Source organism: Trichocoleus sp. DQ-A1 (assembly GCF_039961955.1).
In the GTDB taxonomy this organism is placed as follows: Bacteria; Cyanobacteriota; Cyanobacteriia; order Cyanobacteriales; family FACHB-T130; genus FACHB-T130.
On record NZ_JAMPKE010000040.1, the window covers coordinates 1 to 44,863 of the forward strand.

General features: G+C 43.7%; 44 protein-coding genes and 2 pseudogenes. 22 read left to right on the plus strand and 24 right to left on the minus strand.

Features of this window, described 5'->3' with window-relative positions; genetic code table 11:
* The 4 genes from NDI33_RS24145 to NDI33_RS24160 form a co-directional block, all read left to right on the plus strand.
* Positions 1 to 241, plus strand: a 241-nt coding sequence (locus NDI33_RS24145; protein WP_190671713.1) for a transposase, incomplete at its 5' end; no start/stop codon positions are given.
* Positions 242 to 878: 637 nt separating this feature from the next.
* Complete coding sequence (locus NDI33_RS24150) at positions 879 to 5,342, plus strand: filamentous hemagglutinin N-terminal domain-containing protein (RefSeq protein ID WP_347275827.1); 4,464 nt, start codon at positions 879 to 881, stop codon at positions 5,340 to 5,342.
* Positions 5,343 to 6,659: 1,317 nt separating this feature from the next.
* Positions 6,660 to 7,457, plus strand: a complete 798-nt coding sequence (locus NDI33_RS24155; RefSeq protein WP_190671717.1) for a hypothetical protein — start codon at positions 6,660 to 6,662, stop codon at positions 7,455 to 7,457.
* Between the two features lie 1,031 nt (positions 7,458 to 8,488).
* Complete coding sequence (locus tag NDI33_RS24160) at positions 8,489 to 9,004, plus strand: hypothetical protein (protein ID WP_190671719.1); 516 nt, start codon at positions 8,489 to 8,491, stop codon at positions 9,002 to 9,004.
* Between the two features lie 303 nt (positions 9,005 to 9,307).
* Here the strand turns inward: NDI33_RS24160 and NDI33_RS24165 are convergent, their stop codons facing one another.
* The 3 genes from NDI33_RS24165 to NDI33_RS24175 all read right to left on the minus strand — a co-directional run bounded on the left by NDI33_RS24165 (position 9,308) and on the right by NDI33_RS24175 (position 10,595).
* Positions 9,308 to 9,781 carry a hypothetical protein gene (locus NDI33_RS24165; protein ID WP_190671721.1) on the minus strand — a complete coding sequence of 158 codons (474 nt, stop codon included), beginning with the start codon at positions 9,779 to 9,781 and terminating at the stop codon, positions 9,308 to 9,310.
* A gap of 303 nt (positions 9,782 to 10,084) precedes the next feature.
* A complete protein-coding gene (locus NDI33_RS24170) occupies positions 10,085 to 10,336 on the minus strand; it encodes a tyrosine-type recombinase/integrase (RefSeq protein ID WP_190671723.1) in 252 nt (83 codons plus the stop codon).
* Positions 10,329 to 10,595: a tyrosine-type recombinase/integrase gene (locus NDI33_RS24175; RefSeq protein ID WP_190671725.1), complete on the minus strand. Its 267-nt coding sequence runs from the start codon at positions 10,593 to 10,595 to the stop codon at positions 10,329 to 10,331. Before NDI33_RS24175 ends, NDI33_RS24170 begins: the two co-directional genes overlap by 8 nt.
* A gap of 296 nt (positions 10,596 to 10,891) precedes the next feature.
* Here NDI33_RS24175 and NDI33_RS24180 point away from each other — a divergent pair, with 296 nt between their 5' ends.
* From NDI33_RS24180 to NDI33_RS24190, 3 genes are all read left to right on the plus strand, one after another.
* Positions 10,892 to 11,527, plus strand: coding sequence for an AAA family ATPase (locus NDI33_RS24180; RefSeq protein ID WP_190671728.1), 636 nt, complete (start codon positions 10,892 to 10,894; stop codon positions 11,525 to 11,527).
* Positions 11,524 to 11,832 (plus strand): ribbon-helix-helix domain-containing protein, encoded by a 309-nt coding sequence (locus tag NDI33_RS24185; protein WP_190671730.1) that lies wholly within the window; start codon positions 11,524 to 11,526, stop codon positions 11,830 to 11,832. Before NDI33_RS24180 ends, NDI33_RS24185 begins: the two co-directional genes overlap by 4 nt.
* 156 nt (positions 11,833 to 11,988) lie before the next feature.
* Positions 11,989 to 12,366 carry a nuclear transport factor 2 family protein gene (locus NDI33_RS24190; protein WP_190671732.1) on the plus strand — a complete coding sequence of 126 codons (378 nt, stop codon included), beginning with the start codon at positions 11,989 to 11,991 and terminating at the stop codon, positions 12,364 to 12,366.
* Between the two features lie 54 nt (positions 12,367 to 12,420).
* Here the strand turns inward: NDI33_RS24190 and NDI33_RS24195 are convergent.
* The 4 genes and pseudogenes from NDI33_RS24195 to NDI33_RS24210 all read right to left on the minus strand — a co-directional run.
* Positions 12,421 to 12,576, minus strand: a pseudogene (locus NDI33_RS24195) (recombinase family protein); the annotation flags it as partial.
* 262 nt (positions 12,577 to 12,838) lie between these two features.
* Positions 12,839 to 13,564 carry a PEP-CTERM sorting domain-containing protein gene (locus NDI33_RS24200; RefSeq protein WP_199302253.1) on the minus strand — a complete coding sequence of 242 codons (726 nt, stop codon included), beginning with the start codon at positions 13,562 to 13,564 and terminating at the stop codon, positions 12,839 to 12,841.
* Positions 13,565 to 13,885: 321 nt separating this feature from the next.
* A complete protein-coding gene (locus NDI33_RS24205; protein WP_190671739.1) occupies positions 13,886 to 14,158 on the minus strand; it encodes a CopG family transcriptional regulator in 273 nt (90 codons plus the stop codon).
* On the minus strand, positions 14,158 to 14,799 hold the full coding sequence (locus NDI33_RS24210) for an AAA family ATPase (RefSeq protein ID WP_190671741.1): 642 nt from the start codon (positions 14,797 to 14,799) through the stop codon (positions 14,158 to 14,160). Before NDI33_RS24210 ends, NDI33_RS24205 begins: the two co-directional genes overlap by 1 nt.
* Before the next feature lie 790 nt (positions 14,800 to 15,589).
* Here NDI33_RS24210 and NDI33_RS24215 point away from each other — a divergent pair.
* Positions 15,590 to 16,729: a catalase family protein gene (locus NDI33_RS24215; RefSeq protein ID WP_199299533.1), complete on the plus strand. Its 1,140-nt coding sequence runs from the start codon at positions 15,590 to 15,592 to the stop codon at positions 16,727 to 16,729.
* 552 nt (positions 16,730 to 17,281) lie between these two features.
* Entirely contained in the window at positions 17,282 to 17,680 is a 399-nt protein-coding gene (locus NDI33_RS24220; protein WP_190671743.1) for an ankyrin repeat domain-containing protein, read from the plus strand.
* 101 nt (positions 17,681 to 17,781) lie between these two features.
* On the opposite strand, the gene NDI33_RS24225 is transcribed toward NDI33_RS24220, so the two are convergent.
* A complete protein-coding gene (locus NDI33_RS24225; protein ID WP_199302254.1) occupies positions 17,782 to 18,387 on the minus strand; it encodes a hypothetical protein in 606 nt (201 codons plus the stop codon).
* Positions 18,388 to 18,895: 508 nt separating this feature from the next.
* Between NDI33_RS24225 and NDI33_RS24230 the strand changes: the two genes are divergently transcribed.
* From NDI33_RS24230 to NDI33_RS24245, 4 genes are all read left to right on the plus strand, one after another.
* Complete coding sequence (locus tag NDI33_RS24230; protein WP_190671750.1) at positions 18,896 to 19,510, plus strand: hypothetical protein; 615 nt, start codon at positions 18,896 to 18,898, stop codon at positions 19,508 to 19,510.
* 405 nt (positions 19,511 to 19,915) lie between these two features.
* Positions 19,916 to 20,347 carry a hypothetical protein gene (locus NDI33_RS24235; protein WP_190671753.1) on the plus strand — a complete coding sequence of 144 codons (432 nt, stop codon included), beginning with the start codon at positions 19,916 to 19,918 and terminating at the stop codon, positions 20,345 to 20,347.
* Between the two features lie 38 nt (positions 20,348 to 20,385).
* Positions 20,386 to 21,432 (plus strand): WG repeat-containing protein, encoded by a 1,047-nt coding sequence (locus NDI33_RS24240; protein WP_206753645.1) that lies wholly within the window; start codon positions 20,386 to 20,388, stop codon positions 21,430 to 21,432.
* Between the two features lie 246 nt (positions 21,433 to 21,678).
* Complete coding sequence (locus NDI33_RS24245) at positions 21,679 to 22,101, plus strand: hypothetical protein (protein WP_190671758.1); 423 nt, start codon at positions 21,679 to 21,681, stop codon at positions 22,099 to 22,101.
* 139 nt (positions 22,102 to 22,240) lie between these two features.
* On the opposite strand, the gene NDI33_RS24250 is transcribed toward NDI33_RS24245, so the two are convergent.
* The 7 genes from NDI33_RS24250 to NDI33_RS24280 form a co-directional block, all read right to left on the minus strand.
* The gene (locus NDI33_RS24250; RefSeq protein ID WP_190671761.1) at positions 22,241 to 22,672 is read right to left on the minus strand and encodes a hypothetical protein; all 432 of its coding nucleotides are present in this window, start codon (positions 22,670 to 22,672) and stop codon (positions 22,241 to 22,243) included.
* A gap of 78 nt (positions 22,673 to 22,750) precedes the next feature.
* Positions 22,751 to 22,960 carry a hypothetical protein gene (locus tag NDI33_RS24255; protein WP_190671764.1) on the minus strand — a complete coding sequence of 70 codons (210 nt, stop codon included), beginning with the start codon at positions 22,958 to 22,960 and terminating at the stop codon, positions 22,751 to 22,753.
* Positions 22,961 to 23,336: 376 nt separating this feature from the next.
* The gene (locus tag NDI33_RS24260) at positions 23,337 to 25,100 is read right to left on the minus strand and encodes a hypothetical protein (RefSeq protein ID WP_348245677.1); all 1,764 of its coding nucleotides are present in this window, start codon (positions 25,098 to 25,100) and stop codon (positions 23,337 to 23,339) included.
* Between the two features lie 314 nt (positions 25,101 to 25,414).
* On the minus strand, positions 25,415 to 25,792 hold the full coding sequence (locus NDI33_RS24265) for a hypothetical protein (RefSeq protein ID WP_190671783.1): 378 nt from the start codon (positions 25,790 to 25,792) through the stop codon (positions 25,415 to 25,417).
* 713 nt (positions 25,793 to 26,505) lie between these two features.
* Positions 26,506 to 27,465 (minus strand): aromatic ring-hydroxylating dioxygenase subunit alpha, encoded by a 960-nt coding sequence (locus tag NDI33_RS24270; protein ID WP_242032968.1) that lies wholly within the window; start codon positions 27,463 to 27,465, stop codon positions 26,506 to 26,508.
* 79 nt (positions 27,466 to 27,544) lie between these two features.
* Complete coding sequence (locus tag NDI33_RS24275; RefSeq protein WP_190671790.1) at positions 27,545 to 28,243, minus strand: YafY family protein; 699 nt, start codon at positions 28,241 to 28,243, stop codon at positions 27,545 to 27,547.
* Entirely contained in the window at positions 28,230 to 28,394 is a 165-nt protein-coding gene (locus tag NDI33_RS24280) for a hypothetical protein (protein WP_190671793.1), read from the minus strand. Before NDI33_RS24280 ends, NDI33_RS24275 begins: the two co-directional genes overlap by 14 nt.
* Positions 28,395 to 28,840: 446 nt before the next feature.
* Between NDI33_RS24280 and NDI33_RS24285 the strand changes: the two genes are divergently transcribed.
* The 4 genes from NDI33_RS24285 to NDI33_RS24300 all read left to right on the plus strand — a co-directional run bounded on the left by NDI33_RS24285 (position 28,841) and on the right by NDI33_RS24300 (position 31,826).
* On the plus strand, positions 28,841 to 30,076 hold the full coding sequence (locus NDI33_RS24285) for a J domain-containing protein (protein WP_190671796.1): 1,236 nt from the start codon (positions 28,841 to 28,843) through the stop codon (positions 30,074 to 30,076).
* Positions 30,077 to 30,201: 125 nt separating this feature from the next.
* On the plus strand, positions 30,202 to 31,089 hold the full coding sequence (locus NDI33_RS24290) for a tyrosine-type recombinase/integrase (protein WP_190671799.1): 888 nt from the start codon (positions 30,202 to 30,204) through the stop codon (positions 31,087 to 31,089).
* Between the two features lie 12 nt (positions 31,090 to 31,101).
* Positions 31,102 to 31,350: a hypothetical protein gene (locus NDI33_RS24295; RefSeq protein ID WP_190671802.1), complete on the plus strand. Its 249-nt coding sequence runs from the start codon at positions 31,102 to 31,104 to the stop codon at positions 31,348 to 31,350.
* Positions 31,351 to 31,352: 2 nt separating this feature from the next.
* Entirely contained in the window at positions 31,353 to 31,826 is a 474-nt protein-coding gene (locus tag NDI33_RS24300) for a PIN domain-containing protein (RefSeq protein WP_190671805.1), read from the plus strand.
* 465 nt (positions 31,827 to 32,291) lie between these two features.
* Here the strand turns inward: NDI33_RS24300 and NDI33_RS24305 are convergent, their stop codons facing one another.
* Positions 32,292 to 32,612 (minus strand): hypothetical protein, encoded by a 321-nt coding sequence (locus NDI33_RS24305; RefSeq protein ID WP_190671808.1) that lies wholly within the window; start codon positions 32,610 to 32,612, stop codon positions 32,292 to 32,294.
* A 131-nt stretch (positions 32,613 to 32,743) separates the two neighbouring features.
* Between NDI33_RS24305 and NDI33_RS24310 the strand changes: the two are divergent.
* Together NDI33_RS24310 and NDI33_RS24315 are read left to right on the plus strand one after the other, a co-directional pair.
* A pseudogene (locus NDI33_RS24310) lies at positions 32,744 to 32,929 on the plus strand (tyrosine-type recombinase/integrase); the annotation flags it as partial.
* A gap of 73 nt (positions 32,930 to 33,002) precedes the next feature.
* The gene (locus tag NDI33_RS24315; RefSeq protein WP_190416402.1) at positions 33,003 to 33,230 is read left to right on the plus strand and encodes an EF-hand domain-containing protein; all 228 of its coding nucleotides are present in this window, start codon (positions 33,003 to 33,005) and stop codon (positions 33,228 to 33,230) included.
* A 414-nt stretch (positions 33,231 to 33,644) separates the two neighbouring features.
* On the opposite strand, the gene NDI33_RS24320 is transcribed toward NDI33_RS24315, so the two are convergent.
* The 5 genes from NDI33_RS24320 to NDI33_RS24340 all read right to left on the minus strand — a co-directional run bounded on the left by NDI33_RS24320 (position 33,645) and on the right by NDI33_RS24340 (position 37,317).
* Positions 33,645 to 34,025: a DUF6632 domain-containing protein gene (locus tag NDI33_RS24320; protein ID WP_190416403.1), complete on the minus strand. Its 381-nt coding sequence runs from the start codon at positions 34,023 to 34,025 to the stop codon at positions 33,645 to 33,647.
* 102 nt (positions 34,026 to 34,127) lie between these two features.
* Positions 34,128 to 34,253, minus strand: a complete 126-nt coding sequence (locus tag NDI33_RS24325; protein WP_277878738.1) for a hypothetical protein — start codon at positions 34,251 to 34,253, stop codon at positions 34,128 to 34,130.
* A gap of 12 nt (positions 34,254 to 34,265) precedes the next feature.
* On the minus strand, positions 34,266 to 34,937 hold the full coding sequence (locus NDI33_RS24330) for a GNAT family protein (RefSeq protein WP_348245678.1): 672 nt from the start codon (positions 34,935 to 34,937) through the stop codon (positions 34,266 to 34,268).
* 77 nt (positions 34,938 to 35,014) lie between these two features.
* A complete protein-coding gene (locus tag NDI33_RS24335; protein ID WP_347275828.1) occupies positions 35,015 to 36,073 on the minus strand; it encodes a GIY-YIG nuclease family protein in 1,059 nt (352 codons plus the stop codon).
* A 1,007-nt stretch (positions 36,074 to 37,080) separates the two neighbouring features.
* Entirely contained in the window at positions 37,081 to 37,317 is a 237-nt protein-coding gene (locus NDI33_RS24340) for a ribbon-helix-helix protein, CopG family (RefSeq protein ID WP_190671814.1), read from the minus strand.
* A gap of 401 nt (positions 37,318 to 37,718) precedes the next feature.
* On the opposite strand from NDI33_RS24340, the gene NDI33_RS24345 reads away from it, so the two are divergent.
* Together NDI33_RS24345 and NDI33_RS24350 are read left to right on the plus strand one after the other, a co-directional pair.
* Positions 37,719 to 38,495, plus strand: a complete 777-nt coding sequence (locus NDI33_RS24345) for a hypothetical protein (RefSeq protein ID WP_190671816.1) — start codon at positions 37,719 to 37,721, stop codon at positions 38,493 to 38,495.
* Positions 38,495 to 39,529, plus strand: a complete 1,035-nt coding sequence (locus NDI33_RS24350) for a hypothetical protein (RefSeq protein ID WP_190671819.1) — start codon at positions 38,495 to 38,497, stop codon at positions 39,527 to 39,529. Before NDI33_RS24345 ends, NDI33_RS24350 begins: the two co-directional genes overlap by 1 nt.
* A 114-nt stretch (positions 39,530 to 39,643) precedes the next feature.
* On the opposite strand, the gene NDI33_RS24355 is transcribed toward NDI33_RS24350, so the two are convergent.
* Positions 39,644 to 39,868, minus strand: coding sequence for a hypothetical protein (locus tag NDI33_RS24355; RefSeq protein WP_190671822.1), 225 nt, complete (start codon positions 39,866 to 39,868; stop codon positions 39,644 to 39,646).
* 152 nt (positions 39,869 to 40,020) lie between these two features.
* Here NDI33_RS24355 and NDI33_RS24360 point away from each other — a divergent pair, with 152 nt between their 5' ends.
* A complete protein-coding gene (locus NDI33_RS24360; protein ID WP_190671824.1) occupies positions 40,021 to 40,530 on the plus strand; it encodes a J domain-containing protein in 510 nt (169 codons plus the stop codon).
* Positions 40,531 to 40,623: 93 nt separating this feature from the next.
* Here the strand turns inward: NDI33_RS24360 and NDI33_RS24365 are convergent, their stop codons facing one another.
* Together NDI33_RS24365 and NDI33_RS24370 are read right to left on the minus strand one after the other, a co-directional pair.
* Positions 40,624 to 43,887, minus strand: coding sequence for a phage/plasmid primase, P4 family (locus NDI33_RS24365; RefSeq protein ID WP_190671827.1), 3,264 nt, complete (start codon positions 43,885 to 43,887; stop codon positions 40,624 to 40,626).
* Between the two features lie 655 nt (positions 43,888 to 44,542).
* Complete coding sequence (locus tag NDI33_RS24370) at positions 44,543 to 44,698, minus strand: hypothetical protein (protein WP_190667850.1); 156 nt, start codon at positions 44,696 to 44,698, stop codon at positions 44,543 to 44,545.
* Positions 44,699 to 44,863: the final 165 nt, after the last annotated feature.

Below are 44,863 nucleotides of genomic sequence, written 5' to 3' on the forward strand. Positions count from 1 at the left end.
ACTGGTACGTGAGCAGTGGGCACGGTGGCAAGAGCAAGGATTATTCATTTTCTTCTTGCCTGCCTATTGCTCCCAGATGAACCCCATCGAAGGACAGTGGCATCAACTCAAAGCCCATGAAATTTCAGGACGAATGTTCGACAATGAATATGATTTAGCCCTTGCTGTAATGGACGGCATGGAATCACGGAGTGAACAAGGGGGATATACGTTAGAGCGTTTTAGGTTTAAATCATCCTAGCTACTGAGATGATTTTGAACAGTGGGTTCAAAGTTTAGATCCAGATGGTTTTGGCTGGGAGTACAACTGGGAAGAGAAGCAATTTTATCCCATTTAATTTCTCTTAAGTCTTGCAGGAGCGTTCCTGGCACTGCCTAATTTTCTGGTCATCCACTTAACCGACTCATGAGATAGATAATTCACAAAAATAGTCGGGCAGCGACCGTTGCTCACGCCACCACAACGCTATCAATGCTATTCCCAATTGTGGGACAGGTCGGGAAAGATACATATTCCGGATTGTCAGAAAATCTTCTCTCAACTCCAATCAAGGATATAGATAAAAATTCTTAAACCACTGCCCTGAATGCGATCGCCAGTCGGAAAGTCTTCGATTCCGACTCGCAGGAATGTTCTCTGTTAACTCCAATCGACCGTTCTGAATTGATAGAGCAGGACTTTTGAATCGCTGCCCTGAATGCGATCGCACTGCAAGAAATATATGTATTCCGGTTTTTTTCTTCAAATCACTTCATGCCTAAAGGCATAGAAAGCCGTAGAAACACTGAAGATTACCGATTCTAGATAGGTAATAATTCTTGCTAAACCTGGCTAGGGAGTCAGTTAATCTTTGTTTATTTTTTAAGGAATTAACCGGGTGCCCCTATCTTCATTGAAACCAACTCTGCTAAAAGCTAAGTGTGCCTTTGGGCTTCTAGCCTTCTTAAGCCTTTTACCCGTTCCAGTACAAGCTCAATCCATCACAGCAGCACCAGACGGCACGGGTACGATTGCGACTCCCAAGGGCAACCAAATCGATATCACGGGTGGCACTCTCTCCGGAGATAAGGCGAATCTATTTCATAGCTTTACGCAGTTTGGTTTGAATGCCAACGAAGTTGCCAACTTTTTGTCAAATCCCGGTATTCACAACATTTTGGGACGGGTGACAGGTGGCAATGCTTCAGTTATCAATGGGTTAATTCAAGTAACTGGGGGGAATTCTCACCTTTATTTAATCAATCCCGCTGGAATTATTTTTGGTACAGGCGCTCAACTAAATGTACCAGGTTCCTTTACTGCTAGCACTGCTACAGGAATTGGCTTTAATGGCTACTGGTTTAATGCGCTCGGTACAAATAACTATAACAGTTTAGTTGGCAACCCTAATTCCTTTCGCTTCGATCATAATCAAGCGGGAGCAATTATTAATGCTGGTAACTTAACAGTTAAAGAAGGTCAAAATTTAGCCTTAATTGGTGGCACTGTTATCAATACAGGTACTTTGACAGCACCAAGCGGCGATATAACTTTAATGGCAGTGCCAGGTACAAGTTTAGTACGCATCAGTCAACCTGGAAACTTGCTGAGTTTAGAAATTCAAACTACTCAAAATTCTAACTCTCAGTTAACAAATTTTACACCCCTTTCATTGCCAGAATTACTTACTGGTGCAGGAGTAAGTCAAGCTACTAAATTAAATGTTCAACCAAATGGCACAGTCCAACTAACCAATTTAGGGATTCCTATTCCTAGCGATACAGGCACAACAATTGTATCTGGCAAAGTTGACGTTTCCCAAGCCACTAATTCTGCTCAAAGCGGCACAATCAATATATTAGGTGAAAAAGTAGGTTTAATTAGTGCCAATATTAATGCCTCTGGTACAAATCAGGCTGGCACAATTTTAATCGGTGGGGATTATCAAGGTAAAGGAACAGTCCCTAATGCTATCAGTACATTTATTAGTAGTGATTCGCTCATTAAAGCTGATGCCTTGCAAAATGGTGATGGGGGAAGAGTAATAGTCTGGGCAGATCAAGCTACACGCTTCTATGGAAATATTAGTGCTAAAGGTAGCGCGACATCTGGCAATGGTGGTTTTGTCGAAACATCAGGTAAGCAGTATTTAGAATCTTTAGGTAATGTTGATGCTAGCGCACCTAACGGTATTGCAGGTTCTTGGCTGCTCGATCCCAACAATATTATTATTCAATCAGGAGGCATAAATAGCAACGTTACTGGTGGCCCTAACTTTACTACTACTGATGACAATGCGATTATCGCCACAGAAACTATTCAAGCTGCCCTCGATACTGGTACTAGCGTCACTATCACCACTGGTACAGCCGGAACTAATTCCCAAGCAGGAGACATTACAGTAGCGAGCAATATTTTCAAAACTGCTGGTGGAGATACCAGTTTAACGCTACAAGCAGAAAATAATATTGTTATTAATAGTGGAGTAAAAATCACTTCCACATCTAATAAACTAAATGTTACTCTCAATAGCGATCGCGATGGTAGTGGCGCAGGTCGAATTATTCTTAATTCTGGAGCTATTATCAACTCAAATGGTGGAAATATTATCTTAGGCGGTGGTAGTGACCCTTCCCAAAATCCTGCTTTTAGCGCTACTAACGAAGGCATTGTTTTAACCAACGCTCAAATTAATTCAAGTGGCGGTAATATTTCCTTAAGGGGAAGTTCTAGTGGTTGGAATGGCGTATATCTTGTTGGTGCTTCCTCATCAATTTTATCTGGAAACGGCAGTATAACTATTGATGGCACTACTAGTAGCCCTGCTGGTAGAGAAGGAATTAGAAACGATGGTTCTATTACCTCAACTACAGGAAGCATTAATTTAACTGGTAATTCTTCTGGAACTTCAGGTATTTGGAATCTAGGAACTATTAGTTCCACATCAGGTAACATTGCCTTGAATGGAACAACTGCTAGATTCCAAGGAATTCAGAATGAGGGTTCTATTAGCTCAACCATAGGAAACATTAATTTAACTGGTAGTAGTTCTGGAACTGGTAAAGGAATTTATATTATTAATGGTGTAGTTCAAACTATTGGAAGCGGCAATATTAATCTAACTGGTACAGCCGCACCTGGTGGAGAAGGAATTAGTATCGAAAATAGCTCAATTAACCCAACGGGCATAGGTAGCGGTGATGTTACTTTAACAGCAGATGAAATTAATTTTGTTGGTAATACACAAATAAAAGGAAAGGGGATTCTAGAGTTACAACCTCTAACTAGTAATTTAGGAATTACTGTTGGTGGAACTGTTAATGATAGTAATTTGAATCTAAACAGTAGCAAATTAGCATATATTCAAAATGGATTTTCGGAAATTAATATTGGTCGTACTGATAGTAGTGGAACAATGAGTTTAGGTAGTGACGTTACATTTAATGACCCTGTAACATTGCGAGCGCCATCTGGTTCAGGTTCAATTGATACTCAAGGCTTTAATATTACAGGGATAGATAACGCTAGTATTACATTACTAGCAAACCAGAACATTACAACTAATAACATTACCACTGACGCACAAAACATTAACCTAACTAGTACTACTGGTGATATCAAAACAGGCAGTTTCAGTACTTCTCCTTCGAGTATCGCTGTTGCACCTAATGTTTCTTATTATATAATCGGACGCCTTTTTGAAATCACATCTCCAACTTTCACATCAGTCTCGAATGGCACTTTTTCTGGTAATGTTGCTGAAGTAGCGCCTGGAGCAACAATTTCACTTTTTGGAAATTACACTTTAAATCCCGTCGATACTAGTTACTGTCCTGGTTGCGTTATCCAGGCTTACACGGCATGGATTCCGCCTGCTCCTGTAGGTTCAAAAGGGTTTTATTCTGGTGGTTCATTCCCAACAAGTGGAACTTTTAACTGGACAACTACTGCGCCTACAGCTCCTGGGAATTATAACGTTGGCTTGGCGTTTACTCTTGATTTTAGCTATCAACCCAACCGAGTTGGAGGAATAGGAACAACTCCAACGGGCGGACAAGCATCTTCCTTTAAAGTAACGGTGGGAAATCCGGTAGGCAATATTACTTTAAATGCTGGTGGCAATATCGATACAACTAGTGGAACTTTAGATACTAGCTCTAGTACAAATGCAGGTGCGATCGCCTTATCTGCAATAGGTAATATTAATACTGCTAGCTTAAAATCTACCTCTACTAATGGCACAGGCGGTAGTATTAGTCTCAACAGTCAGGCAGGTATAGTTAATAGCAGTAATCTTACTTCTAACGGTGCCACGGCAGGTGGTGCAGTTACCGTCACGGCAGTTAATAATATTAAAACAGGTCAAATTAACACAAGTGCTACCATTGGTGATGGTGGAAATGTCACCCTTAACCCATCAAATGATATCGTTGTTGACCTAATTAACGCTCAAGGCGGTACTAATGGTAAAGGTGGCATAGTCGATATTACTACTCAGCGCTTTTTCCGCGCTCCCAACACATTTACAGATGGTAACGGACAAATAGCTAGCATTTCAACTGCGGGTGGAACAGGAACAGGCGCAATTACAATTCGGCATGGTGGTGGGCCACTAAATATTCCCTTTATAGTTGGTAATGCCACAACTAACGGTACTGCGGGGGCGATTAGTAGCAGTTCAACCAATACAATTGCTACCTTACAATCTTTTCCTGGTACCTACACTCAAGGAAATATTCAGATTATTACTCAATACCAACCACCAATTCCTACGCCAGTTCCAGCACCAATTCCGGCACCGATTCCGGCACCAATTCCAGCACCGACTCCTGCACCGATTCCGGCACCAATTCCAGCACCGACTCCTGCACCGATTCCGGCACCAATTCCTGCACCCCCGATAGTAGAGCCGCCTGTACCCCCGATAGTAGAGCCGCCTGCACCAAAGCTATCTGCGCCACCTCAGTTAGAAACTTTACCCGGACGCCACAAACATCCAACTCAGGTTCTTTCTTCAGGCATACTCACCTGTGGCTTCTTTGATGACCAGCCACTCACTGCGGTAGAAAAACTGCTGCCCACTATTGCCGATTACATGAATGTTGACGGCGGTACTTTGTCAATCAGCCTGAACGATTTGTCAGCCAATTACCGCGAAGAATTCAGGAACCTCACTGGAAATCAAAAGACGATTGAACAACATATTGTGAAGTTAGTTCGTCAATACATTGGTCCTGATTCCGTCCGTCTGGTCAAGGTTTGCTTTGCAACCGTCGATGGGAAAGCTACTGCAATTATTAAGGTAGCCAAATCTCCTACCCGTGTGTCCGTGAGAAGCGAGAAGTTTTCTCCAACTCGTTAGGAATCAGAAGTTACAAGTCAGAAGTCAGAATCGTAAAGAATTGCGCTCAAACTGACTTCTGCCTTAACTCCCTTCCTGTTCAAAGAATACCTATGCGCTCGGTAGCAGGGGCAACACAAGAGTATTTTAAACTATAGGATTGTTAATCAATATGCATTTTCCTCTCTATCTGGGCATATTGGTAGCGGTTCTTTGTGCGGAAAACTCGCAAAACGTTAACTTTTAAAGCAAGCACTCCTAACTAACTCTTCCCACATCTGTTGCAGCTCCATTGCTGCGAACGCATCCCCTCACCCATCTCCGCTACACAGAACTAATAAAGACTAGAGGACTCTAACGACCGTATCAAAGCTGCAATGAATTTGTTGCCGAACAGAATTGATAGTAATCCACAGGATACAACCAATAATATTGCAATTCCTATGTTAAGCAAGTTCAATTCTATAGACGATAACAAGTAAGGGATGAGTACCATAAAAGTACCAAGTGCAGCCCCTCCAACAAATCTGTAGACAACATTAGCGGCAGAATGCTTTTCAAGCTCAATATCTTCGGAAGCCATCTGAAGATTCTTTAACTCCTTGGTTACACAATATCCATACCCTAGCAAGGAAGACTATAGATAGAGTTTCTTCCTATAGTAGTAGGTTCGGGAATAAATAAATTATCTTCTCGCAAACGACCGTTTATAAGACAAATTTCTTGAGTTAGCACAACACGCCTCAAACCGAGGCGTACCATGTCCCACACTCCGTCTTTAAATCTACGTCTCTTTAGAGGATTAATAAATCAATCACAAGACAAATTTCTAAAAAATTGGATGTACAAAGTGTGTCCTAATATGGAGCATTATTTTCACTCTTGATTTTTATCCACAACCCATCCTTTGAGATAAATTCAAATAGAAGCTGAATACTGAATGCAGTATCTAGGTTCGATGCATCCTACTACCCTATCTTTCAATGGGGTAGTTTTTTATTGCACTCCATTAAGTCCCAATTGGAACCGAGTCAGAGACCAAAACTTAGGCATTTTCTAGCCCTTTTAGGGGCTGAAAACCTCTCTGAGCAAGGAAAAGAGGTCAACGAAAAAAAAGGCTTGAAACCTTTGTGAATACTGAATTTATGCTCATCTGAGCTAAAAATCTTTCTCTATCTAGGTTTGAAGCCATTTTTTATCAGTTCTTGTCTAAGTCCCGTTGAATATTTTTAATTTCGCATAAAATCTGGTTTTTTTAGCTGAGTTATAGACATGAGGGGAAGGAAGCTTAGCCCTCAGCCAAATGCGGAACTTAGCTAAATTTACAAGGAGAATGACATGGGTATTTATTACGGAACACCCGAAAGCGAAACCATTGATCCTCTAGATCCTTCAGATGACTACATTTTCGCTAAGGCGGGAGATGACTTGGTTTACGGTTGGGAGGGCAATGATACTCTCTACGGTGAAGCTGGTAGTGATACCTTGGACGGTGGTACAGGTGACGACGCAATGTATGGGGGCGTTGGTGATGATACTTACTACGTTGACGCTCACGAGGAATTTCATCTTGACACTGTGTATGAGAACGTCAATGAAGGGATCGATACAATTTTCTCGTCAGCCAACTTTTCTAGTCTGAATGCCAATGTTGAGAATATAACGCTTATTGGCAGTGCTTATGGTGCTAATGGCAATGATCTCGACAATATTATGATTGGAAATAGTTCTGATAACTTTTTATGGGGTAAGAAAGGCAGTGATTCTTTGTTGGGTGGTGATGGCAATGATCTTCTCAATGGATATGGTTTCGGTTCTAACGATGAATATGACATTTTAACTGGTGGTAGTGGTGAAGACACCTTTCAAATTGGGAGTTATGCTGATGCTTACTACTATGGTGGAGGTCTCTACGGTGTGGATGGCTATGCTCTAATTACAGATTTTAACTGGTTAGAAGGCGATAAAATTGAGGCTCATGGTAGCATAAGCAACTACTCTTTAAACACTTTTAACTGGTTTGGAAGCGAGGCTCTAGACACAGGAATTTACTACCAAGGTGATTTAATTGCTGTTGCACAAGATAAGTCTGGGCTGGACATCCTCTTAACCCCTGACTTCAACTTTGTTGTCTAAGAAGTTCATCAACCTCCACATACTTCCTTCTTCTAACCCTCGAAAACTTCTAGCTACCGAAAAGTCTAGGAGTTTTCTTATGGAGTATGTCATGTTTGCCCTTCTATTTTGCTGAATAACAGGTTACAAATTAAGTGCCGATAATCGCTTCTGCATCACTAGACTTCTGACAAAAGTTGGTATTAGGGGAAATATAGGTATTCAGGATTGGAAGACAATCCTCCCTCAACTCCAATCAAAGGTTCTGGTTTAAGCGAAGCGAGCCGGACTTCTGAACCGCTGCCTAAAATGCGATCGCCAGTTAGAAAAAAGGCTATGACGCTGTAGGAACAGATTTTCTAGAGTCAGCCCAAGTTGATGACTTTAAAGAGTCGAACAATGGCGGAAATATATTTGTAAAGTTGTTAAATATAAATTTGACGATTTGAAAGAAAATCCTTTCTCTACGCTAATTGAGGGTTAAGGTTTCCCTGACCAAGAAACTTGAATATTACCGATAGAGAAATCGCGCCCAGACACAGCGGTAGAAGAAATCAATGCTGTCAGCCTAGATGAGCTAGATGTGGGAAGGCTGATTTTTTGAGCAAGCAGTGAACTGAATTGAATCAGCTAGAACTACCTACATTAAATCTCCTCAAGACCAGAAAAGTCCCTGTACAAGTAGCACGGGGTTCGTATTAGCAGATATAATCTTACTCGGAGAAAGTCAGTTATTCGCTATTAGGGACCTACAACAAATTTTTTATTAACTTTTGCAAGCCTTTACAAAAAATTACATAAACTTGACTAAAATAATGAGAGTAGTTTTATAGCAAAAGGCTTTTTCCTTAAGAAGTCACTCTTTCTTTAGCTATCAAAAAGAAGTATAGATGTCCTTTTAAAGGATACTTTTTTTTGTAAACTTAGCGTAAACGTAGACTCGGATACATCTCGTCTCCTGGTTCATCAGAAATAGATTTAATCAATTTCTTTTATCTTTACAAGCTTTCTCACTCCATCAATATTTATTACACAGCATAGCAGCAAATAAAATGCGAGACCCACTGGATGTTTTGTTTGGTGAACTTAAAACAGATGTAGACACAGATACATCTCCTGCCTCAGTTCATCAGGAATATAATCAATCAATTTCTTTTACTTTTACAGGCTCTCCCACGCCGGTCAATATTCAATACGCAGAGTTAATCTATACAGAGTATGGCAGCAAAGAGGTAAGGCGCACTGGATGTTTTTTGTATGGAGAACAACCTTTTAAGCTATTTCAAACTAGCAAATCTAGCTGGCACAATAATAGTGGCACAGGAAGACCCGAAGAAATCCCCCTACAAATAGTGGAATCACTTCCTTGCACAGCACTTATTTCACAAATAAAACAATCAGAGTTCCAGCTAAATTTAGTTCAAAAAGAGCCAGATATTTGGAGTCATAAAATTGAAGTTTCGGTATCAGGTGACGCTTATATAAGCTACTTTATTTCCTATCAGTTCAACTTGAAAGAACTAAGTTGTACCTGCCTGAGGTCAACTGATGTTGATGTAAGTACTTAAAGTTAATTAACCAGCCTTATCCAGTACACATTTTTACAACTAAAGTGGTAAGCCCAGATCGTTAGTAGCTAAAAGACTGGAATTTTTTATTCCAAGCAGGACAACAACAGCGATACTGGGGTTAGAGCGAAGGGAGTAGAATCCCGCTCATCCAAGTCATTATAAAAGCCCTGCTATCGTCTTAGCAGGGCTTTTATGAGTTTGCAACTAATCTTTATTACCACTTACCACAAAGCCTCTAGACACCCACACCGGGGGGGTAAATTTTCCTGAATGCAACTGGCAGAATCTTTACCGGCTTAATTAAGACCGATTAAACCATTCGTCTGAAGCGTAATCTGTTCGGTTTGGATCGTCAAAATCACTCCAAATGTAAACTCGCAACCAGTCTTTAGCGTAACCTGTATATGCTTTCACCCAAACATATCGCGTGACAAACCCTTGATCGATGGTTGTGCGAATCCAGCCAGTAGAATCTCTCTTTGCCCCAACCTTACCCCAATCACAGTCGCTAGGGGAGCAGGCTCCATATAGATGTAGGTAGTAAGGCGAACCTGGCGGGTAGAGTTGTCCATTTATGACTTGATCCTGGCACTGAAAGCTGACATTGATTTTAGTAATACTGGGGGTATTCGGGATATAGTTTACCCATGAACCTTCCTCTTCCGGCGTTACGCATAGTGCCTGCGCTGGAGAAACTTTCACGACCAAGCTAGCCATCGAAACAACACTTGCTAAGGTCGCAGTCACCAGCATGAGAAAGGGGGATTTTTTCATGATGCAACTCCTTTTAATTTATTTGTAAATAAAGACGACAAAGATTCAGAAAACTTTCGTTACAGCCTTAGTAGATAAGCTTTCCCTGATTCAATTTGTGAACATCTATTCATTACTCAGCCCGCTCCAAATGTTTTACTCCATTCGCAACCAAAGTTTACAAAGGTTCTGAAGCATAAAGTTATGTAGGCGTTTGTGTAGTAAGCATCCCAAAACGGCTGTTTACCAGACAGATTGAAGCACTTTTCCCAAGCGCTTGGAATTCATAATGCTCGTATCTTGTAAGCCGTCTTATTAGTGTTATCAGTCCCACAAATCCTTAAACTGTCCTGGTGCAAGTTGTGTATACCTGACGGTGTGCCGTATTTGGCGATGCCCTAGGTAATCCTGAATCTTTCGGGTATCGTATCCCTTCGCTGCCAAATAAAAACCTGTGCTGTGATGAATCACGTGCAGGTGGACTGAATAGCCCAACCCCGCTTCCTCTGCTGCCTTGGACACGATATCTTGCACTGTTTGCGTTGTCAGGGGTGCCTGACGTTCGGAGTTAAACAACCAAGCAAGCTGTATTTGGATATTCTCGTTGCAGTTGTCGGAGCGATCGCACTTCGTCTCCATATAAAGGTTGATTTGACGGTGCCCCTCTCTTCAGCCGTTTCACGTAGAGGTGCTTAGTTGTGAAGTTCACATCCTTCCATTGCAGATCGACGGCTTCCCCAACCCTCAACCCGTGACGATACATTAAGAGCAGGAGCATAGAATCTCGGTGTGGATAGCGCCCTATTTTCTTGGCAGCCGCTATCAATCGCTCCATCTCATTCGGAGTTAGATAGTCTCGTTAGTTGTCCGGTCTTGCTTGCTTTATCGGCGGCACGGGTTGGGTTCTCATAGCAACTCCACCTAAAACAGTATTTGGTTGGGCGAATCCAGCAACATTGAAACGCTAATAAACTCGTTAGTCGCTGGGGTCAACTCCACCGAAAAGAGTCCTTTTCGGTGAAGTCTAAACCCCTCATTCTGGCATACTGAATCTACGGGTTAAGCAAGTAGTTACTTTGAGTTATTAAGTTAAGTAATCAAGTTAAGTGATTGAGGTGAGCAATTAAGTCTATGTCTGTTATTGCCTTCTGCAACCAAAAGGGGGGCTGTGGAAAAACCACAGCCAGTGTCAGCTTTGCTGTCTGGTTACACCGAAAAAAGAAAACCGTCAGCTTTTTGGATGCAGATCCACAAGGCAGCGGTTCGCTGTGGCTTTCTTCAATGCAACTTCCCATTCCTACGGTTAAGTTTTCCGATGCCAACGACTTAATTGAGCAAATCCCAGATTTATCAGAACAGACAGATTTTTTGGTCATTGACGGTGCGCCCAATACCAGTGAAAGCACCAGAGCGATTTTGTGCTTATCCGATATCTGCGCCACGCCCATTCAACCTACCGGCTTAGACCTGCACTCAGCTAGTGATGTACTTCGCTTAATTAAATCCGCTCAAAAAATTTCTGGGGGTCTGCCTAAACCCGTCATTTTTCTCAATCGTGCATTCAAGGGAACTCGGCTAAAGAAAGAGGCATTGGATGTTCTTAGTCAGGTTCCTAACGTGACGCTGCTCAAAACAGTGATTCACCAAAAACAGGCAATTTCTGATTGCTTCTCTCAGGAGGCATCTATTTGGGAGGTCAGAGGGGCAGAAGAATCAGCCAAGGAATTTGAATCTTTGTTCAAGGAAATTTTGAAGTTACTCAAATGACTCCCAAGAAACCCCGAAAAACTTTGAATGCATCTGCTGACAAATTTATCTTTGGCGAACTAGAGCCTGAATCAGCAGATGAAAAACCGTCTTCTTCCCCACCCGTTCCAGAACCTGGAGGGCTGCTGGAAAAATTACAAAAGGAGGAGTCACCCAAAGAGCGACCCATTAGAGTCAGCCTAGACCTCTCGCCAGAAATGCACCGCCGTCTTACCAATCTTGCCAATCGCACTGGCAGAAAGAAATCTGAAGTGCTGCGAATTCTACTGGCTGAGGCTTTGGCAGAAGTTGAAGGGGGAGATTGAGTTGTGCTAATTGGAGCGGGGAAGATGCGTTGTTAAAGTACTGGGGTTAGCGATCGCTTACAGATGGCAGTCTAACCCTCTTGTGTCAAACTGGGGCGAAAGCTTGATTTTTCGTGGGCTATAAAGCCCTGCCGCATATACTTCACCACACCTCTTATGTCAGATAAATCTGCACCAGAAATTGAACTGATACGCGCGGCGTATGCTGCCTTCAACGCGCGAGATATTGATGCTGCCCTCGCCCTCATGACTCCCGACGTGGCTTGGCCGAAAGCGTTCAAAGGCGGTTTTATTCGTGGGACTGAAGAAGTCCGCGCTTACTGGACGGAGCAGTGGAGCGAGATTAATCCACACGTCGAGCCGGTTGCCTTTTACCCGGAGGATGCTGGGCAGGTTTTGGTGGAGGTGCATCAGGTCGTGCACGATCTTGCCGGAGCTGTGCTTGCCGATGAGCACGTTGGTCATCGTTATACCATTGAGCATGGCTTGATACAAAAGATGGAAATCTGTCTACCTCCATTGTCGGGTCACTGAGCCTAACAAGGCGCTATAACGAAAGGCAGGGTAGTTTCTGGTGCAAAGAAAGCCTTGCGCCCCTGACGCTGTCTCCTTATAAACTGCCACAACTTCAAAACCTGATAGTTGTGCGTAACTAACCAAGTCTCTTTCTTGGCGATCGCAACTTTGCTCATCTGTCGAAACGCGACAATAAATTGCGACCCGATACGGCTTTAGCTGTCCCATTTAAACCCCTAAAAAATCAGCGACCCCGATGCTCTTTCCAGCGTTGGAAAAGTGCCTAATTTATTGTCCCATTTAGGGAAGTGATTAAATGAGATAGTGTTCTAGTTTTAACTTTTGAGAATTAAACTACAACAATTCCCTTCATGCCAATTGGTACAGGTAGTTGAATAGCTTACAAGAGCATGAAAGCCCCTAGCTACGCTGCTAAGGGCTTCTACAAACAAAGCTTTAACGAGAATGAATTTGAAAATTTATCATTTACTTATGCTCTAACTGTAGCTTTTTGTTGCTGTTTCCGCTTTGAAATTGAACCAGTACCTAAAGCAGCAAGTCCTAATAAAGCTAAAGTAGAAGTAGGCTCTGGAACAGAAGTAGGGTCTGGAACAGTTTTCGCTTCGTTAAATTGCGTAACTAATCCGTATGAATCTTTACCTGTATAATCATTGTGGCCAAACAACCTCCCTGTCTTTAACCCTGTTGAATCAGCTTGAAAAAATGATTGATAGCCGCCGGTCTCTGTTAAACCCAAAACTTCAACAGTCATCAACAAGTTGCCGACCAAAGGTTTGTAGTTAAAAGTGTTTCCAGTTAAAGTTAAAACATCAGGCATCGAGCCACTGAGATTGAATTGTCCAAACTCTGTATTATCAGCACCAATATTGTCTAGATAATTGGTATTTAATCCGCCAATAGCTTTTGAAGTAGTAGAAAAACTAACTTTATAAGTAGCAGAATCCATTAATCCCCCCCCAAATGGATTCACAAGACCCTTAAAAAAGCTGATACTTCCAAAGGATATTGGGTCACTAAAAGCTGTTGAATCATAGATCTGTTGATATATAGTTAAACCGTCACTAGCTCCACAACTAAATGGATAACAGTTTGCAGTGTTGTTATCACCAACAATAACTGCATTAGCATTACCTGCACTTAATCCAAGGAGCAATGCTCCCGCAGCACTTATAGATAATTTTTGAAGGCTTATCATACTCTTAGTTTTGTTTGAATGAGTTTTGTTTCTTAAAACTTAGAATGACAAAATGTTTAGGTGTTCGCAAGTGCTTTCACCGAATCTTCATTAAAAGAATATATATTTAGATAGATGTCAACTTACGTAAATAATATCTCTTTTGCTAAAAAACAGATGCTGTAAGGCTTTTATCAGCAAACATACTTAGCAAACTGAAAATGTACTATATAAATTTTTGATAAACTGAGATGACCATTTAGTCTCTAACACCCTTGCTCTTAAGCACAAGCGATCGCGTGCCAATTGGCACTGAATTCAGTAATTCAGTATTGCAGTAGCTTAATCTTCTACATCCTGTAATGCAGTATCCAAAAGCTCTCGGATGATATCGACTTTTTTCTTCCCGGTTCTTGCCGCCAAAATTGACAGCTTGCGATACATCGATTCAGTCAGATCGGAGGTAACGCGAACCATTCTTTCTTTTGGCGGGACTTCAACTGAGGGTATTGGGTTATCTTTCTTGGGTTCGGGCTGTGGAGTGGTTGGTTGCCCGTAGACAAATTGCTTAGCGAGGTCATCGTCATTATTTAAGGGCTTACGTTTTTTCGTCATTACACAAGCCTCAGAATTTCTTTGAATAATTGCTCAAATTCTGCTGCCGCATCAGCAGCTCCACTTCCAGGTAAATCCCAAACGGTTGCTGCCTGTCCAAACGCATCTGCCGTAGATTGCCGCTGGTGAATAATTGTTTTCAGGGCTGTTAAGTCAGGAATCTTTTGAAGTACCGCGATCGCTTCAGTTTTTAGTTTGGTATTTTTCTGGGCACGGCTCAGGAAGATTGCTGCCCTTGGTAAACCACCCCGAACTGACTGAGCTTGCTTGATTAATCTGACGGTATCAGCCGCGGCGTCCAAATCTAACTTACTGGGTTGGCACGGGATAACAGCCAAGTCGGTGCGGAACAGAATCGCTCTAGTTGACTCGGCTAAACTTCCTGCCCCGTCCACGACCAAGAAATCTACCGATTCAGCAAAGACTGGAATTTGGTCAAGCAAGTCGTCGGGAGTTGTCAGGGCAGTTACAGCAATTGTGCTTTCCATCGAACTGAGCCATCTGGAAAGCGATCGCTGGGGGTCGCCGTCAACGACCTGTACATTTTTCTTTTTTTTAGTAGCGAGCCAGTAAACAAAATGAAGGGCAGATGTGGATTTCGTGCTGCCCCCCTTCTCATTAATGAAAGAGATAACCGTCATACTCAAATACTGAATTACTGAATTAAGTATGGCAGAATGGGCTAAGTTAAACTCCGCCTAATTGGACTCTTTTCGGTGGAGTTACTCTCAGCGGCTAACGGATTCATGAGCGTTTCACTGTTGCTGGATTCTCCCAACCAAATACTGTTTTAGGTGGAGTTGCTATGAGAAACCAAACCGCTGATTAAGTAAGCCCGACCGGACAATGAACGAGATTATTTAGCCCCGAGAAGCACTGCAACAATAGTAATCGCGTTTCGGAGGCTTACAAGGGCGGCAAATATCAGCACTACGCGAACCGGATAGATTGTTATTCACAGTTTTTGGACTTCAAGCTTTCCTCTGATACTGGCCAGAGTTTTTTAAAGTAAAAGCTTTTCGGGGTAATGTTTTGCAGAGTTCGTCATGGTTCTGTTTGTCAGTTAACTTCCATGAGTCTACCTTCCCCCGTATCGGATACGCGACGCTTCCTTTGCTCTTCCGCACTCAATAGGAGTCAGCCCAGATGCAGCGATTTTTAGCTGATGAGAGTTGTAATCGTGAGATTTTTCTGGGTGAAAGCTTTACTCATCAAAGGTTTTAACGATTTAAATGTCTTGAATTCTACAGAAAAGAGAGGTCGAAACATTCGCTCAGCAAAGGTTCTAGCCTTAAAGTTGTTTTTGCCGCGTTTGCTAAACAACCGGATTCAATGCGGTCATCGAGAGCGTTTTGCCGTTTTGCCTTCTGAGTCATTTCCTCCTTAAGTAGGATGAAGTACAGGAGCCAGGAGCAAATCCTTAAACTACAGATGTATAAGTTCAGTTCCCACAGAATCGATCGCTCAATGCTCACCCCTAAACCATTCATCCGTTACTCCCAAACTTTAGAAGTCAAGCAACCCGACGAGGAGCGGCTGATTCGCGAAATCGTTGATTCCGTTGCCCGGCAGGGGCAGAAGGTGTTTGATAAGCATCGCCATGCCATGCGGGGCGCTCATGCCAAGAGTCATGGCGGACTGAAGGGGGAACTGAGGATCTACGACAACTTGCCTACCCATCTCGCGCAGGGATTGTTTTGCCAACCCCGCACTTATCCGGTGATGATTCGCTTCTCAACCGTTCCCGGTGACATCATGCCGGATGGTCTATCTTGCTTCCGCGGCATGGGCATCAAGGTTATTGGCGTGGCAGGACCGAAGCTCCTGGAGACCGAACCTGATGCTGTGACTCAGGACTTTTTGATGATCAACAGTCCGGTCTTTCCATCGGGCACTATTGCTCGCTTTCTCCCAGAGCAGTTGCTCCAGGAAAAGGTTGTGGTCAGTGCCCCAGAGGAGGCACAACAGCTATTCGGAACGGTTGCTCGAATGACCAATGCGATGACTCAGAAAGTAGGGATCAACCTCTATCCGAGCGCGTTAGGTCTCACCCAGCCCGAAACTCACATTCTGGGGGAAACCTACCATACCTCTGCTGCCCTGCGCTATGGAGATTACATTGCTAAATTGAGCGTCACTCCCGTCTCCGCCAGCCTTCAGCCGCTCATTGGCAAACGCATTGATACACAGAACGCTTCTGTACTGCGAGATCTAATCGTTGAATTCTTCCGGCAACAGTCTGCCGAGTATGAACTACGTGTCCAGCTTTGCACGAATCTAGAGACGATGCCGATCGAGGATGCGTCGATTGAGTGGTCAGAAGGGGAAAGTCCTTACCAGGCGATCGCCAAACTCACAATTGGGATGCAGGAGGCATACAGTCCTGCCCGGCAGGTGTACGTGGATGACGTCTTGTCGTTCAACGCCTGGCATTGTATTGCAGAGCATCAGCCGCTGGGATCGATTCAGCGTTTACGCAAGGAAGTCTATGAGGCGTCCAGTCGTTACCGTCATCAGATGAACCAGCAGCCCAACAGGGAACCACGAAGCATCGAGGAAATGCCGGACTAGGAAGCTGCTAGCGGTGTTAAATGCCTAAAACTCAGCACCAGCGATATATGAGAATCCGCTGCATTGGGCTTGTTAGGCAGGGATTATGCGATGGGTTTATAGGTAATCGCATTAGCTTGCATCAACAATCTTAAATTCAACTCAGGATCAAGTTCAGGTAGAAACCAGTACTCTAACGCTGGCAACCATGCTTCTTGCATTTGAAATAGTTTATCTAAAAACTTTTAATGTTTGGTCGTTGGATGAAACTCTGCAATACCCAATTTTCATTAAAACGTCTTATAACTCATTTATTAATTGTCTCACGAGACATAAATAAAAAGATGGGTTATAAGACACGGTATCAATGGGTTTCAGGCGCGTTGTACTAACTTTAAAAATGTATCTCATAAACGGTCGTTTTCAGGGCAGTTATATTACGGATGAGACCCAACTAACTTTTAGGATTTTACGTGCTAATTACAATAAAGGGGAGATAACGGCTAATGATAGAATTAATTCTCATTTTATGCTTATAGAGCTTACTCTAAAAACTAATGGTAGAAAGAAACAATGCATGGTGACTATACTATAGAGGATGGAGACGCTACTGAAGCAATGATTCGAGCAATTCGCTTTCATTTCTTAGAAGAAGTTCAAGCTCTTATTTCTATTCAAGAAGATATCAATACAAGAGACAGTAGCGAACTTTATTGGACTTTTTTAATGTATGCAGTTTTTGAAGAATCTTTAGGTATGGTGAAGTTACTAATTGAAGCTGGCTCAGATGTCAATGTCAGAGGCTCAGATCCAGATGACTTTCCTTTAAATCTAGCTGCTTATGCTTACAATAATGCTTTTTCTGATAGTAATAAATTTGCTCATAATAAAAAGATTTTTGATTACTTGGCTCCTCTAACTTCGCCAGAACTAGAAGCAATTGCACGCAGAACCCTAAATTGGAGAAATTAGCTCAATAGAAATAGCGTAGTAAGATAAGTTGTTCAGCTCAACTTTTCAGTATGTAGACTCTCCTTAAAAGGCGTAGCGGATTGCTAGGCTCATAAGGACTTTCAATACTCCCTCGGCGGCTGTTGAATGTTCAATCCTCCCATGTGTGGCTCCTGTATATAGTTTTTAGGTGGACGAGGCAATTTATCAACGCAAGCTTTTGAACAAGCATTCACAAGAAGGGGTAAAACATCTGTAGCTACCCCAAGTGAAATCCATACTTGATGTAAATTTGAAGCACTGATAAGAGCATTACATACACTACATTTTGTGGGAGAACCTGCCTCTGCTCCTACCTCTACAGGAAGCTGAGGAAATGGAAGACGAAACTTATAGTTTCCATAAAGAGTACGGGTACTAACAACACTATCTTTTAGTTTTTTGCAGTGGGTAATTTCATAGGGGAACCAGTGTAATCGATAGGACGTGTAGGGAGTAAATTTCTCTAAATTCGTCATTTCTCCAATTTCAGGAGGAATGCGAACCAGATGGCTGCCGTACAACATTAAGTGCTTAACAGATTTCAGCTTCGCTATAGTCGTAGGAAGTGTAATAATCTGCCGCCAGTCATCCTCCTCCATCTCCCGTCGGGGAGCAAACTCCTCTCGCTTATCTTCAGATGCAACTTCCACAAGCTCTAATAGTTGCTTCCATGCGTCACACTCCACGTCCTGTTGCTCTGTATGCAACTTAACCTTAGCTATTTGTTTGCGTGAGTAGTGAGCTTCAAAACATTTACAGGGAGAATAGCTAGTCATGTTTTTCTTAAGGCAAGTTAAACCCTAACTATTAATGGTGTCAGATAAACAATTATTTGTCGCTATTAACACATTAGCGTCGTTCATCCAAAAACCTTTTAAATATTTTACAATAAGGGTTTTGAGCCAAGTAACACCTTGGTAGGAATTTCTCTTTTAAGCCATAATTGTCTTAACTTAAGCTTTTTTCATCCAAACATATCTAGGCTTTGGTAGCGGTAGAAACGCTCAACGACAACAATTTGTTAAGACGGTAAATAATCTGTTATTCGACAACTGCATTCGCTTCAGATGCTGCCACTTTGACACTACAGTACGATTGGGCATAGTTTAATAGGGGTTACTATTGCACGAAAAAATCCCCTATGTGACAGTAGGAAATGGAACCAGTGCCCTAATAAACGAAAGGTGATAATAAATGGCTCATTTCACAGTTCTAGTTCTTTTACCACTCAACACAGAAAATTTTGAGCAGAAAGTAAAAGATTTACTTTATCCTTACTACTCTGAATTGGAGGTTGAGCCTTACAGGCAATATCTTGACCGAATCGCTGTTGAAGAAGAGGTGAAACAGCTATTATTACTCTCAGAAGAAGACCTGGCGAGATTAGCCTTGGATTGGGAAGTTCCGAGTAAGAACTTAGAGGCAATAGCCAAGCTACGCTTGGATTGGGATGAAGAGGAAGTAATGGGAAATGATGAGCATGGAGCTTATAGATTTTCTACTATAAATCCTTACGGTAAGTGGGATTCTTACACTCTTCTTGATGGTGAACTGACAGAAACTGGTAAAATCACTCACTATCCATGTCGAGCAAGAGAATTACCTGAGGTAATACCTTACGCTGTTATAACCCCTGATGGGAAATGGTATGAGGTAAGCAAGGATATAGGTATACAAGCTTTTGCAAGAACTCATCTACATCACGATATGCCCATCAGTGAAGAAGAAATAATTTGGAATCTCAAAGTTAAAGCAATTATCACCCAATATCAAGATCATTTTGTTATGGGTTTAAACTGCCATCTATGATAATTTTGCGTTCAACCTCGCTGATTCAGTCAATATCTTTCTATAAAAAATGTATGTAGGTACGTATTCACAAGCTTGAAATCACTACGAGCAACAATTTTAGAGTATAAAGATTTTTGGGGTGATATTTGTCTTTGATTGTGACCAACGTTTATATTCAATTATTTAATTTCGGCTCTAATTTGCTTGAACACAAAACCTCCCAACTTCCACAGTGCTTATGAATATGAGTTGCGTCTACCAAATAGTTTTAGTGTTTCTGGCACCTATCAAAATTTGCTCAGTAAAGTATAAAAGATTATTGAAAAAACTTATACAGAAAAAAGTTCGAGAAAAGTCAGTCTTTACGGTATGAACTAAGCAAAAAATAGAATAAAGATTTTTTTTAATAGAGAGAAAAGCAGAATGATACTTATACCTGCATACTATGTCATCAAACCGACTGTTGCTTTTAAAGAAAAATTAGCTAATCTAGACCTAGATTCCGACCTTGTAGATATTTTATCTGAAACTGTATTCTGGAGTTACGACCGGGTTAGCGATACGGAAGATGACGTTATTGAAGTTAAACTGCTCTTTATAGCAAATCTCATGTCTGAATATTTACAAACCGAGCTGTATAAAAAAGTTTTAGGTCAATCTTGTATTAGCTTAGAGATTTTTGATAAGTGGTGGACTCTTGAACGGTACTTCATCGATGAGACTTTCTCAGATGTTGAAAAACGAATTGAGCCGTCTGTGGTAACTCATTTTGTTAAAACAGGGAGAGGAAGAGTTGATTTATGGATTGACAAGATACAAAAAAAAGCAAAATATGAGCAGATTGATTTTTCCTAAACACATACTCTAGATTTGTCATTGAAAGTTATTTCTGTATGGCCAAAATGAAAATATTTGTTTGTTGTTGCATCGCTATTTTATTATTTGCATTCTGTAGGTTGCAAACTTTATATAAAACCACTATTGATGTAGACAAAGAAAGTCAAGGATCAAAAATGTTTGTTTTTTATGATTATGTTGAAGGGCGTCCTAAATATGGGTACATAAATCAGAAAGGAAAAGTCAGAATCAAAGCGCAATTTGATTCTGCTGATAAATTTTCTGAAGGACTAGCTGTTGTACAGATTAATACTCGTCAATGGGGCTATGTGGATCAAACTGAAAAAGTTACAGTTTTACCAGAGTTTTGGATGATTTTTTCTTTTTCTGAAGGGCTAGCATCTGTGAACATTAGCAATAAGTATGGCTTTATAGACAAAACCGGGAAAATTGTCATTCCCCCCCAATTTGTATCTGTTGGCAAATTCCGAGAGGGACTAGCACCAGTAGAGATAAATAAAAAATACGGTTACATCAATCAGTCTGGTAAAACGGTTATTCCACCGCAATTTGATGAAGCTTATAGCTTTTATGAGGGACTAGCAGCAGTGAAATTTGCTGGTAAGTGGGGTTATATTAATAAAACTGGAAATATAGTTATTGCACCAAGATTTGATGCCACTATGCCTTTTTCTGAAGGGCTAGCAGTAGTAGAGACAGTAGAGAATAAGCGTAGGTTAGGTTATATTAACCCTACTGGGCAAACAGTTATTCCGGTCAAGTTTTCAGAAGCTTTGAGCTTTCATCAAGGGTTAGCTCCAGTTTGCGCTAGTAGTAAGTGTGGTTATATCAATAAAGCTGGAAAAGTAGCAATTCCTTTTCAGTTTGAACTGGCAGATGAGTTTTCGGAGGGGCTAGCATCTGTTATGATTGGCAATAAGTTTGGCTACATAGATAGAACTGGAAAAACTGTTATTTCTGCACAGTTTCATCGTGCCGAGAAGTTTGAAGGAGGGCTAGCGCTTGTAACAGCCGAAAACTTTTGGAAAGAAAAGTCTGGATATATTAACAAAACTGGAGAGTTCGTTTACCTACAGCACTAATATCATTCTATACATATCCTTTTTTTTTATAAGTGAATTTTTAATCGTCGTAGAGGCATCTTAGTGTCGTTAAAGTAGCAAAGCTAGACTTAGCTACTTTTGGGCTTGGAGTCAGGGCACGCAATTGTTTGGAGCTGATGATAGGTCGCTCATTCAAACTTTTTCTGCAATCTTGCAGTAGAGCGACTTTGCACGAGCGACACGAATTTGTCTCAATGTCATTTAATTTGGCACTGTACAACTTTCATGGATACCAAGCACTCAAACTTTCTCACACGCACCACAGGAATGATGATGGCTCATCCACACTTTATAGAACTGCGCCAAGCTATAGATTCGCAGGACATACATTTACTCAAAACCCTCCTATCTAACGAGGAATATCTTATCCACCTTGACTGGGATGACTATCGAGAAGATTATGAACCCTTGTTAGAGCAAGCAGTCGCAGTTGGCAACTTAGTTCTCGTTCAAATTTTGCTTGAGAAGGGACGTAATCTATCCTACTGGTCGATGTGTCTTGCACGCAGTATTGAGCTAGCAGCAAGTTTAAACAATTTAGAAATAGTACAAAAATTGCTTGAGGCTGGTGCTGATGCTAATGTAGGCGGAACGGAACCTTCTATAGTTCCTGCTGCTGGAACAGGAAATATTCAACTGGTTCAATAATTGCTTTCTTAATTAGCTACCTCAGGAATTGTTTCAGGAGGCTTACTTAGACTACATTTCAGATTTTGATGTATGACGATCAAAAAAAAATAAAAAGTAGGTGCAACTTCCTTTTTTGTTTAATTATCTAACCCTGAAGTTAACCTTTTTTACCGTTGTACGTGGTCTTGCAAACTGGGCATTGATATTTCCCCATATGTTGCATCATTATCTGCGGCAACTCCTTTACTCGCACTAATTTTTCTTTGTTATCGTAGCAGCCTGTGCAGAAGGGACCATCATCATCCACATAGTAAAGTCCATGTCTGGCCATTGGTTTAGAGTTGGGATTTTTGAGCTTGTCAATTTCTTTTTTGAGGGTAGCCACTTCCTCTTTTAAATCATTGTTCTCGCGAAGTTGCTCTGCAAGCCTGATTTGAGTCTCGGCAAGTTCTAAGCTTAGCTCACCGATGATTCTCATAAATTCGCCACGTTTTTGTGTGTCTTTGACTTCATCCGCATACTGAGCTAATGCTTTTAACCCGTCTATAGCAGCCTTACCAGCAGTAATTGCTTTAAACCCATCTACCATGTGTTTGCTTCGCTAAAGAACGCAAAGGAATATTGAAATTATTACTCATAGATGAGGTATCGCACTCTTGGCAGCGGTTCAGGAATCCTGATTGAAAAAACTAGAATTCTCGCTTGGGGTTGAGAGAATATTTTCCTTCAAGTCGGAATATCGGACTTTCCCGACCTTCCCGACAATCGGAGATAGCATTGATAGGGTGGCGGCGGCTCCCAAGATTTGTTCGTCTCTGACTTCCAGGTACGCTGACAGTTGGGATAAGTCCTCGTGTCCTGAGTAAGCGGTGATCATGCACAATGGAATTCCTGCATTGCTGATCTTTCGTTAAAGCCGTGTAACGGAAAAATTCGTTTTGGGCAAACAACACGATATCGGAAGGTATCAAAAGTGGCGATGTTTGATGATTTAACGGATGAAGTGCAAATCACTATCTAAGCTGACTCGCATCCGGTCAGCTTAGAAAGGTTCATAGAGCTTTCTTGATTCCTTGCGCCGTTTTGGCTCAGGTAGCCCAATTCCTAATGATTATGTCATTGGTGAACTTACGGACACTTACCTCGCGGACATCCTATTCAACTTAGATGCAGCGTTCTCAAGGGCTTAGGACAATACCACATCACAAGCAACGCCCCATTTTCCAACTGGGTTTTCTCACCAGAAGACTATTCTAATAAGATGCAACCAGCTCAAGAGCTTGATCGAAGGTGCGCGAGCCTAGTTCAGTTTGTCCAGATTCTATTAACCTAGTAGCTATGTTAGCCAAAGCCGCAGCCTGGTGATATTTATTTTTCATGGTTTGGGCGATCTGTATAGCTTGGTTGAATTTTCCTGACCCAGATGCCACAGAAACCATGTTAAACAACACTGTGTCTTTGTCTTCGGAGGGACTATTAATTTCTTCAAGCACTTGCAATGCAGGGTCTATTTTTCCCGATAAAGTCAACTGGGCAACTAGATCAAGCAATGTGAAGTTTTTGAAAACATCATCTTTAATCTCTTTAACTACTTGCCCTGCTAAGTCAAATTTCCCCAACTTAGTCAATCCAGAAGTGATATAACCTAACGCTGAGTCTTTGGAGGAATCATTTTTAATCTCTTTAGCCAGTTGTAGGGCTTGGTCAATTTTTCCCGCCTTAGCCAACTCAGGAGCGATATCACCTAACACTGAGTCTTTGGAGGAATCATTTTTGATCTCTTTAGCTAGTTGTAGGGCTTGGTCAATTTTTCCCGCCTTAGCTAACCTAGACACGATGTTAGAGAAGGTCTGGTCTTTGGAGGTTTCGTTTTTAATCTCTTTAACCAGTTGTAGGGCTTGGTCAATTTTTTCCAAATCAGTCAACTTGTAAGCTATGTCAGATAAGGCTGAGTCTTTGGAGGTTTCGTTTTTAATCTCTTTAACTAGTTGCAGGGCTAGGTCAATTTTTCCAGACTCAGTCAACTTCACAGCAATGTTAGATAAGACTGAGTTTTTAGAGGCTTCATCTTTCATCTCTTTAGCCAGTTCTAGAGCCAGGTCAATTTTTCCTAATGACCCCAACTGGAAAACTATCCCAGATAAGCTTAAATCGTCGGAGAAATCCTTTTTAATCTCTTTAGCTAGTTGCAGGGCTAGGTCAAAATTTCCCGACTCAGCCAACCTAGACGCAATGCCATACAAGGCTGAGCTTTGGGAAGCTTCATCTTTAATTTGTTTAGCCAATTGTAGGGCCATGTCGATTTTTCCCGATGACGCTAGCCAGACAGCGATGTTAGATAAAGCCGCCTCTTGAGAGGTTTTATTATTAATCTGCTTAGCTAATTGCAGGGCTGTGTCGAATTTTCCCGATGATGCAAACTCGGATGCAATCCAAACTAAGAGCTTATTTTTGGAGGATTCTTCTTTAATCTGCTTAGCTAATTGCAGAGCTGTGTCGAATTTATCCAAAGAAATTAACTGTCCAGCGATATCAGATAAGGCTGAGTCTTGGGAAGCTTCATTTTTAATATTTTTAGCTACTTGTAGGGCTTGGTCAATTTTTCTATCGTCCGCTAACCTGTAAATTATGCGAGATAGGAGTGAATCTTGGGAAGGCTCGTCTTTAATCTGTTTAGTTATTTGTAGGGCTTGATTAATTTTTCCTGATGAAGCCAACTCAATAGCGATGTTAGATAATACGCTATCTTTAAAGTCTTCATTTTTAATCTTTTTAACCACTTGCAGGGCTTGGTCAATTTTTCCCGAATATGCCAACCCAACAGCGATTGCAGATAAAGCTTGGGCTTTTTCTATATTTTTGAGGGATTCACTTTCAATCTCTGGAACCCCTGGTACATCTGGGTCAATTTTCCCAGAAAATGCCAATCCAAAAGGGATTGTAGGCAGTGCTTCAGCTCTTCCCGATTCATCTTCCCTTGCTTGGACTACCTTGCCTTGCCTGGATGAAGCTGCCACTAGAATATTTGCTTGGACAATTTTAATTTCATTCCTACTTAAAAGTTCAGTAGGGCTGAAGGTAGCACTCACCCCATGCTGAGGCGTCAGCCCTGTAAATAGTGCGAGCAGGGTGAGGAGATAGGGTTGAGTTCGCATGGGGAGTCAATAAAATTGATGGCTAACTAAGATAAAAGATGTTGAGTCAGTAATGATCAAATGCAATTATTGTTAGCCACAGGAAAACAACTACAAATTACGCAAATTTCTTGGTGGGCTTTAGCTGAAAAGTAGTAACGAAAGCAGCCACTGCCATTCAGCACGATTGTTATCTGTTATTTATGTCTACTACCACGACCCCGATACCTCTGCTCTGTCTTGAGCTTTGCAATGTACCGAGCTACCGAACTTTTTCCACTGTCCTGATTCCCCCAAATCAATACGGTTTGGCGGATGAGATTATCGAGCTGTTTTGTAGACCTGGGAAGATTGCTGGTACAAGTACCAATTGGTACTTGGGGGCGATCACTCTCAGTCTTTGCCAGCAGCATTGAATTAGGGAGTTGAATATTCTGCTCAGTCGCCGGTAAACTTAGTTGTTCGACTGTTCTTACCGGGACATCGATTGCTGGTGATTCTTCCTCTGCGGCCTTGGAGCTACCTCGCCGTGACCGATTTCCAGCATTGATATTGTTCAGCTCAACTGCAAGCACGACTAACGCTAGGGGAATGCCTGTGATCGCGCTGAGCGCCGGATTGGGCTACCCGTGGAGCGGACTGCTAGAGCTTTCGATCCTCAACGGGGTCTTCGTCACGTTGTTCATCGGATCGGCGTGGCTGTTTCGCCGTGCTGCGCGCTTCCGACCCGATCGGGGCGCGGCTTAACAAAGCGGTCACACCGGACGCAGCCACGCTACTATACTACTCGTGAAGCCGTCGGTAGCTTGCTGCCGAACCAGAGGGAAGCAGGTTTGTTAATGGTGATCTACACTCCTGAGTAGCAATAGAGCTGTTTGATAGACGTGGATAAACCAAAAAGCGTAAACATTGCGAAGCTGACACAAGCCGCAAGGTAGCGCTCAAAATTCTTATCAAGTAGGAGTTTCAGTTCTTGATACTTAGATGGGCTTCAAGGATACAACCAAGGTTCACTTAACCATGACAAAATACCAACTTTAGGCCCAAAGTAGGCAAAACCCACCCTAACAACATTGATTTTTCAAGGAGTCTAAGTATAGCTCTGAAAGCTATTCAACCTTTCGATTGTTGGCAAAATTCCCAATCCACCGACTCGACATCGAATTCTCGCAAGCTGGCACTTAGTAAACATTGAAACCCTTATCAGGCAAGGTTTAAATGGCTACTTTGCAGTTGATTTCAGCTTCGCTATATTTACGCCAACTTGTCACGAATGTTATTAATGTCATCAATCAGCACTTGCGCCTTGAATAGCCTCTATTCTTCTATTCTTCACTGTGCGGTAGTACCAACGGCGAAACCGCAGTGAGGGTTCATCAGTAGGTACGTTACATCCTTCATTTGTATTGGGAACTTCACCGATCTGTGACTCAACCATCGTGCGATCGTCAAGAGATGCTGCAAAAAACTCATCAAAGTCGAAGTTACTCGGATCGATTCCAGAGTTGGGCAGAACAACCTGCATAAATCGCATTTGTTGGGTATTGATCGGAATTGCAAACAAATGAGGACGCAGGGGTAGTCCACCTATATCTAACTTGAGAACAACGTTATTGGGCTGATGCCAATCAATCTCAACTCCATAAGACAAGGTATTGAGTTGATTTGTGACTGCCATTCCATCTGCTGTTGCAGTAACGCTGATTTGGGCGATCGCATTTTGGTGTACTGGGTCATGGAATTCGCGACCAAATGAATCCTGATGGACGAAAGGGATATGTAGATAGTCCAATGAAATATCAATCGCTCTTGTCCAATGCGCGTTCCAAATCTCATGGTGAATCACGTAACGCTCGTTTGGTTCTAATAAGCTCGACGGCAAGTGTGGTTCTGGCACGTTTTCAGCTCCCGTAAAGATCCACAGCATCCCTGCAATCACCCTTGTCGGCAACCTCATGACTGACAGTTTTGAGCGTTGAGCTGGGTTAAGTGAGTTGAAAGGAACATGAGTACAAGCACCATCTGAGGCAAAACGCCAACCATGATAGGGACATTCAAGGCAACCGTCTTCCGTGACTTGCCCGCGTGAGAGAGGCGCACCACGATGAGGACAACGATCAAGGAATGCTACGAACTGATCGGCTGAATTGCGAAATAGAACTAGCGATTCGCCAGCTAACTCAACCGCAAGGGGAGCTAGTCCTATTTCAGCAACGGGTAATACTGGAGTCCAGAAGTTAGGAAACATCTCAAACACAGCGAAATCGGCTCCTCAACAATTTCTTGGGCGTTACTCAGCATAAAACCCTACTCCTGACAGCATCCTGTCAGTGGAAGCCAGATAACTTTATTCTCTCAAGCTGAAACTTCGTGTATAAGTCAAGACTGATCTCTTGGTCTGGAAATTCAACATCTGAAGCAAAATCGAGATTTTGGATGCGATCGACCCGAAAATCTCTGTATGAGTTTCTGAGAATGCACCATGTTCCAACGGTCCATTTTCCACCCCAGTAAAACAACCCCAACGGAACAACAATCCTTTGAGACAGTTGTTCATTCAAGCTCAAATACACAATTGTGACGGCTTGTTGCTGCTGAATTGCTCGATAAAGGTCGTTCCACTGTCTTAAGCTTTGGTCGTTGAGAATATCACCTAGCGCCCGAACAGGTGTGCGAGTTGGATCAAAGCTGTGTGGCGGCAATACTGCTCCAATCTTACTCAATAGCGTTTTTGCCGCTGCGGCTAAGTCATTCCCGGTCGCTCGCGACAGGATTTCGACACCCAACATTAAAGCGGCGATTTCATCATGAGTTAAAGTTAGGGGTGGTAACTCAAAATCTTTATCCAAAGCGTAACCGACACCCGGCTCACCATAGATGGGAATACCACTCACCGAAAGATCATCGATATATCGGTAAATTGTACGCACGGAAACACCAATCCGTTCGCCTAGTTGCCCTGCTGTAATGGGTTGGTGAGATCTAATCAGATTCACTAATTGGAAAAGACGGTCAGCTTTCCTCATCCTGTACGTCGGGTAGTCTTAATCTTTCAGCAGCATAACCTTCCCAATCAATTGCATATCGATTTTGTAACCCGTCACAACCAACATTCAGCAGATCGAAACGTTTTTTCAGGTGCGAGCGATCGCTAATTGGTGTTCCATTACTACTCACGAGCGTCTATCAGCGCTCTGGAAATCTAAAAGTTGTAAATATCCCATCCTATAGGAGAAGGAAGAGTACAGGTTACACCTGCTAACGATCGCTCCGAATCGTCAGTTAGATGGGGTCTGGGCGCTCAAATATTATCGGTTGGAGTTTGGAGAGGTTGGAGAGGATAGCCGCTGGATCTTCTATCTACCGGGAAACGTGAGTGAGCAAGCGATCGCTCCAACGGTTTAGATAAAGTCTTCTCTGAATGGAAGCGTATGCAGCAAATTTCTACTCCCTTGACGTAGAGCAGCGATCGCTTTCTCTCTAAACACTCTCAAAATCAACCTGTAACGAATATAAGCTTTATGAATTCCTAAGCTTGATCCTCAGTCCCAGTCGCCTACAAAGTCGCTCTCCTTCTCTCTTTTCCGAGTCGCTATTTAACCTGTAACGGGTAGAATTTATGAATGTCAAAGCTTTCAACCACGATGAATAAACCCAGTGGCGGCAGGATGAGAAAAGAGGATTACACCACCTCCGTGATGCGGGTGCCAGACCCAGTGAAGCCGAAAGTCATTGAACTCATCGAAAAATTTCATCAAGACAGACAGCCGAATCAACCTGTAACAAGTCATTCCCAGTATTGGCAGATTCCAGCTTCTTTAATTCCTGAGCTGCTGGATTTTGGCGGGAACGAACCCATTTTGGTGATCGAGTGCAGCATTACTAATGCCGACTGGTGGAACCAAGATGGCACACAACACTGGGAAAAATGCTGGTGCGAAAACTTAAAACGCTTTAATGACTTAGCAGATCGAGTGAATGAATGTCTGCGGCAAGTTGACAATAGTTGGACGCTGGCATTCCCTGACGACAATGAGAAAGCCGTTAAGAAGTTATGCGAATACCGCTTAATCTATCTAGATCAACCTACGACTGCTGCCACACCCCTAGAAGCTGTGCAATGGGCGTTGACATCTAATTATTTTGGCTCTGGGTTGAAGGAGAAGATTGTCGATGCTTTTAGACAAAAGCAATGGGGAATTTTAAAAGCTTTAGAGGTGGGGGTTCACCCGCCGATTAACCGGCGGGAATATTGGCTGAGAAACTACGCCGAACAACTGGGCAAACCTAACGTGAATTACTGGCAGTGGCGGCAGAACCCAGAATCACGAGAAATTGCCAACGAACTGACTCAGCTTCTAGAACTGCCAGAACCCTCAGCGGATACGCGGCGAGTGCTTGAGTGTTTGGCAGAAGGGAAAGATCCGTTCTACGATCCCAAGCCGAATGGAGGGGAAATATATCTCGGCTTTAATACATTTTTGAGCAAAGGCGCGCTTGCTGGCTACGACCCCAACCTGAAGCAGCGTTGTCGTGACGCCTTTAGAAATTGGCATCAAACAGTTCTTGCCGACTTGGGACAGGATACTTTAGAAGGAATTTACCGAGTCTGCTACGGCTGCGACTGGATTCTCATTGAATCCATCTTGGCTCCACCGCTTGTCGGAGCATGGTGGGACGTTTTACAGGTATCGCCTAGTGCCACTCCAGAAGAAGTCAAAAGCGCGTACCGGGCAGCAGCCAAGGTTTGGCATACGGATATCAACAACAGTCCCATCGCTAAAGCTCGGATAACCGCACTCAATAAAGCCTACGAAGAGGCGAAAGCAAGTTTTACCAACTACAAGTATCGAGTCTAGCGATCGCCCAAGAATGTAGGTTTCCAATGGGTGATAAGTGACATTATCACCGATACAATTTAAAACAGAGTCCCTCCTGCGGTTACAGAAGGGACTTGTTCAACAAAAGGTCTACTCTTAGCTCTATGTTGACACGAACTTCAGGGGCGGCGATCGCTCCTACTACTCGCTTGGCTGAAGTTAATTCCACTGCCCAATTAATTGACCTTTGGTTGCACGGCAAGACTCGTCAGAGTCAAAGGGCTTACCGGGGTGACATCAATTGCTTTTTGGCGTTCGTCGAAACCAAGCCGCTGCCACAGGTCACGCTCAATGATGTCCAGGCGTTTGCTGATGCCCTAGCTTCTCAGGGGTATTCAGCCGCTACCCAGAATCGTCGGCTTTCATCCCTCAAGTCACTGCTCTCGTTTGGGCATCGAGTTGGGTATCTGCCCTTTAATGTAGGTGCGTCGCTAGACACGCCTCCAGTCAAAAACACTTTAGCAGAGCGGATTTTGACAGAGCTTGAGGTAATGACGATGATTGCCTTGGAACCGTGCGAACGCAATAAGCTTTTACTCCGTTTTCTGTATGCCAGCGGTGCTAGAGTCTCGGAAACATCTTCTTTAAGATGGCGTGACTTCAAACCTGTAGGCGATCGCGGTCAGGTTGCATTGTATGGCAAGGGCGGAAAGACACGGTATGTGGCACTGCCAGCTTCCCTCTGGAAAGAGTTAACTAAGTTCCGAGGTGATGCCGAACAAGATGACCCGGTGTTTAGAAGCCGTAAGTTTGCCGGGGCGATTCAACCAAACCAAGTGCGGCGAATCATCGAAATAGCTGGGGAACGTGCGGGGATTGAAGGAAAGGTTAGTCCGCATTGGTTCAGGCACTCCCACGCCTCCCACGCTCTTGACCGAGGTGCCCCTGTGCAGCTGGTTCAGGCCACGCTGGGTCATGCCTCGGTTGCGACAACCAGTCGCTATCTTCATGCTCGTCCAGCCGACAGTTCTGCCCTTTATCTACCTTTTTAGGAGCAAATATTTATGACATCTAAGCCGATGGAATTAGAAGGAACTTGGGAGGAGATTATCATCCACTCAAAAGAACTTGCTGGAAAAAGAGTGCGCGTCACCGTTCTTAGAGACGAACCTGAATCCCCTTCCTCTGAAACGCCTTCTCCCTCTAACTCCACTGCCGAATCTCTCTTGAGGTATGCGGGGACATGGGAAGGGGATGACCTTGAGGAGTGTCTCCAGATGGTTTATGATTCCCGTGCCCCGCTGGAATTTTAAGCGTGTATCTGCTCGACACCAACCACTGTAGCCGCATTATTGAAGGAGATACCGTTGTCCGTCGCCGCCTCATCGAGTTGGGCAAGGTGCCAGTGGCTACCAGTGTCATTGTTTGTGGGGAACTCATTTTCATGGGACAAAATTCACAACAAAAGGCGGCTAATCTAATCCGAGTGCAAGCTTTTGTACAAGGCATCGACATCTATCCGGTGGACAGGGAAACTGCCCATATCTACGGTGAATTTAAAGCGGAAATCATCGCTCAGTTTGGTCCCAGAGAAAAAAGTAGACGCAGAACAACCAGTATTGAAGCGTTAGGCGTGAGCGAGAACGATCTGTGGATTGCTGCTACTGCCTTGCGTCACGGTCTGACTGTGGTTTCATCTGATAGTGATTTTGAACGGATGCGAGAAGTAAGAACGCTTCCAGTAGAAAATTGGTCATCGCCGCCGTCACCTCCCTTAGCTGAGCCTTGAATGGGGCGAAAGCGATCGCCCTTAGCGTCCAAGAATATTTGCCATTTCAAAGCTATAGCACTGAAAACTTTATTCATCAAATCGCTTACAGGCAGGACTAGCTAACGTTGTTATACCAGTTGATTTGAACACCAATACAATAGCGATTAATTTATTCCTATGTAGATTGGATTTTTAGACTATGAACTTCATCCAAAAATTTCTCAACTCAATTTTGCCGGATGAGTGGGCACAATCGATGGAAGAGGAATCACGCCAATGGTTTATGAAATGCCCAAACTGTAATTTTGAAGAATCATACTGGGATTTAGGGGCAATTCGGTGGAAGGCAGCGGGTAATTCCAGGAATTTCAGGAAATGCCCTCACTGTGGTCAAAGAACTTGGCATCTGACTTACAAAAAAAGATAAGGTCAGCCATCGTTACTACCTTAAAAATTAGATACCCCTAGGATGCTTCTTCAAGCTCAACCGATATGTAGTCTGAGCGCGAGCATTCCTCCTAACACCACCAATCCGAGTGCACGACGGAAGTAGTTGACCCCATCAAACAACTCCTGCCATGCCCAAGTGAACAAAGCACCAAATCCCACTAAATTAAGTCCTGTCTGGAGATTGCCGCTGGGTAAGACGAGTTGAAGTAGGCTTGCTCCCAACCCTACTAGAAGCGGCAGGTTGGGCATCTGAGCAATGACAATCTTGCCCTCGCTGTCTCGAAAAGTGCGATCAAACAACGTGGTTCCTTGTACTTTAAGCTCTTCTGAATCGCGGTTCAATTGGGACGACATCTACTCTACCTCAATGCTACTGAACCCAAATGTTAGGTCGGTTCTGCCTACTTGGTGTCTAACCCAAGTGGGAGATTGCTTTTGAGTGATCGCTCGAACAGTACCGAAGGTGAAGGCTCTTGCAGGGCAACCGCACTGGGATTAGAGGGAAGGTTAGCCCGCACTGGTTGCGTCATGTTCACGCCTCACATTCACTAGACACGGGCGCTCCGATCCATTTAGTGCAGGCGACGTTGGGGCATGAATTGGTAGCGACTACTTCCAGATATCTGCACGCACGCCCCAACGACAGCAGCAGCTTGTATCTGCCAGGGTAAGAGGTAACTTTCCTTGCATCTTTATCGAAATTCTGAGATATTGAATTGAAAAAATTAATTCAGATAGAAACTTATGGCAACTGAGCAAGAGCTTCAATCTCTTTTTAATACCTTGGATAGCGATCAAGATGGCAAAGTATCGAGTAATGAGCTTTTTTTAAGCCCTGGGTTAAATGCAGTCATTTCAGCAGAAACAGGTACTAGCCCCGCAGAACTGCTAGCGATGTATCGAGATGAAGACGGTAATATTACCTTTGAAGACCTGAAACAAGCTGTTAAGAAAGCAGGGAATTTAGAATAAGTGCGAGCGCCCTTATAGTACCGAAGGTGAGGGGAGGAGGGCTGTCAATGTCCAGTGGCGCAATGTACTGACAGCTAACTAGATTGAACGCAACCAAGCTAGGCCAGAACTTGACATTATATTGATAATGTCAAGTTTAGGTTTTGGTTGTTGAAACATCGTTGTTGAAGTGCGATCGTTGGCAATATAACATCCCTTTAGCGCCACTCAATCTTTTTAGGGGTTATCTGGATCGCTTGCTGCAATAATAACTCCGAATACATCGTCTTGGTTTCCTTCTTCATGGGTCAGGATTACCAAAAATAAACCTGGTTTTACACCCTTTGTAGATTTCTCAAACCCGCTACTGACAATTTATAGAAAGCCATCATCACCGCTTCTGATGTCGGCTACATTTGATTGGTTGTGCCTTGCTTATTCCTGCACTGGCACCCCTTCGCGTGGCGTTAGGACACCAAGAACAATTGCCACCAAGATTAATGCTGGAACATCGCCTAGGAGATGTCCACGTTCCGCAGAATCAATTACTGCGTGGAATGCCATGATCAGCCCATGAACAACACTCGACCAGACAGTAAACCAGATTAAACTCAGATGTGCTTCGGGTTTTCGAGAAGCCCATAGTAAAAAAACACCGAGCGTCGCATAAATGCCAACGATCATCTGTTCGTATTCATATTGACCGGGTAGCCATGACCAGCCCGATGACCAGATTTTCATCAACGGATAGACAAGGAGAAAAGCAGTTCCAACAACAACAAGGGCGATTTGCAAGTACTGATGCCGCTTATCCATGACTCCAATCTCCGATTATTTTTCAGGGGAGTTGCTACTTCTATAAACTTGTCAGCGTTAGTAGAGGAGCTTCTGCAAATTTTACAAAATTTTATACTTGGATCAGTGATGAGCTTGATGGGTGCGAGTTGTATAGCTGCTACGCAGCTTGAAGGGAACGCTTTTACTCCACATCATCGCGGGAGCCATCATCACCGCCTGATTATCATTGAAAAGACCTCTTTTCAAAGGCAATAACTCCTATATGCCTAATGGGGAGATCGCGGGTGGCTTTTCGACTAAACCTAGATCGGAGGGTAGAGCAACGTAAATGAAATGGTCTACCCATTGCTCGTTTTCATAGAGAAAACCGCGACGAATGCACTCCTTCTGCATACCCACACTTTGAGCTAATGCAATTGATGCTTGATTATCCAGATTAATGGCGGCTTCGATGCGATGATAACTCAGCGTTTCAAACCCAGCAATTAATGTAGCTCGAACTGCTTCCCTGCCGAAACCTTGCCTCCAGTGTTGGTTGTGAATTTCGTATCCTAAAATTGCCCATTGATGTTCTTGGCGACGAATTGTTGAGAGATCGATGTTTCCAAGATGCTGCTCGGTTTGACGAGAAAAAATACCAAAGACGAAAACCCGATCGGTCAACGCCTGCTGTTGATGACGCAGACACAAATCTGCAAACCAGTGGCGATCGCAGTGATCCAAACTAACCAGCCCATCATCGTATTGATGTTGTTTTGGCAATCGCCCAGAAAAACCAGCGTACCAAGCCTCATAATCACTGGGTTGCTGGGGACGAAGGATCAGCCGTTCAGTATTAATGGTTAATGCCCAGGAAATTCCACTCATGTCAGATAACAAATTATTTGTCGCTAATAACACATTAGTGTCGTTAATCCAAAAATCTTTCAAAGCTTTTACAATAGGGCTTCTAGACTAAGTAACACTTTGTTTTATTGAAGGGTAATTATCTTTAAAAAGACTAGTTTTTACAGGCAATAAATTCCAGTTCTAGCAGGAGATGACATAATATCCTCTGCCAAAATATTAAGTTCGGCTTGACTTAGACATTTGAGATGCATCTGTTTTAAATCGTTCAATACTACATTCGCCTCAGTACCAAACTTATAGTATTCAGTTAAGCTCCTCAATTGATAATTAAACGACTGGTAGCGATGCTTGAAATATAATTCAATATTGCCCCTGTGTTCCCAAATCCCCAGTACCTTAAGTTCCACAGTTTTGTAGTGCGAACGCAAATCCCGCCTAATTTCTAGCATTCGTTCTTCAATTGTTCGCTTGGTTACACCAATTTTATATAGGGTTTCACCATCAGCTTTTACTTCTAAATAGTACAAGCGATGCTCTAGAATTCTTTTGAGCTGAGTTCGGTAAAGCCATAAATCAATTGAACGTTCTTTCAGATTCAGTGATTTTAGTACTTTAGCGAGTTCTACCTGCCGTTCTATATCAGCTAATTTCTTCAGGAGAAGCGGCTCCTGAATTTGATTGAATTCCTTTAAGGGCAGCGCTCCCACTGGAATCATCCCTAGCTGTGTAAATTCGTAGCCAGGAGGATTTTGATAGGGATTTTTCTGCAATAGTTTGGCTTTGATTAATGGCTTGAGGTCAACTGAGAAAGGGATACTCCAGCCATTTGTTCCACAGGATTTCCAAAGGGTTTTGAGCAATTGTAGTGCCTGCCCTGATAACTCGATATTGAAGTTGTCATACAGTGGGAGGCTAGGAAACTCTCGCTTAACCGTCACGGAACGACAGGTTTGCCCAGTATGAGCGAAATGGTGTTCTTTGACTTGACCCTTCTTAGCAACTAATTTGACTCCACAATAGGGGCAAACTAAATCGCTTTTTCCACTGGGGACATCGACGATATCAACCAATTTATTATCAGCATTGACCCCAAATTTTAGCAGCCACACATAAGCCATATCGCGAATCACTAAATATTTATCGTTAACTTCGACGGCAGATAAAATCCGGATGCTGAGAGAAAGTGAGCGCGATCGCGCTTCACATTCTAGGAACACGAAGACTATCCCAAATGAGAAGGTGTGATGAATAGAACCGCAGCACTTGCCGCCCTAGTCTTGGTCTTAACCGGAATCCCCACAGCTGCCCAAGCCAGCCCCATCTACCCAGCAAAACTGTAGCTCGGCTTATCCAGGCGTCTGCATTCCTCCCGGCCCACCGGATCTGAATTGCCCGGACATCTCCTACCGGAATTTCAAGGTTCTGCCGCCTGACCCGCATGGCTTTGACCGCGACAGCGATGGGGTTGGATGCGAGAAGAAACAGTGCAGTGAGGAGCGATCGCGCTCATGGAGGCTCACCAGCCATCTTAACCAAACGGTGATGACTAATCCTTAAGGAGCTGGTGACGAGTGATCGCAACACTTCAATCCTCCATCCGAATCCTCTCCTCGAATTCGTGATGCCCTGCATCCGGCGGAACCAGATAGCGCTCGCTGTCTCAACTTCCGACCCTCCTGGCTAGTGAAGCTAGAATCCGGAGCGCCGAATTCTAGCGGGCGATCGCTGTCTTGACTTTCAACCCTCTGTTAAACCTCTCAACTGTGGGTACAAAAGGAACGAGGTTTGTTAATTTCCGGGCTGGAACAACCAAGTAAAGCTGCAACTAAACTGAATCCCACTGTTGCTTCATCGTCGTTGCTCTGCACTGACTCAAGTACCTGCTGTAATCAGCTTATAAAGTCCCAAGGCTAGAAAAGCCGGGGCTTCTGGAGAGAATATACCTGCATATTGTCCCTTGTCGCAGCTTCGCTATATTCGGCCCATCTAGCAAAAATATTAGAGATTGAAGATCGCGCCGTGAGCATGGCAGCGGAAAAGGGTCACGACTATTTTCGAGAATGGGCTGTAAAAAGGGACAAGGGAACATGGGATTTTGAAATTTTGAACCCTGGCAGCAAAAAAGCTAGGCGAGTGTTCTTTAAAACAAGCTAGTTACTTGTACATTTAGACAATTGCGTTTCCCGGTAATTGCCATCTTCTTGAACACCAAATCAACCGTCAGCTAGGATTCAAAAATTAAGCTTTCTATTTGAGAACGTAACCATCTTTCAACGACTTCGCTGCGAGAAATTCCTTGTTGCATCGCCAGATTATTAAGCTTTTCAATAGCTGTAGATGTCAAGGTTAGATTTAGAGGCTTTTTCAACTCTTCATAATAAATTGGTTCTCCTCGTAAACATTTTTTATCTTTACAAGGGAGTCGGTGTTGGTAAGAAGGTTTATTTTGTTTTTTTTTCATAAAAGTAGTTAGATTATGCGCGTTACCTAATTCTGTAAGTTTTTCACCTGTATTTCACGGCTTTTTTAGCTATAGCCTAGCGTCTTAAAGACTCTAATATGCGCCAATAATAATTTTAGCTTATGCGTATAAACGAGCAATTTATTTGATGTCTTATAACTATAAGACATTTTTTATAAGACATTAAACCAAGAAAAAGGTTAAAAACCTTGAAAAAACATTGTGTTTTCTTAGGCGTAGCCCGGTTATCAGTCTCCGTGCATTTCAAGCGATAGTTGTATTTGTACTATATGTTGTACTATAATCCTAAAAGAATACTTGGTTAGCTCATAAGGCAAACTGATGTTTTAGGTTATGCGCGTTAACTCAATCGAAAATTAGGTAGGACTAGGAGATATAAGATGGTTGCCGTACAAGTAAAAAATCATGAAACAGCATTAGATTTATATAACCGATACACTCGATTTATTAATAGTAACGCCAAAGCTAATGGTGAACATATTTTAAAAAGTGCAGTAGTTCGATTTCTCGTTCCTGCCTATGGAGGACCCTCTCCGGCTAACAAACGCTCAACCGCTCAAGAGGTTGCTGATGGAGTGAATTATTTAAAAAAACTAACTCCACAACAAATTGTAAATGCTCTTAGTTTTGTAGAAAAAGAATTTGAAGCGAAGAATATTGATAAGGATACGCGACGGCGCAATCGCTCAACTCTTAAAAGTTTCGCTGAATGGACAAGCGAACAAGGCTATGGAGCTTTGGGATCTTTAGAAGAGGAAGAATTTAAATATGAAAGACTACATGCACCTAGTGGGAAAGCGAGATGGGAGGAAAATCTCAGGCTGGGGCGAGATAAGAAATCTCCTTATGCCTTAGGAGCAAAATGTTTCCCAGATGATTACATCAATCAGAATTTACTACAAGATTTTGAGAGCTTTAAAAAATATCGTCTAAGTGGTGCTTGTTCGCCTAAAACTATTGAAGATGAAGTGGCGAAGCTGTATCAGATACTTGGCTGGCTACATCGATTCAAAAATGTTCCGCTTGCCAGTCTAAGGTTAACGTCAATTGTTGAGTTTTCACCGCTAAATATTTTATTACCAAAGGATTTGGATAGAAAGAGCCAACAGGTGAAAGATTATTTTATTGACCAGATGTTAGCCAAAAAAAAGCTATAATGACAGCCAATCAAACACTTAACTTAATTCATGAATATTTAGAGTTTTTGGGAGGACATAGTAAAAGCAGAGAACGATATGTAACTACAGTTACCGCTTTAGCTAAATTTATTTTTCGGAACGAGTTTGGTACAGAAAGTTATCCCGAAGACCGAGATATACCAGTCATCCGAAAGTTAAAAGATTTGAGAAAAAAGCTGGCTAAAGAAGGCAAGGGTACTCCGCAAACTGTTCCCTACGAAAAGAAGAGTGTTCCTTGGACAAAAGCGGTTGAAGTAATGGAGAAAGTACGACAGCGGCATGAGAAAAAATGCACTTATTCAACAACAGTGCGAGATGGAATCACTCGGAAAAAACGTACTGATTACGCATTGGCTAGAGATCTACAAGATTTTTTGTCACTTGCTTTTATGATATTAATTCCACCGGATCGCGCTCGAACTTATTATGAGTTAGAACTGGGTAGAACCCTAGTTTACGGTTATTTTGCTGATGGATTTTTTATTTCGGCGAGAAATCTAGAATTGTCTGATAGATTTAAGTGGTACATTCATCTCCAACCGCCTGACTACAAGACTGGCAAGATTCACGGCGAATATTGGGAAGAGATTCCTAATACCGTATTTAATAACGGTAAACGTTTTTACGAATATATAGTTGAATGGTTGGCACTCCGAAAAGAAATTTTAGAAACGGAAGAGCATAATTGTTTCTTCATCAAGAAAAAAACAGCTCTACATGAACCTTTAGATGAAAAAAATTGGAATGCTAGAATTAGCCAGATGTTTCGCCGGGAAGCAGGCGTACCCGTAGCTCCACATCAATTGCGTTCAATGTACATTACCTATTTAAATGAAATAGGAGCTAGCCCCAATGAAAAGCGTGGGGCAGCAATCGCTATGCACCATACCGAACAAATGCAGGAAAGGGTGTACAACCGACAAGGACTAGAATCAAAATTAGCTCCCATTGTTCAGCGTCATACCCAAGAAACAAGCAAGCTCCTGAAAAAAATTAATTCCTCGGAGTTTTAAAATGGAGAAAATTTATCAGCTTCTTAAAAAGCTCAAATATTCACTATCAAGCCAATAATTTTAGGGAGAAATACAAAAACCACTACCCCATCTTTTAGGCAAAACAGAAACACTTTAGCATTCCACGTCTAGCTGCCCATCGACAATGATCATGCACAAGGCAGGGCAATTTTGTACAATGCGGGCGATCTCAGAGCGCAAGCTGACCTCTTCCCAAGCTTCTGGGAGAAAATCCTCCCATCCGCTCGCGGAAGAAAGCTGATTTTGGGCGATGCGAATATGGCGCTCGATCCAAGTTAACTGCTTCAGGCGATCGCATCTCAATTTCGCCTTCTGCAAGCCTGTCCGGACGCACGCGGGTCTTTCGGCAACATGTTATCGACTTCGCGTTCTAGAATCGGTGATCGCCAGAAATCCGGTGCTGTAATCTTCATCCCGTTGTGCATCACCGCAGGCATCCCGTCTTCCATCTGAAAATACACCGTAACCCGATGACTCGCCGCTTCCCACTCAGCCGCCCGTGCCTGAGCTTGCGAGTGCTTGAGTGTTTGGCAGAAGGGAAAGATCCGTTCTACGATCCCAAGCCGAATGGAGGGGAAATATATATTGGCTTTAATACATTTTTGAGCAAAGGCGCACTTAGCAGCTACGACCCCAACGTGAAGCAGCGTTGTCGTGACGCCTTTAGAAATTGGCATCAAACAGTTCTTGCCCAGTTGGGACAGGATACTTTAGAAGGAATTTACCGAGTCTGCTACGGCTGCGACTGGATTCTCATTGAATCCATCTTGGCTCCACCGCTTGTAGGAGCATGGTGGGACGTTTTACAGGTATCGCCTAGTGCCACTCCAGAAAGAATCAAAAGCGCGTACCGGGCAGCCGCTAAGGTTTGGCATACGGATGTCAACAGCAGCCCCATTGCTAAGACTGGGATAACAGCACTCAATAAAGCCTACGAAGAGGCGAAAGCAAGTTTTACCAGTTACAAGTATCGAGTCTAGCTATCGCTGAGTGCGCCCCTAGATTTGCTGCCATTGATTCAACTCGGTTCGAGTGAGCAGCTCATAAAATTTCCTCATGTGCATAGATGTGGGTCATGTAATTGGCTTGAGTTCCCAGTTAGCGATCGCGCTGTTGACTCCTTCAAGTTGGCTGTGTGTTGACCCGGGTATGGTCACGCTGTATCGGACGCCTTCATACATCACTGACTGCCCCACAACAAAAGGCGATTCAGGCTGCTGGTACGGTGTTCTTTTATTGATCCGCAGGACTTCAGCTTGCCAGTTTCGCTGTGGCTGTGCCTGTGCCTGTGGTTCTGGAATGGGCGCGATCTCTTTCTGGGAAACTTCCGGCTGACGCTCCTGGGGTTGTTCCACGTCGGAATTCTTCAGCCGTAGAATCCGCTGTCTGTCTTCTGGAGGCAGCCCTAACCATGCAGCCGACTTTATCTGGTTCACCTCTTGTTGCGAAAATTGCCTCTCATAAGCCGTCGCCAAAATCTCAAACACCGCAGCGACCGCCTCACCATCCTCACAATCTGAAAGCATCTCTTGTGCGTCGGTTATTTGCTTAGCGATCGCATCCTCTATTGACGGGTTGGGCGCGATCTCACCCTCTATTGACGAGTTAGGCGCGATCGCATCCTGTTTTTCCGTGAGCGTGATAGATGTGACGGGTGTGACAGGTGTGACGGATGCTGTGATGGATGCTGTAATTGGCTGGAATCCATCTCCTGCCTTAGTTTGTGAGACTTCTTGTGATGGATGAAAGGCTAGTTTCAACTCCTCAACAAAGTCTAAATCTTGATTTTGCTCAAAGCCACTTTCATTTTTAACCAGTAAAGCTTTGTGCGAGGTTTCAAATAATCCATCACATCCATCACATTCATCACCAGCAAGGGTTTGAACCATCACACTATCCATCACATTTTGGGTTTTATCCATCACATCTTGAGTTTTATCCATGTCAGAAGGGAATGACGGATCGCTTCCTCTTGGAGAAATTGGGTGATGTGGCGGTGGGGGCGGATCGCTATCTGGCGGGTCTGTTGGGTCTAAACCTGTGATGAGTAACGGATCTGTCTCGTTGCCTGTCCGAATCTTCAGCCCTGTAAAGTGTGAGCCATATCGATCTTTGCCTCGCGACACTCCCTGTAACTTCAGCTGCGACGCGCACAGATCGTCAAGCAAACAAACAAACCGCCTGACCGCTACTGGCTTACTGCCGGTAGCAGTGCTGTACTCGCAGTAGCTTGCGTAAAGCCAGGTATTCACGAACGAATAGGTGTTCTGACTCTCAGATGCCTTATCTCGCTTGGCGATACCGACCTGAGTCCGTTCTCCCAGCCGGTGAATGAGACAGCGATCCGCCCAGTCGGCGATGGGGTTGGTTTCGCAGAGGGTTTCCGCTTTCATCTGAGTCAGGCTTGGTACGTGTTGGGCAGTACGCTTCACCAGATTTGTGACGGCCTCGTCGGACATCGCCAATGCCCAGTTGAGCAGTCCCGGAAGATAACCAACAAACTCCCCTAGCAGTTGCTCGCCACGCATCTCAATCAAGTTGCGCTGCTGCTCGCAAGCAATTTGATTTTTAAGTGGCACGGTGAGCCGTCGTCGTGACAATCCCGAAGTGTAATCAGCAGACTGGACAACTTCATTCGCCGCCACAACCACCATTGCCGTCGGAGTGAAGCCGCCCGTACTTTGTTGGAACTTCGCTTCATAGGGCAGCGAATCTCCCCCAGTGATTGCCTTCAGGACGGATACGTTTCCGGCGTATCGCTCTGAATCGGTAATGACGACCAGCCGCTTCCCACAGATACTGGCCGTCTCAAAGCGGTTGCCCTCTAGTCTTTGCAATGTCGTGGTGTGAGTGTTTCGCAAGCCCACAAGCGCCATTGCTAATCGGATGTAAGTTGATTTTCCGGTTCCTCCCGGTCCCACCAATTCCAGATACCGCTGGAGGTCTGACCGACCTTTGACAATTGCGTTTAGATAAGCCCGTAAAAGTTCAACTAAGTCGCGATCTCCGCCAACTGTCGCTAGCAACCATTCCTGAATCGGGGTGCAGGTAGCCAGGATGCTGTATTCGTAGGGCAGGCACCAAGTTAGTCGATGCGCCGGGGCATGAGGAATCAGCTCCATTGTTTCCAGGTTCAATACCCCATTCTGGCAAGGTAACAACCCCGCCGCCTCATTCCACTCGCTAACGGCCAGGTGAGCCTTGAGGAGCCGGACAATTCCGCTGATGAAATCCGCCTTGTAACCGTGTTGTTCGGAGCGACTAGAGCAGACTTCTGCGATTACAATTTGCCAAACGAATTCGTCTGCCTGCTGGCTCCAAATTCCCTCTTGCTCCGCCTCGTAGCGATACCAGCGCTTAGTTTCAGTATGCCAAGCGAGTTGGGCACGGTATTTCTCCGCCAACAGAGCGGCAATGCTGCCCTGATCGCCGCCTGGTGCCTTGTCTCCTTTATCGGATTTTCTTTGGGAGCGATCGCGCTTACCACTGAATTGCCGCTCTAACTTCTTAAGCCATTCCTTGTAGGGAACGCTCTCTTTTACTCTTTCCTTAAATTCCTCTGGTCCCTGTGTCACGATATAATCGTCCAATCCTTTGCCATCCGCTTCATCCCACAGGGTGACATATAACAGGCATTCCTGGCGCTTTAGCACGGTCGCTAATCGCTTCAGAGCATTTACGACTTCGGGTTTGCGGACTAAGTCAGCATCGAATGCGAGATACACCGGACGCCCTGGAACTGCGAACTCTGCCAGGGTTGGAACTAACCGACCTTTCACTAGCCCCATTTCTACCCCCACTAGCGCGAGCGCGGCTAGTTCTACAGTTAATGCCGTCCCGGCTTTTTTGGCTCCCTCAGTCACCAAGACAGGGATACTGGGGTCATCTAATACCGCAGCCCAGTAGTGAGTGTCGGGATGAGGAAGGCACAGTGCGTCGTAGGGGACTTCTTTCGGGGTCAGGTACTTTGCAGGTTTATCCTGATCTGGAAATGAGATAGGAGTGTCGGGCTTGAACTGCCCAAATTTAGAGCGTTCCCCAGTTCGAGGATTGATTCCCGACACCCACCATCCAGGGGTATATCGGTATGCTTTCCATCCCAAGCGTCGGGCAATTTCTTGGGGGTCGTCAAGAGATTCAATTGCTAAGGTAGCGATCTCCTCGGATACGCCGCTGCAAATCATCCATTCCTCCAGATACCTTGCCCCGCTTGACTTGGCTGCATCTGGTAAGGCGGCTAGAGAATCTACACTCACCTGCTCAAGATTGGGCAACGATGATGCAGAGGAAGAATCTTTTACAAAAACTACTGATGCGAATTGTCTGGTGTCTGACATAGAATGATATCAACGTTACCCGATCCAAATCTGTCGGGTAGATTGCTCCGTAGTCCACGCATCGGAATCTAAGTTCTTCAGGCCGAGAGCCGATTGCAGTGGGTTGACAAAAAAATGGAACGCCAGCGGCTTAAAACCGCTGGCGTTCTGCTTTGGAAACTGAGTGAATCTAGTGCGTCTAGTGCATCTAGATATTTTTCTAGGGCACTGTGAGTCATTTCTGATTTAGACACATTCGAATCGTTAGCTGCGTTTTGCAGGCAATTAGATTGTCGAACATCCAAACGTTGGGTAAATCGAATGGGTTGTTTTTGTGCCACCGTGTTCGCCTCCAGTCTGATTGTCAAACCTGAGCTAATTATAGGAAACTGTGTGGCGCATTCGTTGCAGTTGTTGGTTTTGGGGTGTCGATGTCACTAGCGCGAACGCTCTTCTCCCAAGAAGCGAAGCGAATTAACTTCAATCTACTCCTGGGAGGAACTGGCGCTAAGAAAAGCTGCGATTCAATCAGAGGTGGCACTGGAAGCTTTTAGGTTGGGTTGCAAAAAGGCTAAATGGTCAGGCGAGAAAACTGAACACCTCATCCTTTGTTGGTCGTGTCTACTCCATGTGTGGCAAAGTCTCTAGCATTACCCTTAGCGGCGGTTTTAAGCACTTAGCGCGATCGCTTCTGTTGTCGTCTCCGCTTCAAATCCTCCGCCAGTCGAATATCCACCAGTTCCCCTTCCTCCCAAGCAACGCCATCCGGTTTAACTAGACGTTGTGCGAGTTTTTGGAGTTCTAGATCACAAGCGATCTCGCCTTCCAGCAAGGTCCGTATCAGAGTCCGTTTCTTTTATTGACCATTCCGATCCACCTTGAGTGATCGCTTAAGGTGAGTAAAGTTGCTGTGCAAAGTGCGGCGGTACGCTATAACCCAGAAGCGAGCCTGCCACATTGATTGATTCGGGTAAGTAATACCAGTTAGGGAAACCTT

Excerpts from the sequence above, each read along its gene's own strand:
- NDI33_RS24185 (WP_190671730.1), top strand. The coding sequence starts at position 11,524 with ATGACTCCCAAGAAACCCCGAAAAACTTTGAATGCATCTGCTGACAAA.
- NDI33_RS24275 (WP_190671790.1), bottom strand. The coding sequence starts at position 28,243 with ATGAGGAAAGCTGACCGTCTTTTCCAATTAGTGAATCTGATTAGATCT.
- NDI33_RS24290 (WP_190671799.1), top strand. The coding sequence starts at position 30,202 with ATGTTGACACGAACTTCAGGGGCGGCGATCGCTCCTACTACTCGCTTG.
- NDI33_RS24255 (WP_190671764.1), bottom strand. The coding sequence starts at position 22,960 with ATGATCACCGCTTACTCAGGACACGAGGACTTATCCCAACTGTCAGCG.
- NDI33_RS24315 (WP_190416402.1), top strand. The coding sequence starts at position 33,003 with ATGGCAACTGAGCAAGAGCTTCAATCTCTTTTTAATACCTTGGATAGC.
- NDI33_RS24190 (WP_190671732.1), top strand. The coding sequence starts at position 11,989 with ATGTCAGATAAATCTGCACCAGAAATTGAACTGATACGCGCGGCGTAT.
- NDI33_RS24160 (WP_190671719.1), top strand. The coding sequence starts at position 8,489 with ATGCGAGACCCACTGGATGTTTTGTTTGGTGAACTTAAAACAGATGTA.
- NDI33_RS24350 (WP_190671819.1), top strand. The coding sequence starts at position 38,495 with ATGACAGCCAATCAAACACTTAACTTAATTCATGAATATTTAGAGTTT.
- NDI33_RS24345 (WP_190671816.1), top strand. The coding sequence starts at position 37,719 with ATGGTTGCCGTACAAGTAAAAAATCATGAAACAGCATTAGATTTATAT.
- NDI33_RS24340 (WP_190671814.1), bottom strand. The coding sequence starts at position 37,317 with ATGAAAAAAAAACAAAATAAACCTTCTTACCAACACCGACTCCCTTGT.
- NDI33_RS24155 (WP_190671717.1), top strand. The coding sequence starts at position 6,660 with ATGGGTATTTATTACGGAACACCCGAAAGCGAAACCATTGATCCTCTA.
- NDI33_RS24245 (WP_190671758.1), top strand. The coding sequence starts at position 21,679 with ATGGATACCAAGCACTCAAACTTTCTCACACGCACCACAGGAATGATG.
- NDI33_RS24175 (WP_190671725.1), bottom strand. The coding sequence starts at position 10,595 with ATGGAGCGATTGATAGCGGCTGCCAAGAAAATAGGGCGCTATCCACAC.
- NDI33_RS24240 (WP_206753645.1), top strand. The coding sequence starts at position 20,386 with ATGGCCAAAATGAAAATATTTGTTTGTTGTTGCATCGCTATTTTATTA.
- NDI33_RS24215 (WP_199299533.1), top strand. The coding sequence starts at position 15,590 with ATGTATAAGTTCAGTTCCCACAGAATCGATCGCTCAATGCTCACCCCT.
- NDI33_RS24360 (WP_190671824.1), top strand. The coding sequence starts at position 40,021 with ATGACTCGCCGCTTCCCACTCAGCCGCCCGTGCCTGAGCTTGCGAGTG.
- NDI33_RS24205 (WP_190671739.1), bottom strand. The coding sequence starts at position 14,158 with ATGACGAAAAAACGTAAGCCCTTAAATAATGACGATGACCTCGCTAAG.
- NDI33_RS24320 (WP_190416403.1), bottom strand. The coding sequence starts at position 34,025 with ATGGATAAGCGGCATCAGTACTTGCAAATCGCCCTTGTTGTTGTTGGA.
- NDI33_RS24270 (WP_242032968.1), bottom strand. The coding sequence starts at position 27,465 with ATGTTTCCTAACTTCTGGACTCCAGTATTACCCGTTGCTGAAATAGGA.
- NDI33_RS24305 (WP_190671808.1), bottom strand. The coding sequence starts at position 32,612 with ATGTCGTCCCAATTGAACCGCGATTCAGAAGAGCTTAAAGTACAAGGA.
- NDI33_RS24230 (WP_190671750.1), top strand. The coding sequence starts at position 18,896 with ATGGCTCATTTCACAGTTCTAGTTCTTTTACCACTCAACACAGAAAAT.
- NDI33_RS24250 (WP_190671761.1), bottom strand. The coding sequence starts at position 22,672 with ATGGTAGATGGGTTTAAAGCAATTACTGCTGGTAAGGCTGCTATAGAC.
- NDI33_RS24285 (WP_190671796.1), top strand. The coding sequence starts at position 28,841 with ATGTCAAAGCTTTCAACCACGATGAATAAACCCAGTGGCGGCAGGATG.
- NDI33_RS24295 (WP_190671802.1), top strand. The coding sequence starts at position 31,102 with ATGACATCTAAGCCGATGGAATTAGAAGGAACTTGGGAGGAGATTATC.
- NDI33_RS24365 (WP_190671827.1), bottom strand. The coding sequence starts at position 43,887 with ATGTCAGACACCAGACAATTCGCATCAGTAGTTTTTGTAAAAGATTCT.
- NDI33_RS24165 (WP_190671721.1), bottom strand. The coding sequence starts at position 9,781 with ATGAAAAAATCCCCCTTTCTCATGCTGGTGACTGCGACCTTAGCAAGT.
- NDI33_RS24200 (WP_199302253.1), bottom strand. The coding sequence starts at position 13,564 with ATGATAAGCCTTCAAAAATTATCTATAAGTGCTGCGGGAGCATTGCTC.
- NDI33_RS24180 (WP_190671728.1), top strand. The coding sequence starts at position 10,892 with ATGTCTGTTATTGCCTTCTGCAACCAAAAGGGGGGCTGTGGAAAAACC.
- NDI33_RS24210 (WP_190671741.1), bottom strand. The coding sequence starts at position 14,799 with ATGACGGTTATCTCTTTCATTAATGAGAAGGGGGGCAGCACGAAATCC.
- NDI33_RS24235 (WP_190671753.1), top strand. The coding sequence starts at position 19,916 with ATGATACTTATACCTGCATACTATGTCATCAAACCGACTGTTGCTTTT.
- NDI33_RS24220 (WP_190671743.1), top strand. The coding sequence starts at position 17,282 with ATGCATGGTGACTATACTATAGAGGATGGAGACGCTACTGAAGCAATG.